The following is a 54,746-nucleotide window of genomic DNA, read 5'->3' on the forward strand; positions in this document are numbered from 1 at the left end:
TGCTGCCCTCAGAAAACGCCCGACCATGAAATTCCCCCGAAACGACCCTGAACCAAACGGCTTTCCCGGAACATATGGGCACGCGGTGCGGTCACTCAAGCGGCACAAGGGACGTGCTGCACTGCGGCGTAACTTTCCGGGCCTCTCGCGGTATTTGCGGTTTTCATTTCGCTGCCGCTGCGTATAGTCGCGGCCATGATGACCCTTGGCCATATCCCCGCTGCTGCACGTGCATTCCGCGCGCCGGTTGCGCTTGGCCTGCGTCTAGTCCTAATCCGCCTCTGAGCGCGCATCTCGGCGCGACCGCTCAGAGGAGGACCGTTTCGCGCCGGCGAACCCTTTCCAGGACGACGACTCAAGAGATCCGAAAAATGACAGACCAAGCCAAAGACCGCGTGTACATCTTCGACACGACCCTCCGTGACGGCGAGCAGTCGCCCGGCGCGACCATGACCCACGACGAGAAGCTCGAGATCGCCGAGCTGCTCGACGAGATGGGGGTCGACATCATCGAAGCGGGCTTCCCGATCGCCTCCGAGGGCGACTTCCGCGCCGTCTCGGAGATCGCCGAGCGCTCGAAGCACGCGGTGATCTGCGGCCTTGCCCGCGCGCAGCTCAACGACATCGACCGCTGCTGGGAGGCGGTGAAACACGCCAACCGCCCGCGCATCCACACCTTCATCGGCACCTCGCCGCTGCACCGCGCCATCCCCAACCTCACCATGGACGAGATGGCCGAGCGCATTCATCAGACGGTGACCCACGCCCGCAACCTCTGCGACAACGTGCAATGGTCGCCCATGGATGCGACCCGGACCGAGCATGACTATCTGTGCCGCGTGGTCGAGATCGCCATCAAGGCGGGCGCCACCACGATCAACATCCCCGACACCGTGGGCTACACCGCGCCGGTGGAATCGGCCGAGCTGATCCGCATGCTCATCGAGAAGGTGCCGGGCGCCGACGAGATCATCTTCGCGACCCACTGCCACAATGACCTCGGCATGGCGACGGCCAACAGCCTCGCCGCCGTCGAGGCCGGCGCGCGGCAGATCGAATGCACCATCAACGGCCTTGGCGAGCGGGCGGGCAACACCGCGCTCGAAGAGGTGGTCATGGCGCTCAAGGTGCGCGGCGACATCATGCCGTTCGAGACCAAGATCGACACCCGCAAGATCATGCACATCTCGCGCCGCGTCGCGACGGTCTCGGGCTTCCCGGTGCAGTTCAACAAGGCGATCGTCGGCAAGAACGCCTTTGCCCACGAGTCGGGCATCCACCAGGACGGCATGCTCAAGAACAAGGAAACCTTCGAGATCATGCGCCCCGAGGACGTGGGTCTCGCGGGCACCTCGCTGCCGCTCGGCAAGCACTCGGGCCGCGCCGCGCTCCGCGCCAAGCTCAAGGACCTCGGCGTCGACGTTGGTGACAACCAGCTCAAGGACATCTTCGTGCGGTTCAAGGACCTTGCCGACCGCAAGAAGGAGGTCTTCGACGAGGACATCCTCGCGCTCGTGACGGCGGCGATGACCGATGGCGCCGATCACCTCGAGATCGTCTCGCTCAAGGTCGTCTGCGGCACCGGCGGCCCGGCCGAGGCGACGCTCGAGATGGAAGTGGGCGGCGAAGAGAAGTCCTGTGTGATGGAAGGCGACGGCCCGGTTGACGCCACCTTCAAGGCAGTGCGGGCGCTCTATCCCAACGAGGCGCGGCTGCAGCTCTACCAGGTGAACGCGGTGACCGAGGGCACCGATGCGCAGGCAACCGTCTCGGTGCGCCTCGAAGAGGACGGCAAGATCGCCACGGGTCAGTCGGCGGATACCGATACGGTCTATGCGTCTGCCAAGGCCTATGTGAACGCGCTCAACCGACTGCACGTGCGCCGCAGCAAGACCGGCACCGACCAGAAGGAAATCAGCTACAAGGAATTTGGCTGAGTCCCCTGCAGCCATCGGCTGACAGGTCCCTGTCGTGACAGATCAAAGCCCGCTCCCTTTGGAGCGGGCTTTTTTCTGGCGGTCCGGCAATGGCGCGCGGGGACTTTCTGCGCAACGACCGGACGCGCTGCGCTCAGGCGAAATGCCCGTCGAAGAGCACCGCATGTAGGGGCTGGCCGTGGTCACCTTGTCCGTCGGGAGCGGCGGGGTGCTCGGGGCCGTGATGCGACGCGGCCTCAGGGGGATGGCCGATGTCGCCCTGCACCTTCCAGATGGCGTCTCCGTCGAAAAGTGCCCCATGCAGCGCGGCGTACTGGTTCTCGAGCAACATCAGCTCTTCCTGCGCCAGAGCCTCCTGCCCGTGCTGCACCGGGCTGCCCGCCGCGTCGTGGCTGGCGAAGTCGAAGCCCGGGGGCTCGTCCTCATCCGCCAACATCTCTTCGAGAAAGGCACGCCCGGCGTCGGAAGGCCCCGCGCCCTCGGCGCCCGTCGTGCCTTGCGGCGCGAAAGGATGCGGCACTGGGTCGCTCCGAGGGATATGTCCGCTGGACTCGAGCCCCATGTCCTCGAGCGGGCCATCGACGGAGAGCTGCATGATCTCGGGCAGGCGCTCCGCCCAGCCAATACGCCAGCTTTCCGCGTAGCCCGCCTCGGTAGGAACCGTCGCGGTCCCTTCGGACGCTTGATGAGACTCGACCCAGTATCCGATGCTGATCACCGCGTTGCGCAGCCCGCGCACGCTTCCATCGGCCTCGCCGCGCAGCAGCGCCAGTTTCGATTTCCGGCCCTGCGCAAGAAGCCCCTGATCATGCGCAAGCGCATGTTCGGCCAGCGCATCCTCGACGCGCGCCTCGTCCAGCGCGTCCGCCCGCGCGACGACCGCCTGATACCCGAAGACCCCGGCCGCAATGCCAGCATCGACGCAGGCCAAATCATGTGCCGCAGGATCGTAATGGGCGCCGTTGCCCGTTCCCCGGGCCTGCCAGGACGACAGGCCGCGTTCCAGTGTCCGCTCCATGGGTCACCCTCATCCGCTTCGTTGCGATGCCGCCACATTCGCGCATACGCGGGGCGGAAAGGGTGCGGAAGCATGGCGGGAAAACGGAGACTCCCGGAGTTTTTAAGAGAATGCGAGCGGGCTCCGCGCGACGGAGGGTCTCAGCCCTCCTGGGCCTGAAGCTCCGCAAGGATCGCTGCCAGACCCACCCGCCAGTCCGGACGCGGCAGGCCGAAGGCGGCCTCGGTCGCGCTGTTGTCGAGGCGCGAATTGGCCGGGCGCTTCGCCGGGGTCGGGAACTCGGAGGTCGGGATATCGACCACCTCGCAGGAGATCCCCGACTGGGCGAAGATCTCGCGGGCGAAGTCGGCCCAGCTCACGTCGGGGGCGCCCGAGAGGTGGTAGGTGCCCGACTTCTCCGGCGCCTCGATGAGCTGGCTCGCGGCGGCGAGGCAAAGCTCGGCGATGTCCGCCGCCGGGGTCGGCCCGCCGATCTGGTCGGCGACGATGGTCAGCCTGTCGCGTTCGGCGCCGAGCTTCAGCATGGTCTTCACGAAGTTCTTGCCGTGGGCCGAAACCACCCAGCTGGTGCGGATGATCGCATGCGGACCGCCCGCGGCGCGCACCGCCTCCTCGCCCGCCAGCTTGGTGCGGCCATAGGCGCCGAGCGGCGCGGTGGGCGCATCCGGCACAAACGGCTGATCGCCGGTGCCGTCGAAAACGTAATCGGTCGAGATGTGGATGAAGGGGATGCCGAGGTCCGCGCAGGCCTGCGCCATGGCGCCCGGCGCCTCGCCGTTGACCCGCGCGGCGGTGATCTCGTCGCTCTCTGCCTGGTCGACGGCGGTATAGGCGGCGGCGTTGATCACCACGTCGGGGGCCTCGGCCCGCACCGCTTCGGCGCAATCGGCCGGGTCGGTAAGGTCGACGTCCTGGCGGGACAGTGAGACGACGGGGGCGCGGCGCTCGATCTCGCGCGCGACTTGCCCCGTCGATCCGAACATCAGAATTCGCATGATCTACCCGTGTCTTGAATATCTAGGAAATGTTGTCCCGGCGGCTCAGAGCATCGCCGGCACGACCTGATCCGGCGGGCGGTGCCCGTCGGCGAAGGTCTTGACGTTGATGATCACCTTCTCGCCCATCTCGATGCGCCCCTCGAGCGTCGCCGAGCCCATGTGCGGCAGCATCGCGACGTTCGGCATGTTCACCAACTCGGGGTTGCCCTTGATCTTGTGCTGGTACACGTCGAGTCCGGCACCGCCCAGCTCGCCCGCCTTGAGCATCCGGGTCAGCGCCGATTCGTCGATCACCTCGCCGCGCGAGGTGTTGATCAGAACCGCCGAGGGCTTCATCAGCCGCAGCCGACGGGCGTTGAGCAGGTGGAAGGTCGAGGGGGTGTGCGGACAGTTGACCGAGACCACATCCATCCGCGCCACCATCTGGTCGAGACTCTCCCAGTAGGTCGCCTCGAGCGCCTCCTCGGTCTCTTCTCGCAGGCGGCGGCGGTTGTGGTAGTGGATCTGCATGCCGAAGGCCGAGGCGCGCCGCGCCACCGCCTGGCCGATCCGCCCCATGCCGAGAATGCCGAGCCGCTTGCCGCCAAGTCGCGTGCCGAGGAAGGCGGTCGGCGCCCAGCCGGCCCAGTTGCCCTCCTGCATCGTGGCGAGCCCCTCCTGCATGCGGCGCATCACCGCCAGCATCAGCCCCATCACCATGTCGGCGGTGTCGTCGGTCATCACCCCCGGCGTGTTCGACACCATGATGCCCCGCGCCCGGGCGGTTTCCACGTCGATGTGATCGACGCCCGCGCCATAATTGGCGATCAGCTTGAGTCGCGGTCCGGCCTGGGCGATCAGCCCGGCGTCGATCTGGTCGGTCAGAGTCGGCACCAGGACGTCGGCCTCGGCCATTGCCTCGGTCAATTCCGCGCGAGTCATCGCGAGGTCGTCGGTGCGCAGTTTGACGTTGAAAAGCTCGCTCAGGCGGGTTTCCACCACCTCCGGCAAACGTCGCGTCACGACAACAGTCAGGCGTTTCTGCGGCATTCCGGTCAGGGCCTCCCTTTCCTTACGCTCTTTGCTTTGGCACACTGTCGCAAGCATGCACGGGGCACAAGAACCCCGGCGTAAAATCTCGAGCAGGACAGACACGATGGTCAGGACTTCTGTGTTGGCGGGGCTGCTTGCCGCCCTGCTCTGCGGCACGGCCGCGCAGGCGGCCGAAGAGCGCGGGCCGGTCACCAACCTGCCGTTGCCGCGCTACGTGTCGCTGAAGACCAACGAGGGCAACGCCCGGCGCGGCCCCTCGCTCACCCACCGCATCGACTGGGTCTATACCCGGCGGGACATGCCGCTCGAGATCATCGCCGAATATGGCCATTGGCGCCGGGTGCGCGACAAGGACGGCATGGGCGGCTGGATCCATTACGCGCTGCTGTCGGGGGTGCGCACGGTGCTTGTCGAGCAGGACATGCTCGAGCTGCACCTGCGCCCCGATCCGGACGCCCCGGTCGAGGCCAAGCTGGCGGTCGGGGTGATCGCCCATCTCGAGCATTGCGAGAAGGACTGGTGCGAACTGTCCGCCGGCGGCTACGACGGTTGGGCACCGAAATCCGCGGTTTGGGGCGTCAAGGCGGACGAGATTCTCGAATAGCCCCGCTCAGGGCTGCCAGCGGTAGAGCACGTCAAAAGGTTCTTCGCCCACGGCCTCGAAACCGCAGGCGCGGTAGAAGCGGTTCGCCGGGCTGCCCTTGAGCGCCATGAGCCGGATCGGCACGCCCGCCGCCCGCGCGTCGTCCTGCAACTCCGTGATGACCCTGCGGCCAAGCCCGAGGCCGCGCGCTTGCGCGGCAAGGTAGAGATGGTCGAGATAGTGCTCTTCCGTCCGCCGGCGCAGGACGAAAAAGCCGGCAAGCTGATCGCCCTGCAGCAGAACCACCGTCTCCGCCGGATCGAAGCTGTCGAGGAACCGCCGCCGCACGCGCAGCGGGTCGTAGCGCCCCAGCGCCTCGAGGCTCGGGCGCATCGCCTCGGCCCGCAGCTCGGCGAGCGGCGGCGCGTCCGAAGGCGTGGCGATACGGCGCGTGATCTGCATGTGGTCCGGTCCTCTTGCGAAAGGTGCCTTTCCATAGCGGCGCGGCGCGGGCACGCAAACGGCAAACTGCCTCTTTCGCGCCCGCTGCCCGAGCTGCGGCGCCGCCCGTCCCGCGCTGACGAGTCGCTGCGCCGTCGCGACGGGCGATCTGTGCCCCGGGCAGGACCGCTCCTGCCGCGCCGCGCCATTGGACAAGCCGACGATTGCGGGATAACACGCGGGCATCTCAAGATCAGGGATCCCCATGTCCGAAACCCCTTCCGACATCGCCCGCAGGGTGCTGGCCACCGAGACCGAGGCGCTGGTCCGGCTCTCCGACGAACTGCCCGCGGAGTTCGACGCCGTGGTCTCTCTGTTGCTGAACATCCGCGGCCGGGTCATCGTCTCCGGCATGGGAAAGTCCGGCCATGTCGCCGCGAAAATCGCCGCCACGCTGGCCTCGACCGGCACCCCGGCGCAATTCGTCCACCCCGGCGAGGCCAGCCATGGCGATCTTGGCATGATCACCTCGGCGGATGCGGTGATCCTGATCTCCAATTCCGGCGAGACCCGTGAGCTGGCTGACATGATCGGCTACTGCGCGCGCTTCTCGATTCCGATGATCGCCATCACCAAGCGCGCAGAGAGCACGCTGGCGACCGCCTCCGATCACATCCTGCTGCTGCCCGACGCCCCCGAGGCCTGCGCCATCGGCATGGCGCCCACCACGTCGACGACGCTGTGCATGGCGCTCGGCGACGCGCTGGCCGTGGCGCTGATGAGCAACCGCGGCTTCGGCCGCGACAGCTATGCACATTTCCACCCCGGCGGCTCGCTCGGCGCGGCACTGCTGCGGGTCTCGGCGGTGATGCACAAGGGCGACGAGCTGCCCGTCGTCAGCCCGACCACCCCGATGAGCGAGGCGCTGGTGGTCATGTCGCAGAAAGGCTTCGGCGTCGCGGCGGTGGTCACCGAGGGCCGCGTCGCGGGCATCATCACCGACGGCGACCTGCGCCGCAACATGGAGGGGCTGCTCGAGCGCCGCGCGGGCGAGGTTGCCACGCCCGGCCCGCTGGTCACCCAACCCGACACCCTGCTTACGGAGGCACTCGGCGTGCTCAACGCGAAGAAACGGACCGTCCTTCTGGTGGTCGACGAGGCCGAGCGCCTCGTCGGGCTGCTGCACATCCACGACGCGCTGCGGGCAGGTGTGGCATGAGCGCGGTCATTTTCATCCCCGCTCGCTACGCCTCGTCGCGCTACCCGGGCAAGCCGCTGGTCGAGCTCGCCGGTGCCACCGGCGAGAAGAAAAGCCTGATTCAGCGCGCCTGGGAGGCCGCCCTGACCGTCGAGGGCGTCTCGGCGGTTTACGTGCTGACCGATGACGACCGCATCGCCGAGGCGGCCCGCGGCTTCGGCGCCGAGGTGCTGATGACCTCCTCCGAGGCCCGCAACGGCACCGAGCGCTGTGCCGAGGGGGTGGCGCAGTTGGACGGCGCGCCGGAGATTGTCATCAACCTGCAGGGCGACGCACCGCTGACCCCGCCGTGGTTCATCGAGGCGCTGATCGCAGCGATGCAGGATCGGTCGGTCGAGATGGCCACCCCGGTGCTGAAGACCGACCCGGAGACCTTGGCCAACTTCGTCACCGACCGCCACGCCGGCCGCGTCGGCGGCACCACCGCGGTGATGCGCCACGACGGCACCGCGCTCTACTTCTCGAAAGAGGTGCTGCCCTACGTCGGCAACCTCGAAACCCCGCCCGAGGTCTGGCACCATGTCGGCGTCTACGGCTACCGCCCCGACGCGCTGCGCCGCTACGCCGCCTGGAACGAGGGCCCGCTGGAGCGCGCCGAGGGGCTCGAGCAACTGCGCTTTCTCGAGAACGGAACGCCGGTCACCTGCGTGCCCGTCGAGGCGCGGGGCCGGGTGTTCTGGGAGCTCAACAACCCCGTCGACGTGGCCCGTATCGAGGCCGTTCTGAAGAAGGAAGGCATCGCATGACCGCCCAGGAACCCGTCCGGAGTCCCGCCATGAAACCCGTCGCCGTCAAATCCGTCACCTTCGCCAATGACGCGCCGCTGGCGCTGATCGCCGGGCCGTGCCAGCTGGAAAGCCTCGAGCATGCGCGCATGCTGGCCGAAAAGATCGCCGCCGCCGCCGAGGCCGCGCGCACCCCGTGGGTGTTCAAGGGCAGCTTCGACAAGGCCAACCGCTCCTCGCTCTCGGGCAAGCGCGGCATCGGCATGGAGGCGGGGCTGTCGATCCTGTCGCAGATCGGCGCCGAGTTCGGCGTGCCGGTGCTCACCGACATCCACACCGCCGAGCAATGCAGCGCGGTGGCGCAGGCCGTGGACATCCTGCAGATCCCCGCGTTTCTGTCGCGCCAGACCGACCTCTTGCTGGCGGCGGGCGAGACCGGTGCGGCGATCAACGTGAAAAAGGGCCAGTTCCTGGCACCTTGGGACATGGCAAACGTGGCGGACAAGATCGCCAGCACCGGCAACGAGCGGCTGCTGCTGTGCGAGCGCGGCGCGAGCTTCGGCTACAACATGCTGGTCTCGGACATGCGCGCGCTGCCGATCATGGCGGAAACCGGCTACCCGGTGGTCTTCGATGCCACCCATTCGGTGCAGCTGCCGGGCGGACAGGGGACGTCGTCGGGAGGCCAGCGGCAATACGTGCCGACGCTGGCCCGCGCCGCCGTGGCCGTGGGCTGCGCGGCGGTCTTCATCGAAACCCACGAGGATCCGGACAACGCCCCCTCGGACGGGCCGAACATGGTGCCCGTGGACCGGCTCGGCGCGCTGCTGACGACGCTGCGCGCGCTCGACGAGGTGGCAAAAGGGGCGTAAGCGCCCCGCCCGCTCTGCTAGCGGAAGAGCTGCAGCACAAGCGGCGCGATGAGCCCGGTCAGCACCGCGTTCATCCCCATGCCAATCCCGGCAAAGGCCCCGGCTGTCGGATGCACCTGCAGCGCCCGCGCGGTGCCGACGCCATGCGCGGCAACCCCGGTGGCAAAGCCCCGCCCGCGCCAGTCGCGCAGCCCCAGCGCGTTCAGCATCGGCGTCACGGCGATCGCCCCGATCATCCCGGTCAACAGCACCAGCACGGCGGTCATCGACGGATCGCCGCCGAGCTTTTCCGAGATGCCGATTGCCACCGGCGCAGTCGCCGACTTTGGTGCCAGCGAAGCCAGCAGCCCGAAGTCGGCCCCCAGCATCCAAGCCAGCCCCAGCGCCGAGACCACGGCGGTCAGCGAGCCTGCCAGCAGCGCCAGCGCCATGGGCAGCGCCGCCTTGCGCACGCGGCGCAGGTTGGCATGCAGCGGCAGCGCCAGCGAGACCGTCGCCGGGCCGAGCATGAAGTGAACGAACTGCGCGCCCTCGAAATAGGTCTCATAGGGCGTGCCCGTCGCCAGCAGCAGCGCCCCCAGTGCGATCACCGACAGCAGCACCGGGTTGAACCAGGGCTTGCCATGCGAAAGACGGAAGATGCGGTCGCCGATCCAATAGGCGACCAGGGTGGCGGTGAGCCAGAGAAGCGGTCCGCTCTCGAGATAGGACCAGATCAGCAGCGGGTCGGTCATGCCTCCTCCTCCTCGTCGAGGTTGCCGGTGCGCCGCGCCACGTGCTCGAAGGTCAGCGCCCCGACGCAGATCGCCAGAAGCGTCGAGCCGATCAGCGACACGCCGATCGCCAGCGCGTGGGCCGAGAGCTCGGACAGGCGCGCCACTGCCCCCACGCCCACCGGCACGAAGAGCAGCGAGAGGTTCTGCAGCAGGAAGCTCGCCACCGGCCGAATGAGCGCAAGGAGCCGCTCCGAGAGCGCCATACCAACGACCAGCGCCACCATGGCAAGCACCGGGCCAGGCAGCGGCAGGCCGAAGATGCGCGAGATCACCTCGCCGCAGAGCTGGAAGAGCAGAAGGACGATGATACCGGAGACGATGGCGGGCATGGGGCGGACCTCTTTGCGGTGGGAGCTTTCCGCAACCTGCGTCTGCCGCGAAGCCAAGTCGAGAGGCCGCGGTCGACGCGCGCCCGAAACCCGCGCCCCTTACATGCTTCGCCCCCGGCACCCCCAGCATCCCGCCTCGGAGAGCGGCGCCCTGCCTTTTTGGTTTCCAGACCCGAAATCCCAAGGACGTCCGCCCAGCGGATGGGGGCAGAGCCCCCTCTTCCAGTTCCAGCGCGCCCATGGGGCGCTGTGGCAGAGATCACAACCCGGGCGGCATAAAACGAAAAAGGCCACCCGCGACGGGTGGCCTTTTCTCTAGTCCGGCCGTCGGAGCGCGCTCCGGAAAGACCGTGGTGCCGCTGAAGGGACTCGAACCCCCGACCCCATCATTACGAATGACGTGCTCTACCAGCTGAGCTACAGCGGCACTGGTGGGCGGCCTCTTAGCACCGGGGCCGCCGCAGGAAAAGGCCTATTTTGCCTTCTTGTGTTCAACCGCGCCGTGCCTGCCTTCCGCCGTGTCTTCAACGGTCTCGGCATCGGGCACGTCCCGCTTCAGCTCCGGAGACGTCTCTGCGCTGTCGAGCGGGTCCGCCGGCGTCTCGGGCGCCGGCGTCAGCACCTCGTGCGCCTCTTCCGCCTCGGTCGCGGCCTCGGCCTCGGCGCTGCGATCCTCGAGCGAGCCGATGATCAACGGCAGCATCTCGGCCCCGGCGGGGGCGACGTCGGACTGCGGCGGGCTGCGCCAGCTCAGCGTGTCGAAGCCCTCGCAGTTGGCGCAGACCGGCACCCATTCGCCGTGGATGTGGTTGCACTTGTCGCAGACCCACTGCGGGCCGCGCGGCGCCAGCAGCGCCTTTGCCAGCCAACCGCGCACCACCGGTTCGGCCGCGCCCTCGCCCTTGGCGATGGCCGCCATGACGGTGAGCACGCGGGCATCCGGCTCGGTCTCGGCGAGGTTGCCCACGGCGCGGCGTGCCTCGGGAAAGTCCTCGGCGGCGAGCGCCAGCTCGGCCTTGAGCAGCTTGGTCTCGCGGTGCTCGGGGTTGATCGAGGTGAGCGTGCCAAAACGCTTCATCCGTGCCGACGGGGTCTCGTCCGGGGCGATCTCGGCGAAGGCGGCGGCCAGGTCCGGATGCGGCTGAACCGACCATGCCTTCTTGAGGATGCGGGTCGCCAGCTTGGGCTTGTCCTGCGCAATATAGGAGCGTGCCGCCATAGCCGCGCCGGGAATGAGGTCGGGCGAGCCCTTCGACGCGGCGATGGCCGCCTCGCGGGCCTCGATCGGCTTGTCCTCGTCCATGATGTCCTTGGCTTCCGACAGCGCCAGGACAGCGTCGCGGCGGCGGTAGACATCGCGCGGCAGGGCGCCGTGCTTGAGCTTGGCCGAGAGCGTCTTGCGCGCGCCCTGCCAGTCATGTTTCGAGGCTTGCAGCTGCAGAAGCAGATCCTGGATTTCCTCGTGCTTGGGCTTGAGCGCAAAGGCGCGCTCGGCCAGCTTCAGCGCCGTGTCCGTGTCGCCCTTGGCCAGCTTCTGCTTCATCATCCCGCGGATGCCGACGAAGCGGGTCTGCTCGTTGGTGATAAGCTTCTTGTAAACTTCCTCGGCCTTGCGGGTGTCGCCGGTCATCTCGGCGGCCTGCGCGGTCAGCAGTTGCGTCAGCTCGGGCTTGTGCAGGTAGCGCTCGGCTTTCTGCGCCTTGGCCATGGCGAGCTTGCCCTCGCCCGAGGCCAGCGCCAGCAGTCCTTCGGACATCGCCTGATACCCCTTGCGCTCGCGGTTGCGGTCGAAATAGCGCGACAGCGCCGTATCGTCGCCGTTGATGAACTTCAGGATGGCGATGAGCAGCGAGACCAGCTTGAAGACCACCCACAGCACGAAGACCAGCACGATGGCGGCGATCACCGACTGCAGCGGCCCGAGGGTGAATTCCATCCCGCCGGCGGTGACCTGCACCCCGCCCGAGCTTTCCATAAGGTAGCCGGCCCCGAGGGTCAGCCCCGCCACAACGGCGACGAAGAGAACGATTTTCAGAAGTGACCAAAGCATGAAAACGATCCCTTACCCTCAGTTCTGGTTCAGTGTCTGTGCGACGGCATCGGCCCCGTCGAGCGCCGCCTTGCGCGCCTCGGCGCGGGCGGTCCAATCGGCCAGTTCGGCCTGCGCCGGTTCCGGCAGAGCCGCAAGCTCGCTCAGCACGGTGCCAAGATCCGCCGATCGCAGCGCCGCCTCGGCGCGCGAGAGGACGGCGTCGGGGTCGTCCCCCTCGCGCGGCTCAACCGAGCGGGCGCCAAGCTGGTTGGCGAAGAAAGTGGTGACCCGGCTGGCGGTATCCTCGGTGGTGGCCTCGGCCCGGCGGGCCGCCGAGAGCGCATCGCGCGCTGCGGGCGGGAAATCAGCCACCAGCGCAGCCTGGGTCGGTGCCCCCTCGTCCGCGGAAGCGGCCAGCCCATCGGGGACGTTCACACCGTTCGTCTGCAGCACCTGCAGCGCCTCGGCGTAGGGCGCGCCATCGCGCAGCGCGGTGTTGATGTCGGACAGCGCGGTGCGCGACTTGGCCAGCATCGCCTGATCCGAGGCGCTCTGCTGCGCCGCCATGGCGTCCTGGGTCATCTGCTCGACCTCGGCGCGCTGCGTCTCGATCGCGGTGCGCACGTCGGCAAGCGCCTTCTCGTAGGCGGCCATGGCCTCGGGCGAGACCGATTCCGACAACCACTGGTTCTGCATGCTCTCGATCCGGGACTGCAACTGCGCCACCTGCTCGGTGAGCGTCGCCGCAGAGCCCTCGGCGGCCTGCATCCGCGCGCCGAGATCGGCGGTGGAACTCTCGAGCCCGGAAAGGTCGATGCCGCCCACCTGCGCCGCGGTCTCGGCAACCGTGCCGCTCAGCGCGTCGATCTTCTCGGATTGCTCTGCCAGAGAGGCCGCGGTCTGCGCCTCGAACGCGTCACCGCCGTCGCCGAAGGGGTAACTCCCGGACTGGTAGCTCGAGGCGGCCCAGCCAAGCGCCGCGGCGAGGATGCCGCCAAGCGCCATCGGCACGAAGCCCCCCTTGCGCTCGACCACGGTCTCGCGGACCACCTCCCGCGGCGGCACAGCGGCGGCCGGCGCGGAGGTGTCGGTCCGTGCCGCGAGGTTATCGTCGCCCTCGGCGATCAGAGTGTCGGCGTCCTTGCCCACGTCGGTGTCGCTGTCGAGCTCGACCGCCTCGCCCACCGAGTGGATCGACTCCATCGAACTGGCAGGCTCCTGCGCCGCCGTATCCTGCGCAACCGTGTCCTCGGCCTCGGCGCTGAGGAGCGAGTCCTCGGTCACGAAGGTGTCGGTGCCCTCGGCGCTTGCGATCGTGTCGGGCGCGTCTCCGGCGAGCGTATCGTCCGCGTCGGCCTCGAGACTCTCGGCCCCGGCGGCGTTTTTCACCTCGTCCCCGAGCGTGTCCTCGCCTTCGGGCGCGGCACTGTCATCCGCCGGCGCGGTGTCGGTGCCTTCGGCCGTCTCATCGAGGGTGGCCTCGGTCTCGGGGGAGGACTGCCCCTCCTCCGGCTTGTCCTTGGCGTCGTCTAGAGGCTTCTTCTTGTCGGCCACGCGGTCCACCCTTTCAATCTGTCGCTTGCGGATCCTCTGCGGATCTCGCGTCACTTTCATAACTTTTCACGGACCCGACGCGCTCCACAAGCAATCGCGCGCATTCTAGGAGCTTTTCCACCGACTTACGCATAAGCCCGGCGTCGGGTCGCAAAACAATCTCTGAGTCGAGAACATAGAGGCCGGAGAGGGCCGCTTCCACCTCCGCGCTCATATATGCGGCGAAAAGCGGCGCGGTAGCGTTAACGTCCCGCGCAGCCGCGGCAAAGAGCGCGGCGCTGCGAGGTGAAAAAAGCGGCACGACCACCGGGAGTTGTCCGCGCAGCGCAGAGACCGCCTCGACGCTGAGCGGCCGAGTCGGCTGGTCGTAAATAACCGCCTCGGCGCAGGGCTGACCGGCCGCGGTGAGTCGCGCGGCAAGATCGCCCCGCGCATGGGTGCCGCGCGGATGCAGCAGCGCGCCGCCGGGCGACTCGCCTAGAACCAGCGCCAGAAGTGCCTCGGCATCGCCCTGTGCGACGCGCGGGGTCATCCCGATCAGCCGCGCCGCGCGGGCCGTCGCCTCGCCCACGGCATAGCACAGCGGCAGCGGCATCCCCCCCAGTTCGGCATAGGCGCGCACGCCGCTTGCAGAGGTGAAAACGAGCCCGGTAACTCCCGCGAGCTCGGGCAGCGGGCCGGTGGTCTCGACCTCGATCAGCGGGCTGAGGATCGGCGTGAACCCCGAAAAGCCGTCGTCGCGAAGCTCGCCGAGAAAGCGCTCGGAGGCCGCGCGCGGGCGGGTGAGCAGCAGGAGGGGCTGGGAATCTGGCATCCTTGCTCCGGGATTGGAGGGCTCGGGATTGTGAGGGCCCTGCTCTGGTGGTAGCTGCAGGACCAAAGGGATGCAACGGATGTGCCGATGCCGGAACTGACGATCCTCGGGCTGGAAAGCAGCTGTGACGACACCGCCGCCGCCGTGTTGCGCGGGCAAGAGATCCTGTCCTCGGTGGTGCTCGGCCAGAATGAGCTGCACGCGGCCTTTGGCGGCGTGGTGCCCGAAATTGCCGCTCGCGCCCATGCCGAGAAGCTCGATCTGGCCATCGAACAGGCGCTGGTGCAGGCCGGGGTGCCGGTGACCGAGCTCGATGCCATCGCGGTGACGGCGGGCCCCGGTCTGATCGGCGGCGTCCTCTCGGGCGTGATGATGGGCAAGGGCATCGCGGCGGCCACCGGCAAGCCGCTGATAGGGGTGAACCACCTTGCCGGCCACGCGCTGACGCCGCGGCTGACCGACGGGCTCGCCTATCCCTATCTGATGCTGCTGGTCTCGGGCGGGCATTGCCAGTTCCTGATCGTGCGCGGCCCGCAGGCCTTCAAGCGGCTCGGCGGCACCATCGACGACGCGCCCGGTGAGGCTTTCGACAAGACCGCCCGCCTGCTCGGACTGGCGCAGCCCGGCGGCCCCTCGGTCGAGGAGGCGGCGGAATCCGGCGACGAGACACGTTTCCGTTTCCCACGTCCACTGCTCGACCGCGAGGGCTGCGATCTGTCCTTCTCGGGGTTGAAGACCGCGCTGCTGCGCCTGCGCGACAAGCTGATCGAGGAGCAGGGCGGGCTTCACCGGCAGGACGTGGCCGACCTCTGCGCCGGTTTTCAGGCGGCGGTGCGCGACGTGCTGGCCGAGAAGACCCGGCGCGCGATGCGGCTCTATCTCGCGGAAACTCCCGCCGAGCCGGCGCTGGCCGTGGCCGGGGGCGTTGCCGCCAACAAGGCCCTGCGCGGCGCACTGGAAGGTCTCTGCGAAGAGCATGGGGTGGCCTTCACCGCCCCGCCGCTGCGGCTCTGTACCGACAATGCGGCGATGATCGCCTATGCCGGCGGCGAGCTTCTGGCGGCCGGGGAAGTGTCTGACATGACCCTTGCCGCGCGTCCACGCTGGCCACTCGACAAGACCGCCGCGCCGCTGCTCGGCTCGGGGAAAAAAGGGGCAAAGGCATGATTGGCGTTCTGGGCGCGGGTGCCTTTGGCACAGCGCTGGCCGTGGCGCTGGCGCAGGACGGCCGGAAGGTGATGCTTTGGGGCCGCGACGCGGACACCATGGGCGCGATGGCGCAAAGCCGCCAGACCGCCCGCCTGCCCGGGGTGACACTGCCTGAAGGGATCGAGGTCACCGCCGATCTCGCCCGCGCCTCGACCGCCGAGACGCTGCTGCTCGCGGTGCCGATGCAGACGCTTTCGTCCGTATTGGGGTCGATTGCCCAGCCGCTCGAGGGGCAGAAGCTGGTCGCCTGCTGCAAGGGCATCGATCTGGCGACCGGCGAGGGGCCGAGCCATGTGATCGCCCATGCCAAGCCCGGCGCCCTGCCCGCCATCCTCACCGGCCCGAGCTTTGCCGCCGACATTGCCCGCGGCCTGCCGACGGCGCTGACGCTGGCCTGCGCGGACGCCGAGGCGGGGATGGTGCTGCAGCACGTGCTCTCGACCAAGACGCTGAGGCTCTACCGCAGCACGGATGTCACCGGCGCCGAGGTCGGCGGCGCCCTGAAGAACGTCATGGCCATCGCCTGCGGCGCCTGCATCGGCGCCGGCTTCGGCGACAGCGCCCGCGCCGCGCTGATGACCCGTGGCTTCGCCGAGATGACCAGGCTCGCGGTGCATCTGGGAGCAAAATCAGAGACGATCACGGGGCTTTCGGGCCTTGGCGACCTGGCGCTCACCTGCACCTCGGAGTTGTCGCGCAACTACCGCTACGGCCAGGCGCTCGGCCGCGCCGAGGGATTCGACCCCTCGGTCACCGTCGAGGGCGCCGCCACTGCCCGCGCCGTCGCCGCGCTCGCGGCGCGTGACGGACTCCCCATGCCGGTCTCGGGCGTTGTCGCCGCGCTGACCGAGGGCACAGTCACCATCGCCGAGGCTCTGGAAGAGCTTCTGTCTCGACCCCTGAAGGAGGAATGACCATGCTCGTCGCGCTTTTCGCCAAGGACAAACCCGGTGCCCTGCAGATCCGCAAGGATACCCGTGCGGAACATCTCGCCTACATTGATCGCACCGGCGTGGTCGCACAGGCGGGACCGCTGCTGGATGACGCCGGCGAGATGGCCGGCAGTCTGGTCATCCTCGACGTCGCGGACATGGCCGCGGCGCAGGACTGGGCCGACAAGGATCCCTATGCGCTGGCTGGCCTCTTCGAGACCGTCACGCTGACCGCGTGGAAAAAGGTCATCGGGTGAGGCGATGAGATACTGGCTCTTCAAGTCCGAGCCCTCGACCTGGTCCTGGGAGGACCAGGTCGCGAAGGGCGACGCGGGCGAGGAATGGGACGGCGTCCGCAACTACCAGGCCCGCAACTTCATGCGCGAGATGAAACTCGGCGACCGCGGCTTCTTCTACCACTCGCAGAGCGAGAAGGCGGTTGTCGGCATCATCGAGATCTGCGCCGAGGTGCACCCCGACAGCAAGGCCGATGACCCGCGCTGGGAATGCGTGGACATCAAGGCTGTCGAGACGCTGCCGACCCCGGTCACGCTCGAAGAAATCAAGACCGACCCGGCGCTCTCGGAGATGGCGCTGATCAAGCAGTCGCGCCTGTCGGTACAACCGGTGACCGAGGCCGAGTTCTTACACATCTGCGCCAAGGGCGGGCTGAAGTCCTGATCCGGCGCTGAGGCCGCTTGGCAGCGCTTGGGCCGGACGGAAGTCGCGGACGGTCTGAGAACCACAGGCACCGGAAGCAACGCGCGCGGTTTCACCACGCAAACAGGGGTCCGCCAAGAGCCGGACCCCTGTACCACCCCGCGTGCTCCCACGCACGTTTCGGAGAAACTGGACCCGACCGTTCTGGCCGAGCTTAGAATGTCGCATGCCCGTGCCCCGGGCGCAAAGCGGTAGTGTTTAGAATTCTATCGACCCGCCCTCAGGCGTAGGCGCCTTCCTTGCCGAAATGCTTCACCAGCAGGTAGTAGACCACCGCCCGGTACTTGTTGCGCTCGGAGCGCCCGTAGGTATCGACCACGGCATTGATCGCCTCCATCAGTTCCGGCCCGTCCTCGAGCCCCAGCTTCTTGACCAGAAAGTTGTCCTTCACAGTCTCCAGCTCGTGCGCTTCGCTGGCGGCAACGGTCGAGGCATCGGTATCGTAGATCGACGGACCGCAGCCGATGGTGACCTGGGTAAGCAGATCCATGTCTGGCTCCGTGCCGCACTTCTCACGCAGGTCCGCGGCGTATTTCTCGATAAGATCGTCTCGCTTGCCCATCTCACTCTCCTCCTGAACTGGGTCTTCCTGCGCGCCGGGCGCAGCTTTTCCTGACCAGAGTATAGTCCCCCTTGATTGTTGATAAAGAGAGGAAAATCGTTCTCTGTTTCTGCACAGCGCGTACTCGCGGCATGGCGTTAAACTTTTTTTAGTGACAAAGCCGTGATGCCGCCCGCAGCATGGGCGGGGGAGTGCAAGGACTGGCAGACCCGGATAACGGGCATCGCCCTGTGCTCTCAAACGCAGAAACCCGGGGAATTCCAATGGCAACAGAGACGTTTGTCGTCGCCTACGAGAATAAGGAAGGTGATGACGGCCTGCTCGATTATGCAATCGCGCGGGCCAAGAAGGACGATGCGGCCTTGCTGCTTGTCCATATCCTTGAATGGTCGCCCTACAAGTTCCTGACGCCTCAGGAAATCGAGGAGCGCCACGCCCGCCGCAAGCAGGAAATGGCGCGGGCCAGGGAAGTGATGCTCGATCCGGCGCTCGCCAAGGTGCACGCCGCCGGGCTCGAGGGCGACTGCCGCATCCGCTACGGATCGGTGGTCGAACTGGTGGCCGAAATCGCGTCTGAGGCGGGCGCGAGCATGATCTTCGTCGGCAGGTCCGGCACGCAGTCCATGGCCGCACGTATCTTTGGATCGGTGCCCCTTGGCCTTGCGCAGGTCGCCCCCGTGCCAACCGTCATCGTGCCCTGAGCCGCTGGAGACCCGTCATGAAACCCATTCAAATCGCCCTTCGCGTCGGCCTTCCGGCCCTCGGCGCGACGCTCGCCGCCCTTCCCGTCCAAGCGCAGGAGGCGGCGCAGACCCTCGACGATCGGATCAACGAGGTTGTCGGCCGCTTTACCACCCCCTTCGTCAACTTCATCTTCGCCCCCTTCCCAGGCACATCCTTCCCGTGGATCGTGCTTTGGCTGGTGGTCGCGGCGACGATCTTCACGCTCTATTTCGCCTTCGTGCAGTTCCGCGCCTTCCCGCATTCGATCGCGCTGGTGTCAGGCAAGTATTCCGATCCCGATGACGCCGGCGAGGTCAGCCACTTCCAGGCCCTCGCCACGGCGCTTTCGGGCACGGTCGGTCTTGGCAATATCGCCGGTGTGGCCGTGGCCGTGTCGATCGGCGGACCCGGCGCGACCTTCTGGATGATCCTCGCGGGTCTCATGGGGATGGCGTCCAAGTTCACCGAATGCACGCTCGGCGTGAAATACCGCAATGAATACGCCGACGGCACCGTCTCGGGTGGACCGATGTACTACCTCAGCAAGGGCATGGCGGAGCGCGGATTTGCCGGCTTCGGCAAGGTGCTGGCGATCTGCTTCTCGATCGTCTGCGTGCTCGGCTCGCTGGGGGGCGGCAACATGTTCCAGGCCAACCAGGCGCATGCGCAGCTCGCCAATATCATCGGCGACTACCCGGGCTGGATCACCGGTGTGATCTTCGCGGCCATCGTCTTTGCGGTGATCATCGGCGGCCTGAAAAGCATCGCGCAGGTCACCGAGAAGATCGTTCCCTTCATGGGCGTGCTCTACGTCGGCACGGCGCTGATCATCATCTTGATGAACTATGACCGGATCGGCTGGGCACTTGGCCAGATTTTCGACGGCGCCTTCACCGGGCTCGGCGTCGCGGGCGGGCTCGTCGGCGCGCTGATCCAGGGCTTCAAGCGGGCGGCCTTCTCGAACGAGGCGGGCGTCGGCTCCGCGGCCATCGCCCACTCGGCGGTGCGCACCAAGGAGCCGATCACCGAGGGGTTCGTGTCGCTGCTCGAGCCCTTCATCGACACGGTGGTGATCTGCACCATGACCGCGCTGGTCATCGTGATCACCGGCGTGCTGCAAGTGGACGCGGAGACCGGCCAGTACATCTGGAACGCCGAGCTGGGCCGTGTCGAGACCCTGGGCGACGTCTCGGGCGTGGCGCTGACCTCAGCGGCCTTCGGATCCGCCATCTCGTGGTTCCCCTACGTGCTGGCGCTGGCGGTGATCCTCTTCGCCTTCTCGACGATGATCTCCTGGAGCTACTACGGGCTCAAGGCCTGGACCTACATGTTCGGCGAAGGCAAGTTCCAAGAGGTGAGCTTCAAGGTCCTGTTCTGCATCTTCGTCATCATCGGCGCGGCGATGAACCTCGGCCCGGTGATCGACTTCTCGGATGCGGCGATCTTCGCGATGGCGCTCTTCAACATCGTGGGCCTCTACTTCCTGATGCCGATCGTGAAGGCCGAGATGAACAGCTACATGAGCCGGCTGAAGTCGGGCGAGATCAAGCGCTACGCCTGAGCCCCGACACGACACGGCACGACGGAACACGAAGGGGGCGCCGAAAGGCGCCCCCTTTTTACTTGGAACAGAGCCTTACTTCGCAGCCAGCAGTTCCGGCACCTCGAGCAGGATGAACTCGTTGTGCGCCGCCTCGCCCGGCACGCGCCCGCCCGAGAAAGGCAGGTTGTTGTCGTTGGCGACCAGGATGTGGGTCTCGTCCACCGCGATCACGTCCTCGATGGTGAAGAAGGGGAAGCTGAAGTGATCGCCGCCCGCGCCCATGCCCTCGAGCGCCTTGGCATCGGGGTCGGCGATGTTCAGCAGGTCGATCTGGCCAATGCGGCGGATGAAGCCCTCTTCGTCGGTGTCGCTCATGTCGACCAGCACGATGTTCTTCACCTTGGCGGGGTTCGGGTAGCACTCGGCGGTCTCGGTCGCACCCTCGGCGCAGGCCTGCGTCATGTCGCCCTCGCCGTTGTCGCGCTCGATGACCAGCGCGCGGGTCTCGTCGATGAAGTTGAAATCACCGATCGCCGTGGCACCCTCGGCAAGCTGGAACTTCACGCTCTCACCAGTCCATTCCCCTGCTTTAGGGTCGAAAGCGATGACCCGCAGGAAGAGCCCCTCGGTTTCGCCACCCTCGATCAGGATCGGCTTTTCCAGCATCGCCCAAAGCAGGTCCGTGCCCGGCTGCAGCGCCATGCCCTCGTAGCCGCCCGAGCGCTGCACCTGGTAGTCGGTGCCCGCAGTCGCGGGGACAAAAACGCTGTAAGTGTCTGGGCCATGAAGCTCCTTGCCGTCGAGCTTGGTGGCAAAGACATCTTTCACGACGCCGTCGAGCCCGGCGCGGATGATGTAGGGGCCGAACTCGTCGCCGATCCAAACCTCACCGTCCAGCACCTGGATCGACTCCGTGTCGAAGTCGGCGCCGGTCAGATAGCGGCTCTCGGTGCCTTCATAGGCAATGCGGAAGGGCACCTTGTGGTCCGGGTCCGACAGGAAGATCGTCTCGCGGCGCTCGACCGTGCCGGTCTCGAAATCCGGCGCCATGCGGTGGAAGAACAGCATGGCGTCGGGCGAGTTGCGCTTCGAGCCGAAGCCGTTGTCGGTCAGCGTGTAGAAGCTGCCGTCCTCGGCGCGGGTCATGGCAAAACCCGACATGCCCTGCACCGGCTGGCCGATGAAGGGCAGCGAAATGCCGGTGCCGTGGTTGCCGTAGGTCTTGCCGGTGTTGCCCTCGACGCTCATCGCTTGGCCGTTGCGCGCGGCGCCGGTGAACTTGCCGGAGAGCCAGGCATCACGCGGCGCATCCGCCGGCGGCTCGACCAGCGACAGGGCGGGCAGGTAGGCGTGACCGGCGAGCTTGGCCGGAAAGATCTCCTGGGCCGTGGCGGGCGCGGCGGCCGCGCTGGCGAGGGCGAGAAGGGAAAGCGAAAGGCGCATCGGGAACTCCTCGTGGATGCATTGATGCGCCGCTGCTACGGACATTGCGTAACGCTCACGTGGCCGTGATGTGACGCTCCGGTGAAACCCGGCGCCCTGTCATCTTTGCCCAGGTATTCCCGCCGGAGGCATCGGCACGCCCTCAAATGCGAAACGCCCCACCGAACGGCGGGGCGTCTGCAAAACAGCCTGAAACAGGCTCTAACTCAGTAGCGGTAGTGCTCGGGCTTGAACGGCCCTTCCGGCGTCACGCCGATATAGGCCGCCTGCTCGGTCGAGAGCGTGGTCAGCTTGGCACCGACCCGATCGAGGTGCAGCCGCGCCACTTTCTCGTCGAGGTGCTTGGGCAGGATATAGACCTTGTTCTCGTACTGGTCGCCGTTCTTGTAGAGCTCGATCTGCGCCAGCACCTGGTTGGTGAAGGAGGCCGACATCACGAAGCTCGGATGACCGGTGGCATTGCCGAGGTTCAGCAGGCGGCCTTCCGACAGCAGGATGATCTTGTTGCCCGAGGGCATCTCGATCATGTCCACCTGGTCCTTGATGTTGGTCCACTTGTGGTTCTTCAGCGAGGCCACCTGGATCTCGTTGTCGAAGTGACCGATGTTGCCGACGATGGCCATGTTCTTCATCTCGCGCATGTGCTCGATGCGGATCACGTCCTTGTTGCCGGTGGTGGTGATGAAGATGTCGGCGTCGGCCACGACGTCCTCCAGAAGCACCACCTCGAAGCCGTCCATCGCCGCCTGCAGGGCGCAGATCGGGTCAGCCTCGGTCACTTTCACCCGCGCACCGGCACCGGCCAGCGAGGCGGCCGAGCCCTTGCCCACGTCGCCGTAGCCGCAGACCACGGCGACCTTGCCCGCCATCATCACGTCGGTGGCGCGGCGGATGCCGTCCACGAGGCTCTCGCGGCAGCCGTACTTGTTGTCGAACTTCGACTTGGTGACGCTGTCATTGACGTTGATCGCCGGGAAGGGCAGCTGGCCCTTCTTCTGCAGATCATACAGGCGATGCACGCCGGTGGTGGTCTCTTCCGAGACGCCCATGATCGCCTCGCGGGTCTTGGCGAACCAGCCCGGGCTCTGCTCCATGCGCTTCTTGATCTGCGCGTGGATCACCGCTTCCTCTTCCGAGGTCGCCACGCCCAGATCCTCGCCCGCCTCGGCGCGCGCGCCGAGCAGGATGTAGAGCGTCGCGTCGCCGCCGTCGTCGAGGATCATGTTCGCGCCCTCGGGGAACTGGAACGAGCGATCGAGGTAATCCCAGTGCTCTTCCAGCGTCTGCCCCTTCACGGCAAAGACCGGCGTGCCGCCCGCGGCGATCGCGGCGGCGGCGTGGTCCTGGGTCGAGAAGATGTTGCAAGAGGCCCAGCGCACGTCGGCGCCCAGCGCCTTCAGCGTCTCGATTAGCACCGCGGTCTGGATCGTCATGTGCAGCGAGCCGACGATCCGCGCGCCCTTCAGCGGCTGCGCCTCGCCGAACTCGGCGCGGCAGGCCATCAGGCCCGGCATCTCGGTTTCGGCGATGTCGAGTTCCTTGCGGCCAAAGTCGGCCAGCGAGATGTCCTTGACGATATAGTCTTCAGCCATGGTCCGGCGCTCCAATTCGAATATCGGGATTGCTGGGCTGGGTAGCATCCCTTGCTATGCCCCGCAACGTGGATCACAGTCTGGCCTAAACGGAAGCATAATCCGCCAAAGGCAGCCGCGGCATGGACCACACCCCTCCCAGCAACGCTTACGGGCGCTACTGCGTGCCCGCAGGGCTCGAGACGCGCCCCGCGGTGAAGGCCGTCCGGGCCGGCGGAATTTATGAACCTCAGACCATGGCCTTCATGCGCGCCCATGCGGGCGGCAGAGACATCGATCACGCCGGCACCTTCTTCGGCGACGTCCTGCCCGGCGTCGCAGCGGCGATGCTCGACTTCGTCATTCCGCGCGACCGGCAGGTGACGATCGTGCAACTCGACGTCGAGGGTCACGAGAAGCGCGCGCTCAAGAGCGCCTATCACCTCATCCACCGCTGCAGGCGGATCCTGATCCTCGAGAACCGCGGCAACAAGACCTGGATCCAGCGCAGGTTCCGCGGCCTCGGCCACTGGGTCCGCGGCAAGCTGCACGGCAATTTTGTCTACGCCACGGAAGACCTGGACCTCTGAAGATGCCTCCCAAACCCAAGCAACCCCGCGCCTGGCAGCGCATGCTCTCCGGCCGGCGCCTCGACCTGCTCGACCCCACACCGGTGGACATCGAGATCGAGGACATCGCCCACGGACTCGCCTTCGTCGCCCGCTGGAACGGCCAGACCCGGGGCGACTTCCCCTATTCCGTCGCCGAGCATTCGCTGCTGGTCGAGACGCTGTTCTGCCGTCTGTGCCCCAGTGCCAGTCCCGCCGAGAAACTCTTCGCGCTGCTGCATGACGCGCCCGAATACGTCATCGGCGACATGATCTCACCGGTCAAGGCGGCGGTCGGCCCGGGCTACTGCGAGCTCGACAAACGGCTGGCGGCGGCGATCCATATCCGCTTCGGCCTGCCCGCCACGCCCGGCATCCGTCTCAAGAAGCAGATCAAGAAGGCCGACAACGTCTCGGCCTGGATGGAAGCCACCCAGATCGCCGGCTTCTCCGAAACCGAAGCCTCGCGCTTCTTCAAGCGCCCCGACGCTACCCTTGTCGAAGGGCTCGACATCCACCTGCGTCCGCCGGTCGAGGTGCGCCGCGCCTATACCGCGCGCCACGCCGAGCTGCTGGCGCTGCTGTGAGCTGCGCTGGGATCTCCATCCGCCGTGCGGGCACGCTCGATGCGCGGCCGATGGCCGAGCTGCTCAACGAGATCATCGCGCAGGGCGGCACCACGGCGATGACACAGCCCGTCAGCGGAGAGGATCTGCGCCACTGGATGGGCACGCCGCGCGCCGTCTGGCACGTTGCAGAGGACGAGGCGGGCACGTTGCTTGGCTTCCAATGGGTCGAGCCGCACCCGCAACATGGTGACACCGTCGCGCAGATCGCAACTTTTGCGCGGGTCGGCCGCACCGGGCTCGGCATCGGTTCGGCGCTTTTCGAAGCCACCCGCGCCGCCTGCCGCGACGAAGCCTACGCCTGGATCAACGCCGAGATCCGCGCCGACAACGAGGGCGGGCTGATCTACTATCAGAGTCGCGGCTTCGAGGACTACGGCACGATCCGCGACTACCGGCTCGGCGATGGCGGCACCGTAGACAAGGTGCTCAAGCGCTACGACCTCTGAGCCCTGCCGGACAGACGGAAGCCGCGCCCTTGCGAAGCGCGGCCCCTGATTTCTCCTAGGCAGGCATACCGCCGCCGGAGGCTGCGCTTGCCCGGGCGCTGCCCCTCACTTCGGCGAGCGCTTCGCGAGGATGCGCTGCAAAGTCCGGCGGTGCATGTTGAGACGCCGCGCGGTTTCCGACACGTTGCGGTCGCAAAGCTCGTAGACCCGCTGAATGTGCTCCCAACGAACACGGTCGGCGCTCATGGGGTTCTCCGGCGGCGGCGGCAGGTCGTCGCCGCGCGACAGCAGGGCATTGGTGATGTCGGTGGCGTCGGCCGGCTTCGACAGATAGTCGGTGGCGCCGATCTTCACCGCGGCGACGGCGGTGGCGATGGCACCATAGCCGGTCAGCACGACGATGCGGCTGTCGGGGCGCCGCTCGCGGAGCACCTCGACCACGTCGAGCCCGTTGCCATCCTCAAGCCTCAGGTCGACCACGGCATAGGCCGGCGGACGCGCCTTGGCGATGGCAGTGCCGGCCGCGACCGACTCGGCAATCTCGACCTCGAAGCCGCGTTTTTCCATGGCCTTGGCCAGCCGCTTGAGGAAAGGCTCGTCGTCATCGACAAGCAGCAGCGAGCGATCGTCGCCCAGGTCGTCTTGTGTGAGTTCCGCCACGGAGGCCCCCGTCCTATGGACCGGCTTGAAGCGCCGTATGAGAAAATCTCTTATCCCGCCCGCGACATGCGGTCAAATCAAGCCGGCCCCATGCGATTGATGTAGCAGGTGGTACGCTCGGCCAGCTGCACCGGCGACACGTCGCGGCGGAAAAACTCGGCGAAGCCAAGGCCCGGCAGGACGAGGTAGGTAAAGGCCGAATGATCCACCGAGTAGAACTCGGGATCCTCGTCGTTCTTTTTGTAATAGGCGCGGTAGGCTTTCGCGGCCTGCGCGACCTGCGCCTCCGAGCCGGTCAGCCCGATCATCTTGTCGTGAATGTTCGCGGCATACTGCCCCATGACCTCGGGCGTGTCCCGCGCCGGATCGACCGAGATCATCATCGGCGTCGCCGAATAGCCGGCCTCGGCCAGCAGGTCGACCGCATCGGCGTTGCGGATATTGTCGAGCGGGCAGATGTCCGGGCAGAAGGTGTAGCCGAAATAAAGCAGCGTCGGCTCGGTGATCACATCGGCGTCGGTCACCGTCTCTCCCGAGGGGAGCACCAGCTCGAAGGGTCCGCCGATCGCCCCGGCCCCGCCAGCCACCACGCCTTCGCGGCAGTCGGCAAAGGGATCGTCCCCCCGGCCCCATTGGGTTGCCATCCAGATCCCGGCGGAAAGGGCGACGAGGCCGCCGGCGGCGACAATGGCGACAAGCGTGGCGGGTTTCATGGCGGGTTCCTTCCCGGGGATCGATCAGGCCGGCGCCGGGGCGAGGCGCATTGCAAATCCCCAACCCAAGCATGACACTCCCAGACCTAACGATTGCCCCCCGGGGCGCAAGCCAAGAAACCATGCGAAAGAAGACACCGGCATGAGCCCGACGGACCTGGTCCTGCCCTGGCAGGAAGAACGCAGCACCTTCATCCGGCTGCGCACGATGATCCTGCTGCGCTGGGTGGCCATCGTCGGCCAGATCGCCGCGCTTGTGGTGGCCCAATCGGTCTACGATCTGCAGCTGCCGCTCGGCCTGTGCTATCTCGCCGTCGGCATTTCGGTGATCGGCAACCTCGTCGCCAGCCTGATCTTCCCCGAGACCAAGCGCCTGTCGGAAGCCGAGAACTTCCTCATGGTGATGTTCGACCTCTTGCAGCTGTGCTTCCTGCTCTATCTCACCGGCGGGCTGCACAATCCCTTCTCTGTCATGGTGCTGGGGCCGGTGACCGTTTCGGCGGTGATGCTCTCGCTGCGCTCGACCATCGTGCTCAACGTCACTGCCTTCCTGCTGATCTCGGGCATGGTCTTTGCGCATGTGCCGCTGCACACGGTCGACGGGCAGGTGCTGCAGATTCCCGATCTCTTCGTCTTCGGCCAATGGGCGGCCATCGCCATCGCTCTGGTCTTCCTGTCGGTCTACGCCCGCCGGGTCACCACCGAGATGAACGCCATGTCAGATGCGCTCAACGCCACCCAGATGGCGCTGTCGCGGCAGCAGAAACTCAACGACCTGGGCGGCGTGGTGGCCGCGGCGGCGCATGAGCTGGGCACGCCTCTGGCAACCATCAAGCTGACCTCGGCCGAGCTCATCGAAGAGCTTGACGATCGCCCCGAACTGCAAGAGGACGCACGGCTGATCCGGACGCAGGCCGACCGCTGCCGCGACATCCTTCGCTCCATGGGCCGGGCGGGGAAGGACGATCTGCACCTGCGCACTGCCCCGCTCACCGAGGTGATCCGCGAGGCAGCCGAGCCGCACGAGAACCGCGGCAAGCACGTCAGCCTCGAGACGATCGGCGACACCGATCTGCCCATGCCGCAGATCCTGCGTCACCCAGAGGTGATCCACGGGCTGCGCAATCTCGTGCAGAATGCCGTCGATTTCGCCCGCAGCCGGGTCTGGATCGAGACCGGCTGGGATGCGCAAAGCGTCACCGTGCGGATCATCGACGACGGGCCGGGCTTCCCGCCGCATCTCATAGGCCGGATCGGCGATCCGATGATCCGCCGCCGCAAGACCGAGGCCGAACGCCGCGCCCGGCCCGAATACGAGGGCATGGGGCTGGGCCTTTTCATCGCCAAGACCTTGTTGGAGCGCTCCGGCGCCGAGTTGAGCTTCGCCAATGGCTCGGATCCGACCGCACCCGAGCCTCCGGGCACACGCCGGGGCGCGGTGGTCGAACTGGTCTGGCCGCGCGTGGCCATCGTCGCGCCCGAGACCGCGCCGGGCACCCCGCTCGGCGAGAATCCCGCCTTCGGCGCCTGACCTCACCCCTCTGCGCACCGCTCTTGATCGCTCGCTCAAAATTAACCGGCTATTAACCAGTAAGACCGTAATCTGGCCAAACGTCCAACGGAACGGAGGCCGGATTGGAGCTCACAATCGCGCTCGCCATCGGAGTCGGCGCTGGTATCGCGGCGTTTTTGGGAACCTACGGCTTGCGCTCGTCCCACGCATCGCCCGCCTCGGGGCGCGCGGACGAAAGCCCGAGTTGCCGCGACGACGAAACCGAAATTCTGATGATCGGCCAAAGGGTCGCCGACATTACCCGGGCAGCGCGAAACTTTCTCGAAACCGAGCCCGGCGACACGCCGGACTGGCCGTCGCTGCGGCCGCGGCTCGAGGTCTATTTCGGCCCGCTGCCCGAAACCCTGCCCGCCGAGCCAGCAAGCTTTTCCGCCGTCGGGGCATCCGGCGCCCGGCTGCTGGTCCGTCCAGAGGGCCCCGCGCTTCGGCTCTTGATCGAGGCCGAGCCCATGGCCGCGGGTGCGCGGCTCAAGCTGCAGTCCGAGTTGAACGAGCTGCCCCGCCTGCGCCGCGCCCTGGCCCTGGTGCCCTGCCCGATCTGGCAGACCGACGAGACGCAAAACGTGGTCTGGAGCAATGCCGCCTACGAAGACGCCTGCGCGCAGGTCGACGCTTCGCCCACTGGCCCCGCACCCTTCGATTTGGTCGCCCCCGACGGCAGCGACACGCGCCGCAGCCGGACCGCTCTTGGCGCGCGCGGCGAGGACAGCCGCTACTGGTACGAGGTGCAGTCCCATCGCAACCGCGACGGCTGGATGCATTTCGCCACGAATATCGACGCCATCATCCGGGCCGAGATAAACCAGCGCAGTTTCCTGCAGACCTTGACCCGTATCTTCGCGCATCTGCCCATCGGCCTCGCGGTCTTCGACCGCGATCACCGCCTGGTGCTGTTCAATCCCGCGCTGATCGACCTCACCGGCTTGCAAGCCGAATTCCTCAGCGCCCGCCCAAACGTCATGAGCGTCTTCGACTCGCTACGCGAAGGGCGCATGATGCCCGAGCCGAAAAACTACAAGGGTTGGCGCGAACACCTGACGGGGCTCATCGCCGCGGCCTCCTCCGATCTCTACATCGAGACATGGGAGCTGCCCGCGGGCCTGACCTACAGGATCACGGGGCGGCCGCATCCAGATGCCGGGATCGCCTTTCTGTTCGAGGACATCAGCTCCGAAATCACCCTCACCCGGCGCTTTCGGCAAGAGCTGGACCAGGCCCATTCGGTGCTCGACAGCCTCGAGGAGGCCGTGGCGGTCTTCTCACCCCAGGGGGTTCTCAGCTCCTGCAACGAAGCTTATCGCGGGCTCTGGGGCAGTGATCCCGACACCTGCGTGGCCGATCTGTCGGTGAGCGAGGCCACCGCCTCCTGGCAGGACGCCTGCGCCCCCAGCCCGATCTGGGGTGACATCCGCGACTTCGTGCTGAGCCTTGGCGACCGCGCCGCCTGGGAGGCGCCGCTGCTCTTGCGGGACGGCCGGCCGCTCATGTGCAAGGTCAGCCCGATGACCGGCGGCGCGACGCTCTTGCGCTTCAGTCACGATCCCCGGATGGCGAACGTCCCCGGCTGACACCCCGATGCCGCTTGCGCGTGCGGGCGGGGATTGTATCTTCCCGCCATGACGACGCGCGCCCTGTCCCTGCCCTCTCCAGACGCCACCGGTGCGCTGGCCGCCACGCTCGCCCCGCGCCTGCGCCCCGGCGACGTGCTGCTGCTGATCGGCGGCATCGGGGCGGGCAAGACCCATTTCGCCCGCTGCCTGATCCAGTCGCTGATGGACGAGCCCGAGGACGTGCCTTCGCCCACCTTCACGCTGGTGCAGGTCTACGACGTGCCCACGGGCGAGCTCTGGCACAGCGACCTCTACCGCCTCTCGGACCCTGACCAGGTGGTTGAGCTGGGGCTGACCGAGGCCTTCGACGAGGCGATCTGCCTGGTGGAATGGCCCGACCGGCTGCAGGACCTGACGCCCGCCGCCGCGCTGAGCCTCAGCTTCGAGGTCACCGGCGACGAGACCCGGCAGGTCACGCTCGACTGGCAGGACGCGCGCTGGGACAGCCGCCTGGAGGGGCTCTGGTGAAAGATTTTCTGCTCAATGCGGGCTGGGGCGATGCCGAGGCGCATCCGCTCGCCGGCGACGCCTCGTCGCGCCGCTATACCCGGCTGACCCGCGGCGCCGAGAGCGCCATCCTCATGGACGACCCCGAGGGCGACGTGGCGCTCTTTGCCCGGCTCGCACGGCACCTGCTGTCGATCGATCTCAGCGCCCCGCGGGTGCTGGCGGAAGCGCCGGGGAAGCTGCTTCTGGAAGACCTCGGCGACGGGCTCGTCGCGCGACTCTGCACCGATGCAGAGACCGAAAAGCGGCTCTATCTCGTGGCGACCGACGCGCTCATCGCCCTGCACCGCCACGCCCCGCCCGAGGACCTGCCGCTGGCCGACGCGGCGCACCTGTCGCGGATCACCGGCCTCGTCTTCGACGCCTATTGTCCCGGCAGCGGCGCACGCCACGACCCCGAGGCGCGAGACAGGGTCATCGCGGCGCTGCACGATCTGATCGCCGAGCACGCCCCCGAGACCGACGTGATGATCCTGCGCGACTATCACGCCGAGAACATCCTCTGGCTGCCCGAACGCGGAGGCGCCGCGCGCGCCGGTCTGCTCGACTTCCAGGATGCCCTCAAAGGCCCGCGCGCCTATGACTTGATCTCGTTGATCCGGGACGCCCGGCGGGATGTCTCCAAGGCGACTGCCGAGGGCTGCATCAGGCACTATCTCGCGGAAACCGGCGCCGAGGAGGCCCGTTTCCGCAGCGCGCTCGCCGTGCTCGGCGTGCAGCGCAGCCTGCGCATTCTCGGCATCTTCGCCTCGCTCGCCAAGACCCGCGACAAGCCGCAGTACATCGACCTGATTCCGCGCGTCTGGAACAACCTGCAGACCGACCTCGCCCATCCGGCTTTGACCGAGTTGCGCGCCCTGCTCGAGCCGGCCCTGCCCGCGCCCACGCCGCAGACCCTTGAAAGGCTGAAATCCTGATGCCCCACGCCGTGATGCTCTTTGCCGCGGGTTTCGGCACGCGCATGGGCGCGCTTACCGCCGACCGCCCCAAGCCGCTGATCGAAGTCGCCGGAAAGCCGCTGCTCGACCATGCGCTGGAACTGACGGCGGGCCTGCCCACGCGCGTCGTGAATGCCCATTACCGCGCCGAGCAGGTCGCCGCGCATCTCGACCGCAGCGGGGTCGTGGTCTCGGTCGAGCAGCCGCAGATCCTCGACACCGGCGGCGGGCTGCGCCACGCGCTGCCGCTCTTGGGGCCCGAGCCGGTCTACACGCTCAACACCGATGCCGTCTGGGCCGGGCCGAACCCGCTGCACCTGCTCGCCGAGGCCTGGGACCCCGCCCGCATGGACGCGCTGCTGCTCTGCGTGCCGCTGACCAATGCCGTGGGCCGCAAGGGCGCCGGAGACTTCACCCTCGAAGGCGATGGTCAACTGCGCTGGAAGGGTGATCAGGTCTACACCGGCGCACAGATCCTCAAGACCGAGCTTCTGGCCGAGATCCCCGACGACGCCTTCTCGCTGCGGCTGCTGTGGCAGCGGATGGGCGATCAGGGCCGCCTCTATGGGACCAGCTACCCCGGCCACTGGGCCGATGTCGGCCACCCCGAGGGGATCCTCCTCGCCGAAGAGATGCTGGCGCGCCATGTTTGAGCCCTCCGGCACGCCCCGCATCTTTGGCCTCGCCCCCGGCGTCGACTTCCCCGCCGCGCTGGTCGCGGGGCTGCGCGCGCGCATGGCGGGCCGCCCGCCCGAGGAAATGGCCAGGGTCGAGCTGATCCTCAACACCAGCCGCATGGCGCGGCGGGTGAAGGCGATCTTCGATACCGGCCCCGCAATCCTGCTGCCGCGCATCCGGCTGCTCACCGACATGGCCGACCCCGCCGCGCTGCGCGACCTGCCCGCGCCGGTGCCGCCGCTGCGCCGCAGGCTCGAACTCACCGGATTGGTGTCGAAACTGCTCTACGCCCAGCCCGACCTTGCCCCCCGCGCGGCGCTCTTCGATCTGGCCGACAGCCTCGCCACGCTGATGGACGAGATGCAGGACGAAGGCGTGTCGCCAGACCAGATCGCCGCGCTCGACGTCAGCGACGAGTCGGGCCACTGGCAGCGCGCGCTCAGCTTCCTCGGCATCGTGCAGCGCTACTTCGAGCAGGGCGAGGAAGCGCCGGACCGCACCGCCTTCCAGCGCCATGCGCTGGACGAGAAGCTGAAGAGCTGGGAGGCCGCACCGCCGACCCATCCGATCATCGTCGCCGGCTCCACCGGCTCGCGCGGCGGCGCCTACAAGCTGATGTGCGCGGTCTCGCGCCTGCCGCAGGGCGCGGTGGTGCTGCCCGGCTTCGACTTCGACACGCCCGGCCCGGTCTGGGGCGGCCTGAGCGACGCGCTCTCGGCCGAGGACCATCCGCAGTTTCGCTTCGCCAAGCTGCTGCTCGACCTCGCGCTCGACCCGATGCGCGTGCCGCATTGGCACGAACAGACACCGCCCAGCGCGGCGCGCAACCGGCTGGTCTCGCTCGCGTTGCGCCCGGCGCCGGTTACCGACCAGTGGCGCTCCGAAGGCGTGCATCTGCCCGATCTGACCGAAGCGACGGAAAAGCTGACGCTGGTCGAGGCCAACTCCAAGCGCGAAGAGGCGATGGCCATCGCCCTGCGCCTGCGGCAGGCGGCGCAGGACGGCACCACCGCGGCGCTGATCACCCCCGACCGGATGCTGACCCGGCAGGTGACCGCGGCGCTGGACCGCTGGGACATCGTGCCCGACGACAGCGCCGGCATCCCGCTGCAGCTGACCCCGCCGGGGCGGTTTCTGCGGCAGGTGGCGGCGCTATTCCAGCGCGATCTGACCGCCGAGAGCCTGCTGTCGCTGCTCAAGCACCCGCTGACCCACAGCGGCTCGGAGCGGAACAACCACCTGCGCGCCACCCGCGAACTGGAACTGCACATCCGCAAGAAGAGCTGGCCCTTCCCGCAAGCCGAGCTGATCGAGGCGTGGGGCGAGGCCGCCGGTTTCCCCGACTGGGCGACCTGGGTCGCCGAGACGTTCTGCCAGCCACCGCTATACGGCACGCGCGCGTTGAGCGACTGGCTGATGATTCACGTGGAACGGGCTGAGGCCATCGCCGCCGGTCCCGAGATGGGCGAGTCGGAGCTCTGGAAGGAAGGCGCGGGGCGCAAGGCAAGGCAGGTGGTGACCGAGCTCGAGGGCGAGGCCAGCCACGGCACCGACCTCGACGCGCGCGATTACGCCGACCTTTTCGGCGCGATCCTTGCCAAGGGTGAGGTGCGCGATCGCGACGCGCCGCACCCGCATATCCTGATCTGGGGCACACTCGAGGCCCGCGTCATGGGCGCCGAGCTGCTGATCCTCGGCGGGCTGAACGAGGGCAGCTGGCCGGAGATCCCCGGTGCAGATCCGTGGCTGAACCGCAGGATGCGCCACAAGGCGGGACTGCGCCTGCCCGAGCGCAATATCGGCCTTGCCGCGCATGACTTCCAGCAGGCGGTCGCCGCCGAAGAGGTCTGGCTCACCCGCGCGCTGAAGTCCGACGACGCCGAGACGGTTCCCGCGCGCTGGGTGAACCGACTGATGAACCTGATGAACGGCCTGCCCGCGAAGCAGGGGCCCGAGGCGCTGAAGGCGATGCAGGCGCGCGGCCGTCACTGGCTGGCGCTGGCGCGGCAGGTTGAGGCCCCGATCAAGGCGCCCTCTGCCGCCCGTCCTTCGCCGGTGCCGCCCGTCGCGGCGCGGCCGAGGCAGCTCTCGGTCACCGAGATCAAGACGCTGATCCGCGACCCCTATGCCATCTACGCCAAGCGCGTGCTGCGGCTGCGCCCGCTCAACCCGCTGCAACGCGCCCCGGATGCGCTGCTGCGCGGCATCCTCATCCACCGTGTGTTCGAGAAATTTGTGCGCGAAACCGTCTCTGATCCGGGGCTTTTGACCCCCGAGGCCCTGCGCGCCAAGGCGGCCGAGGTGATCGGCGATCCCGAGGTGCTGCCCTTCCCGGTGACCCGCCACGTCTGGCAATCGCGCATCGCCCGCATCGCCGACTGGTTCACCCGGACCGAGTCTGAACGGCAAAGTCTGGCCCGCCCCGTGCATTTCGAAACCAGCGGCTCCAGCGACATTGCCGCGCTCGGCTTTACCCTCAAGGGCACCGCCGACCGGATCGACATCGACGAGAAGGGCAATGCGCACCTCTACGACTACAAGACCGGCGCTGCCCCCACTGCCAAGCAGCAAAAGAATTTCGACAAGCAGCTGCTGCTCGAGGCGGCGATGGTCGAACGCGGCGCCTTTCCGAACCTGCACCCGCGCCATGCCGCGCGCGCCGTCTTCGTCTCGGTCTCGACAAACCCTGCCGAGGTCGAGGCCCCGCTCGACGAGGTGCCGCCTGCCAAGGTCTGGAGCCAGTTCGAGACCCTGATGACCCGCTGGTTCGAGCCGGAGCGCGGCTATACCGCCCGCGCCGCCATGCTCAGCGAGACCGATTTTTCCGACTACGATCATCTCTCGCGCTTCGGCGAATGGGACGTGATCGACGCCGCCGAACGGGAGACGCTGGAATGAGCCGCAACGAGGCCAGCGAAAAGCAGGTCGAAGCCGCCCGCCCGGATACCTCCACATGGCTTGCCGCCAACGCCGGTTCGGGCAAGACCCGCGTGCTGACCGACCGGGTGGCGCGGCTGCTGCTCGACGAGGTGCTGCCCGAGCATATCCTGTGCCTGACCTACACCAAGGCCGCCGCCACCGAGATGCAGAACAGGCTGTTCAAGCGACTCGGCGCCTGGTCGATGCTCGACGACGACCAGCTCATCGCCGAACTGCGCCAGCTCGGCCTTGATGGCGCGCTGCCGCCCGCGCGGCTGCGGCAGGCGCGCACGCTCTTTGCCCGCGCCATCGAGACCCCCGGCGGCCTGCGCATCCAGACCATCCACTCGTTCTGTGCGAGCCTGTTGCGGCGCTTTCCGCTCGAAGCCGGGGTGTCGCCACAGTTCACCGAGATGGAGGACCGCTCCGCCGAAATGCTGCGCGCCGAGGTGCTCGAACGCATGGCCGAGGGGCGCGACGCCTGGCTGGTCGAGGCCATGGCCCCCTTCCTCGGCGAACAGCCCGAGGCGCTTTTGGCCGAACTTTGCGGGCGCAAGGCGGCCTTCCTGCCACCGCGCAGCCCCGAGGACATCCGCGCGCTCTATGGGTTGCCCGGCGACATGGACGAGGACGCGGTTCTGGCCGAGGTCTTCCTCGGCAGCGAGAGCGATCTCATAGCCCGGGTGATCCCGGTGCTGCAGGCTGGCAAGAGCACCGATCAGGGCGCCGCGAAGAAGCTCGCGCGCTTCACCGGGCCGGACATGGCCGGGATGCTCGCGCTCGAGGACGCGCTGCTCACCCAGAAGGGCACGATCAGCAGCCGCGTGCCGACCAAGGACAGCAAGCAGGCGCTCGGCCCCGATGCGCCCCGCCTCGAGCAACTGGCGCAGCGGGTGGAATCGGCCCGCGAGAGCCGCCTCGCCGTCGAGGCGGTGAAGCGCGAGATCACCCTGCACCGCTTCGCGCAGGTCTTCCTGCCCGCCTACGAGGCCGAGAAGATGCGCCGCGGCTGGCTCGATTTCGACGATCTGGTGGTGCGCGCCCGCGACCTTCTGGCCGACGACCGTGTCGCCGACTGGGTGCTCTACCGGCTCGATGGCGGCATCGATCATATCCTTGTCGACGAGGCGCAGGACACCAGCCCGGTGCAATGGCAGGTGATCGAGCGGCTGGCGCGCGAGTTCACCTCGGGCGAAGGCGCCCGCGGCGATGTGCGGCGGACGATCTTCGTCGTCGGCGACAAGAAGCAGTCGATCTATTCCTTCCAGGGCGCCGACCCGCGCGAGTTCGACCGCATGTGCGACGACTTCGCCGACCGCCTGCAGGCCACCGACGCGCCGCTCAGCCGCATGATGCTGGAATATTCCTTCCGCTCCGCCGGGCCGGTGCTGCAGCTGGTGGATGCCACCTTCGAGGGCCGCGAGGAATCGGGCTTTTCCCCGGAACAGAGACACAAGGCGTTCAAATCCGAGATGCCCGGGAGGGTCGATCTCTGGCCGCACATCGAGCCTGCCAAGGAAGAAGAGGAAGACGCCGAGTGGTACGAGCCCGTCGACCGCATCGGCGCGCAGCACCATACCGTGCGGCTGGCCAACCGCATCGCCGGCTTCATTGCCGAGACCATCGGGAAACCGCTGCCCGTCGAGATCGGCTTTAGCGGCCAGTACAAGGCCCGCCCCGCCCATGCCGGCGACTTCCTGATCCTCGTGCGGCGGCGCGGCACGCTCTTCACCGAGATCATCCGTGCCATCAAGGCCCGCGGCCTGCCCATCGCCGGGGCGGACCGGCTGAAGGTCATGTCGGAGCTGGCGGTGAAGGACATCGGCGCGCTGCTGGCCTTCCTTGCGACGCCCGAGGATGACCTGTCACTCGCCACCGCGCTGCGCTCGCCGCTCTTCGGGCTGACGGAAAAGGCGCTCTTCGATCTGGCACATCCCCGCAAGCCCGGCAGCTATCTCTGGGTTGCCCTGCGCGAGCGGCGCGAGGAGTTTCCCGCCGTGCTGCAGGTGATGGACGACCTGCTGAACCGAACCGACTTCCTGCGCCCCTACGACCTGATCGAGCGCATTCTGACCCGTCACCGCGGCCGCCAGAAGCTGCTCGGGCGCTTGGGCGAAGAGGCCGAGGACGGCATCAACGCGCTGCTACAGCAGGCGCTTGCCTACGAGCAGAGCACCGTGCCCTCGCTCACCGGCTTTCTCGAGTGGATGCAGTCCGACGATCTGGAAATCAAGCGCGCCCCAGACAGCGCCGGGGCCCGCATCCGGGTGATGACGGTGCATGGCTCCAAGGGTCTGGAAGCGCCGATCGTCATCCTGCCCGACTGTGCCCAGCCCACCAAGACCATCCGCGAACGCCTGCTGCCCGCGGGCGACGGCGAGACCGCTGGCATGGTCTGGCAGTCGAGCGCCGCAGCGCAGCCACAGGTTCAGTCCGAGGCACTGGAGCGCGCCAAGGCCGCCGCCGAGCGCGAGCGCGACCGGCTGCTCTACGTCGCCCTCACCCGCGCCGAGAAATGGCTGGTGGTCGCCGCCGCGGGCAATCTCGGCAAGGACGGCAGCGCCTGGTTCGACCAGGTGCAGAAAGGCATGGAACGCGCCGGGGCCGAGACGGTCGGCTACGATTTCGGAAGGTGGGGCTCGGGCGAGGGCCTGCGGCTTGGTCAGGCCGACTGGTCTCACCTGCCCTTTGAGCAGGTCAGCGTGCAGACGCCGGTGCTGCCCGAACTGGAGCCGCACCTGCTGACCCCCGCGCCCCTGCCTGCCCCGCTGCCCGAGAGCCGCTCGCCCTCGGATCTCGGCGGCGCCAAGGCGCTTTCGGGGATCGACGGGCTCGACGAGGACGAAGCCAAACTGCGCGGCACGGTGCTGCACCTGCTGCTGGAGCATCTCGCGCCGCTCCCCGCCGCCGCGCGCGCCAAGGCGGTCCCGCATGTGCTGACCCTCGCCGAGGATCTGCCCGCGGAAACAGAGACCATCGTCATCGAGGCGCTTTCGGTGCTCGGCGCCCCGGCTCTGGCGCCGGTCTTTGCCGGGAACGCCCTCGCCGAAGTGCCGATTTCCGCCGAGATAGAGCCTGTCGGGCGCATCCACGGGGTCATCGACCGGCTGCTGGTCACGCCCGACAAGATCATTGCACTCGACTTCAAATCCAACCGAACCGTGCCCCGCTCCGCCGCCGAGGTGCCCGAGGGTCTGCTGCGCCAGATGGGGGCCTATGCCGCCGCCCTGACGCAGGTTTTCCCGGGGCGCATCATCGAAACCGGCCTCGTCTGGACCGCCACGCAGGAACTGATGGTCCTGCCACACGATCTGGTGTCTGCGGCTCTTTCGAGAACTAGCCCAACTTGACGACTCCCCGGGCGGTGCCTACCTTCGCCAACCGAACACCGGGTGCGCCGCTGCCGCGCGCCCTGCTGCCAAACCCCAGCCAAGGAGACCTCCCATGGCCACCGTCCCCGTCACCGACGCGACCTTCGACGAAGAAGTGAAGAACTCCGATATCCCCGTTGTGGTGGATTTCTGGGCCGAATGGTGCGGCCCCTGCAAGCAGATCGGCCCGGCGCTCGAGGAGCTGGCCGCCGAATATGAAGGCAAGATCAAGATTGCCAAGGTCGACGTCGACCAGAACCCGAACACCGCCGCCATGATGGGCGTGCGCGGCATCCCTGCGCTGTTCATCTTCAAGGACGGCCAGGTGATCTCGAACCGCGCCGGCGCCGCCCCCAAGGCGTCGCTGGCGAGCTGGATCAACGAGTCGATCTGAGCCTTCCGGCCCAACGATTTCGCGAAATGCGCCCTCCTCGCGGGGGGCGCATTTTTTGGTGTCCCGCGCCACGCTCAGAGCCCGGGAAACACCCGCCCCGCCAGAGCCTGCACCCCTGCCCACCGCCGCGCCTGTGCGGGGCCCCTGTCCTCGGCCCCGGCAGGCAGCCCCCACCATTCCGCCAGCACCCGGTTGCGCAGCAAAAGCTCGACCGACGGATCCTGCGCCCCCACCAGGCCGTATCCCTCGAAGAAGGCGCCTTGCACCTCGGGCGGCAGCACCTCTCGGTCTGGGATGGCGTCTTTCGGCGCATGAAGGATGGCGTAATCCGCCAGCAGCCGGGCGATGTCATGCCCGACCGGCACCACCCGCCCACCGGCGAAATCGAGCCCCCAGCAGCCCGCCTCGTCCAGCACCAGATTGCGCAGGTGCAGATCGCCATGGGTCTGCGCGGTGATCGTCTCGCGCCCTTCGTAGAGAACCTGATCCGCGCGGAGCGCCTCGGCGCACCTCAGAAAGCGCTGCGGCTCCGCCACGATCCGCGCCCCCGAGGACACCTCCTCCATCACCGACCGCAGGAAACCCACGGTGTGCTTTGGCTGGAACACCCGCGTCTCGCCCGGAAGCGCCCGGTGAAACCCGCCCAGCCAGCCCCCGGCCCGCCGGAGCAGCGCCGCCTGCGCGCTCAGCGGTGCCCCCTCCAGCAGCCCCGACAGCGGCCGCGCGTCGAGATACCCCATCACGCAGGTCCGCCGCTCCACGTCGAAGGTCAGCAGCTCGGGCACGCCCTGCGCGTAAACCTCCTGCACCGCCAGATGCGCCGCCATGGCCGCCGCGAACTTCTCCGGGTCCGCCGGTCGCGCCTCGTGCTTCAGCACCAGCCGCGCGCCGCCGGGTCCCTGTAGCCGCAGCAGGATCCGCGCCACCCGCGCATCCTCGCGCCGGGCCAGCGGCGCGGCGCGCCAGGACGCAGGGTCAAGCCCGATCTCGCGCGCAAGAACCGGCCAATGCGCCAGTGCCGCCTGCGCCAAATCCCCCGCGATCATTCCCATTTCCCGCCCCCTGCGCTATCTGCCCCGGCAAGGGCGGCGCCTTGCGAGGGGACATCTCAGCCCCCATATGGCGCCCAGCAAGAAAGGAAAGACAATGTCCGATCAGGAATTTCCGGGCTGGCACGGCACCACGATCATCGGCGTCCGCAAGGGCGGCCGGGTGGTCGTCGCGGGTGACGGGCAGGTGAGCCTCGGCCAGACCGTCATCAAGGGCACCGCGCGCAAGGTGCGCCGGCTGGCGCCCGGCGGTCACGAGGTGGTCTGCGGCTTCGCCGGCTCCACCGCCGATGCCTTCACCTTGCTCGAGCGGCTGGAGGGCAAGCTCGAGAAATCCCCCGGCCAGCTGCAGCGCGCCTGCGTCGATCTCGCCAAGGACTGGCGCACCGACAAGTACCTGCAGAAGCTCGAGGCGATGCTGATCGTCACCGACGGCAAGGATCTCTACGTCATCACCGGCGCCGGCGACGTGCTCGAACCCGAGCATGACATCGCCGCCATCGGCTCGGGCGGCAACTTCGCGCTCGCCGCCGCGCGCGGGCTCTACGAGTACGAGGAAGACGCCGAGAAGATCGCCCGCCGGGCCATGGCGATTGCCTCCGACATCTGCGTCTACACCAACGGCAAGCTGACCGTTGAGACCATTTCGGCTTGAAACAGAGCCTGAAAGGACGACCATGACTGACCTGACACCCCGGGAAATCGTCTCGGAACTCGACCGTTTCATCATCGGCCAGAACGACGCCAAGCGCGCCGTCGCCGTGGCGCTGCGCAACCGCTGGCGCCGCAAGCAGCTGAGCGCCGACCTGCGCGACGAGGTCTACCCCAAGAACATCCTGATGATCGGCCCGACCGGCGTCGGCAAGACCGAGATCTCGCGCCGCCTCGCAAAGCTCGCCCGCGCGCCCTTCATCAAGGTCGAGGCCACCAAGTTCACCGAGGTCGGTTACGTCGGTCGCGACGTCGAGCAGATCATCCGTGACCTAGTCGACGCCTCGATCGTGCAAACCCGCGAGTGGATGCGCGAAGACGTGAAAGCCGCCGCCCACAAGAACGCCGAGGAACGCGTGGTTTCCGCCATCGCAGGCGAGGACGCGCGCGAGGGCACCCGCGAGATGTTCCGCAAGAAGCTCAAGGACGGCGAGCTCGACGACACGGTGATCGAGCTCGACGTGGCCGACACCGCATCGCCCTTCCCGACGATGGAAATTCCCGGCCAGCCCGGCCAGAACATGGGGATGATGAACCTCGGGGACATTTTCGGAAAAGCCTTCGGCGGGCGCACCACGCGCAAGAAGATGACCGTCGCGGAAAGCTACGAGGTGCTGATCTCCGAGGAGGCCGACAAGCTGCTCGACGACGAGCAGGTCAAGCTGGCCGCCATCGAGGCGGTGGAGCAGAACGGCATCGTCTTCCTCGACGAGATCGACAAGGTCGCGGCGCGGCAGGAAGCCCGCGGCGGGGACGTGTCGCGCGAAGGCGTGCAGCGCGACCTGCTGCCCTTGATCGAGGGGACCACCGTCAGCACCAAGCATGGCGCGGTGAAGACCGACCACATCCTCTTCATCGCCTCGGGCGCCTTCCACATCGCCAAGCCGTCGGACCTGCTGCCCGAGCTTCAGGGCCGGCTGCCGATTCGGGTGAACCTGCGGGCGCTGACCGAAGAGGATTTCGTCCGCATCCTGACCGAGACCGACAACGCCCTGACCCGCCAGTACACGGCGCTGATGGCCACCGAAGAGGTCACCGTGACCTTCACCGAGGGCGGCATCCACGCGCTCGCCAAGATCGCCGCCGAGGTCAACGAGAGCGTCGAGAATATCGGCGCGCGGCGGCTCTACACGGTGATGGAGCGGGTGTTCGAGGAGCTGAGCTTCACCGCTCCCGACCAGCCGGGCACCGAGATCACCGTCGACGAGGCCTTCGTAGAGAAGCACCTCGGCGAGCTGACCCGCTCCACGGACCTCAGCCGCTACGTGCTCTGACACGCCGGATGCGGGGGGCCAGCCCCCCGCACCTCTTCTCTTTCCAAATACGCCCACCTGAGGCGTCCCGCCTCTACCGCCCAGCGTCGCCGCCGGATATGTTCGCGCCAACATTCCAGGAGGACGCCCCCGATGAAACGCTCCCACGTCAATGAGATCCTGCGCGCCAGCGACGCCTTCATTCGCAGCCACGGCTACAGCCTGCCGCCCTTTGCCTATCTCACCCCCGAGGGTCTGAAGAAAGCCGAGCACGGCGAGATCAAGCGCCGCCGCATGGGCTGGGACATCACTGATTACGGCGGCGGCAAGTTCGACGAGTTGGGGCTCTTCCTCTTTACCACCCGCAACGGGCTCAATGCCGATCTCGGCCAGCGCAGCGCCATGCTCTACGCCGAGAAGATCATGATCTCGCGCAAGAACCAGCTCAGCCCGATGCACCGGCACGATCTGAAGGTAGAGGACATTATCAACCGCGGTGGCGGCACGCTGGTTCTGGAACTCTTCACCGCCACGCCCGAGGGCGAGATAGACCGCGACGCCGAGGTCACCGTGCTCTGCGATGGGATGGAACGGACGATGCCCGCGGGCGGGCACCTCAAGCTGGATCCGGGCGAATCGGTGACGCTCTTCCCGTCAACGTGGCACGCCTTCTGGGGCGAGGGCAGTGACGTGCTGATCGGCGAGGTCTCGACGGTCAACGACGACCTGACTGACAATATTTTCGCCGAGCCGCTGGGTCGTTTCTCGCAGATCGAGGAAGACGAGGCGCCGCTGCACCTGCTGGTGTCGGATTACGACGACAAGCTCTGACCAGGGGCCAAGACAGCCTCAGGCCATCCACCACCGCTCGGCCATGCGCGAATCGTCCATCGCGCGCATGGCCCCGACGCGCTTCGGCGTCGCGATCCGCGCCGAATGTGCCTGTAGATGGTTGGCGTACATCGGCAAGATCAGCCCGCCCTCGTCGCGGCTGATCCGCTGCATCTCGGCATAGAGTTCGGCACGGCGGGTGCTGTCGAATTCGGCCCGTGCCTCGCGCAGCAAAGTGCCGAAGCGCCCCAAGCCGCCGCGCGTGGCGTTCCAGGGCGCGGCTTCGGTCAGCACCGTGGAAAACGCCCAATCCTCTGTCGCCCGGCCCGACCAGCCACCGGCGCGGAAACCGGCGCTATCGCGCGGCCAGTGCGTTTCCGGCGGAAGCCGGCGCAGCTCAAGCGCGATCCCGGCCTGCGCGGCGCTCTCGCGGTAGAGCTCGGCAGCGCGACCGGCGCCGTCGAAAGCGGCCTCGGAGACCAGCATCGGCAGGGCGATCCTCTCGTGGCCGGCCTGCGCGAGATGCCAGCGGGCGCGGTCCGGATCGAAGCCCTGCGGCTCGAGCGCGGCGAAATAGGGGTTGGCGGGCCCGATCGGGCTGTCCTGCCCGATGCTGCCATGGCCGTGCAGGATCTGGGCCACCATCGCCTCGCGGTCGACCACGGCCTTCAGCGCCTGCCGCAGGTGCGGGTCGGCGAATGGGGCAAGGTCGGTGCGCAGCGCGAAACCGTAATGCTGGTTGCCGGCGAGGCTCTGCACGGTGAAGCTCGGCTCGGCCTGAAGCGCAGCAGCCTCGGCGGCGGGCAGTCGGTCGATGGCATCGACGCGCCCGGACCGCATCGCCTCGAGCCGGTCGCGGGGGTCGTTCATAGCGAGGAAATCCACCCCGTCGAACCAGCCCGCGCGGCCGTCCTTGTAATGCTCGGCGACCCGGTGGCCGATAAAGCGGCGGCCGGGCTCGAATCGCTCGACCCGGTAGAGGCCTGTGCCAATTCCGCGCGCCATGGCCTCGGCGATCTGCCCGGCGGGGTAGATCAGCAGGTGGTAGTCGGCGAGAAGGTAGGGGAAGTCGGCGTTGCCGGTGGCGAGGGTGAACTGCACCTGATGCGGCGCGGTGGCGCGCATGTCCTCAATCTCGGCGACGATGGGCCGGGCCGGAGAGGCAGTGTCGCGGTGCAGCGCCAGCGAGGCGAGCACGTCCTCGGCGCCAAACGCCTTGCCATTGTGGAAGCGCACGCCGGGGCGCAGGTCGAAGGTCCAGACGCGGGCATCGGGCGAGGCGCTCCAGCCGGTGGCCAGCTCGCCGCGCAAGGCGCCCCCCGCCGCCACCTCGGTGAGCGTGTCGAAGACCGCGCCCTGCGCCGCGGCGCTCATGAAGAGCCCGGCGTGGGTCCGCGCGTCCCAGCTGTCGGTGCCGCGCGCGCCGCCCAGCGCGGCGCGGAAGTAGCCGCCGCGCGTCGCCCCTGCCACAGCCGCGGCACCGGCCAGTCCCGACGCGCCGAGAACGGCGGCGGCGAGGGCCGATTGCAGCACGCGACGGCGGCGAAGGGCGGTCATGGAACGGGGCACTCCCCTCTGGTGATGTCTCTTGCGGTGCTCACTTTGCACTTCGGCCCGCGCGGGTGCAACAGCGGCTCGCTCAAACCTGCGCCATCTGGCGGCGCGGTCAGTAGCCGTGACGGTTCGGCAGGCTTTCGAGCAGGGCGATCTGGTCCATCACCCGCACCAGCTCGGCGCTGATGCCGGGCTCGGATAGGGCATGGCCGGCGTTGCGCACCATGCGCAGCTCGCCCTCGGGCCAGGCGCGCGACAGCTCCCAGGCGCGGCGCGGCGGGCAGATCATGTCGTAGCGGCCCTGTACGATGACCCCGGGAATCCCGCGCAGCTTATCGGCGTTCCTGAGAATCCAGCCGTCCTCCTCGAGAAAGCCGGCATTGACGAAATAATGGTTCTCGAGCCGGGCAAAGGCGCGGGCGTATTCGGCCGGCGCCTCGCCGCCGTGGCCATTGGAATAGACCGAGGCCAGCGCGTTCTCCCAGCTTGACCAGGCCCGGGCGAAGCGGATTTCTTCGCGCAGGTCGCCAGAGAACAGCCGCCGGTGGTAGGCAGCGACAAGATCACCGCGCTCGTCTTCGGGAATCAGGCTTTCGAAGCGCGCCCAAGTCTCCGGCCAGAACTGCCCGGCGCCGCCTCCGTAGAACCAGTCAAGCTCGGCCTGGGTCATCATGAAGACGCCGCGCAGCACCAGCTGGCGCACCCGCTCGGGGTGGCTGATGCCATAGACCAGCGAGAGCGTCGCGCCCCAGCTGCCCCCGAAGACGATGAATTTCTCGATCTCCAGCGTCTCGCGGATCTTCTCGATGTCGGAAACGAGGTGCCAGGTGGTGTTGTTCTCGACGCTCGCGTGGGGCGTCGAGCGCCCGCAGCCGCGCTGGTCGAAGAGCACCACGCGGTAGACATCCGGGTCGAAATAGCGCCGCATCGCCGGGCTGCAGCCGCCGCCGGGGCCGCCGTGCAGCACGATGACCGGGATACCGGAAGGGTTGCCGCATTGCTCTACATAGAGCTTGTGCCCAGCGCCCACCTCGAGCATGCGCTGGTCGAACGGGTCGATCGCGGGATAGAGATGTTGCACTGCGCTCTTTTGGCCCGGGTATTTGTCCATGGAACCTCTATATTGGCTGATGAACCCAAAAGAAAACGGGATACCGAAAATATGACCCTGACCGTCGATCCGTCCGAAGTCGCCAAGTTCGAAGCCATGGCGGCAGAATGGTGGGACCCGAACGGAAAGTTCAAGCCTCTGCACATGATGAACCCCGTGCGTCTCGAGTATATCACGACGCAGATTGCCGGGGAGTTCGACCGTGACCTTGCGACGCCGCGTCCCTTCGAGGGGCTGCGCATCCTCGACATCGGCTGCGGCGGCGGGCTGCTCTGCGAGCCGATGGCGCGGCTCGGGGCCGAGATCGTCGGCGTCGATGCCGCCGAGCGCAATATCCCCGTGGCGCGGACCCATGCCGAGCAGTCGGGGCTGGAGATCGACTACCGCTTTTCCACCGCCGAGGCGCTGGCAGAGGCCGGCGAACAGTTCGACGTGGTGCTGAACATGGAGGTGGTCGAGCACGTGGCCGATCCGCAGGCCTATCTGAACGCGTGCCACGCCTTGCTGAAGCCCGGCGGGCTGCACCTGTGCTCGACGATCAACCGCAATGCCAAGAGCTTTGCCATGGCCATCGTCGGCGCGGAATGGGTGATGCGCTGGCTGCCAAAGGGCACCCACGACTGGGCCAAGTTCATCACCCCCGACGAACTTTACGGGCTGATGCGCAACGCAGGCCTAGAGCCGGTGGACCGCAAGGGCTACGTGTTCAACCCGGTGAGCTGGCGCTGGTCGATCTCGGACCGCGATTTGTCGGTTAACTACGTGACGGCGGCGCTGAAGCCGCAGGGCTGAGCCCGGTCGTCAGTCCGCCTCGAGTTTCAGCCGCAGCTCGCGCAGCACCGGAAGCGCCGCGCGCACCTTGTCGACGCCAAGGTCCTTGACCATCTCCGAGATCACCGGCGCCATGGCGGCGAGCGCCGCCTCGCGGGCGCGCTTTCCAGCGGGGCTGATCGCCACCATCTTGCGCCGCGCGTCGTCCCAGTCGGGGCGGATGTGCACGTACCCGGCGATCTCGAGCTTGTTGAGCGTGTTGGTCATCGCGCCGCGGGTGACGTGGAAGCTGCGCGCCAGCTGCGCGGGGCTGCGCTCGGTCTGCACCCGGGCGAGGTGGTTGAGCACCGAGAAATGCGAGATCTCCATGCGGTCGGGCAGCACCCGGGTCAGGCGGTTGCGCAGCAGCTGGTCAGCGGTCAGCAGCTCGCTGAACAGCGAGATCGCCAGCGCATCGGCGGGGGAGCTCATGCCGGTCCCTCGAACTGGCGGTCGTGGGTCAGCGCCGGGATCTGTGCCCGCGCCTTGTCGGATTGCGCCAGGTCGATCTCGGCATAGATGATGCCCGGCTCGGTGCCGCCGTCGGCGATGACCTCGCCCCAGGGCGAGACCACCAGCGAATGGCCGTGGGTGCGGCGCGGCTTGCCCTCGGAGATTTTGTGCGACCCGCATTGCGCCGGGGCGAGCACCCATGAGCCGGTCTCGATGGCGCGGGCGCGCAGCAGCGGCTCCCAATGGGCGGGGCCGGTGGCGGGCGAGAAGGCGGCGGGCACGGTGAGGATCTGCGCCCCGGCATGGGCCAGCGCGCGGTGCAGGTAGGCAAAGCGCACGTCGTAGCAGATGGTCATGCCGAGGGTGCCGAGAGGTGTTGCCACCGCCACGGCGCGGTCACCCGGGGCAAAGCCGTCGGATTCGCGGTAGGTTTCGGTCTCGGTCACCTGCACGTCGAACATGTGGATCTTGTCGTAGCGCGCGGCGATCTCGCCCTCGGGGGTGATCAGGAAGCTGCGGTTGGCAAAGCGCTCCTCCGGCGGCTCGGATTTCACGCCGAGCGAGCCGATCAGCAGCCAGACGCCAAGCGCCTCCGCCTCGGCGCGCAGCCCCGCAAGGGTCTGATCCTCCGCCTCGGGACGCAGCACCGCCTTCTGGTGGCTGCGGCTCGACGAGACGCAATTGGTCACCTCGGGCGTGAGGATGAAGCCCGCACCCCGCCCGGCCGCCTCGCGCATCATGGCGCGGACGGTCTCGAGGTTCTCCGCCGGATCGTCCGACGAGCTGATCTGCAGCAGCGCGGTTTTCATGTCCTTGCCCCGTCAGCCCGCGAGCAGCGGGTCGAGCTTGCCGTCGCGCTCCATCGCGTAAAGCTCGTCGCAGCCGCCAACATGCACATCTCCCACGAAGATCTGCGGCACGGTGCGGCCACCGTTGGCGCGCTGGGTCATCTCGGCGCGACGCTCGGGCGCGGCAGCGACATTGATCTCGGTGAACTCGGCGCCCTTCTGGGTGAGCAGCCGCTTGGCAGCGACGCAGAAGCCGCAGGTGGGCGTGGTGTAGATCTCGATCGGTTTCATGCAGGTTTCCCTTTCCGGCGGACTGGCAGCCCATCTTTCAGGGATTTAGGTATCCTTTGCAACGCGCGCCAGTACCGAGACCATAACCTGTGCCGCGCCAGCCTGCTTGCAGGCCAGCGACGCTGCGGAAAGCGTCGCCCCGGAGGTCATCACGTCATCCACCAGCAGCACGCTGCGCCCCGCGAGGTCCCCCCGCCCTGTAACGCTGATTGCGCCGTCGAGCGTTGCAAAGCGTTCCTCGGCGCCCTTTCCGTCGAGCGAGGGGGTGGCGCGGTTGCGGCGCAACGCGTCGGGGCAGTGGCGCAGCCCCAGCTCGCGCGCCAGCACCGCACCCAGCAGCGCCGACTGGTTGTAACGGCGACGCAGGTGGCGGCGCAGGTGCAGCGGCACCGGCACCACCAGCGTGCCGGCATCGAGCCCCTGCAGCCCGCGCGCCATCCAGCGTGCCGCGGGCCCCGCGATGTCGGTGCGGTCGGCGTGTTTCAGCATCAGCACCAGCTTGCGCCCGTTGCCCTTGTAAAGCAGCGCCGCCCGTCCCTGCACCCAGGGGCGCTCCTGCGCCCGACAGGCGTCGCAATGCTCGGCGACATCCGACTGGCCGGGCAAGGGCACCCCGCAAAGGTCGCAGCAGAGCCCGCCCAGAAAGGGAGTGTCGCGCCAGCAGGGGCCGCAAAGTCCGTGATCGCTCTCGACCAGCCCGCCGCAGGTCAGGCAACGCGGCGGGTAGACAAGACGCAGCCCCCCGCGCAACAAGGTTTGCAACCGCTCCTGCCGCATCTTATCTAGCCTCCATGTCCAGCCAGAGTTCCGACCCGCGTCCCGGCCAGCCAGCCCCCCAGAGCCCGCAGCTCATCGACCGCACCGCCCTTTCCCGGAACCGGGCCCGGGCGCGCCGCGCAGAGGATCTGCACAGGGCGCTTTTCCTGCACGAGGCCGCGCGGGACGAGGCGCAGGATCGTCTGATGATGGTTAACAGGGAGTTCAAATCCGCAGCCATTGTCACCCCCTTCCCCGAGATCTGGGACGGCGCCCTGCCCGGCGCCAAGATCCTGCCCGACGACGAGGTGCTGGACCTCGAGGTCGGCGCGCAGGATCTGGTGATCCACGCGCTTGCCCTGCACTGGGCGAACGACCCGGTCGGCCAGCTGATCCAGTGCCGACGCGCGCTGAAGGCCGACGGGCTTTGCCTGACGATCGCCTTCGGCGGCGAGACCCTCTCGCAGCTGCGCGCCGCCCTGGGACAGGCCGAGATCGACGTCACCGGCGGGCTGTCGCCCCGGGTGCTGCCGATGGGCGAGATCCGCGACCTCGGCGCGCTGCTGCAGCGCGCCGGGCTGGCGCTCCCCGTCGCGGATTCGCTGCCGCTCGACGTGAGCTACGAGAACGCGCTGCACCTGATGCGTGACCTGCGCGCCATGGGCGAGGCCAACGCGCTCTCGGCCCGGCTGCGCCGCCCCACCCGCCGTGCCGTACTGCTGCGAGCTGCGGAGATCTACGCCCAGAGCTACGCGCGCCCGGACGGCCGCCTCTCGGCGACCTTCGAGCTTGTTACCCTGACCGGCTGGGCGCCCGACGAGAGCCAGCAGAAGCCCCTGCGCCCGGGATCTGCGGCGCATCGTCTCGCCGACGCCCTGGGCGCCAAGGAAACCCGCCTCGAGGATTGAATCATTCTAAATTCGCGTTAGTTAGCGCGTGACTTTGAGGGAACAGAACGCATGAACGACATGACCCCCGACCCGATCCGTCCCGCTCAGGCCCCCGCCGACCACCCGGCGCTCCCACGCGAGAAAGTCGGTGTCCTGCTCGCCAACCTCGGCACGCCCGACCACTACAGCTATTGGCCGATGCGCCGCTACCTGTCCGAGTTCCTCTCGGACCAGCGCGTGATCGACTACCCGAAGTGGAAATGGCAGCCGCTGCTGCAGCTGATCATCCTGTCAAAGCGGCCGTTCTCGTCCGGCGCGAATTACAAGTCGATCTGGAACGAGGAGCTGAACGAAAGCCCCCTGATGACCATCACCAAGGCGCAGACCGCCGCCATCGCCGAGTCGATGAAGGCGCGCTACGGCGACCGGGTCATGGTCGATTTCTGCATGCGCTACGGCAACCCCTCGACCAAATCCAAAGTCAAGGCGATGACCGAGGCAGGCTGCCGCAAGATCCTGTTCTTCCCGCTCTACCCGCAGTACGCGGGGGCGACCTCGGCCACCGCCAACGACGCCTTCTTCAAGGCGCTGATGGAGGAGACCTGGCAGCCCACCGCCCGCGTGGTCGACCCCTATTTCGAGAGCCCGGCCTATATCGAGGCACTGGCGCAGTCGGTCGAGCGCGCCTATGCCGCCAAGGCAGAGAAGCCCGAAATTCTGGTGGTGTCCTACCACGGCATGCCGAAGCGCTACCTGATGCAGGGCGACCCCTATCACTGTCAGTGCCAGAAATCGACGCGGCTGCTGCGCGAACGCCTCGGCTGGGACAAGACCCAGATCCGCACCACCTTCCAGTCGGTCTTTGGTCCCGAGGAATGGCTCAAGCCCTATACCGTCGAAGAGGTTGCGCGGCTGGCGAAGGATGAGGGCAAGAAACGCATCGCGGTGATCGCCCCGGCCTTCTCGGCCGATTGCATCGAGACGCTCGAAGAGATCAACGAGGAGATCAAGGAGAGCTTCGAGCACGCCGGCGGCGAAGACTTCACCTACATCCCCTGTCTCAACGACGACCCGGCGCATATCGCGGCGCTGAGCGGCGTTATCGAAGACAACCTCAGGGGCTGGCTCGACTGACCCCTGCCCCCGAAGGCAGGGGCGAAAAAGGAACATGGCCCAAAAGGAAAAGGCGGTGCCGGGGCACCGCCTTTTTGCATGTCTGGCAAGAGCGTCCGGTCAGTCGGTCGCAGAGGCCGCGGCCACCACGGCGATCAGCAGCAGCGGGATCAGGATGCCGCCGTAGGAGGACGACGCCTCGGTGCCGTCGGCAACGACGATCGGCTCCGAAACCGGCTTGCCGCTGTCATAGGACCCGGCCATGACCGAAGTCGCAGATGCGGCGAGCACGGCGGCGAGTGCAAATTTCTTCATTGCTGTTCTCCAGATCAACGCCTGCCGCGGCATGGTGAATTCCAAAGCGGGATTCCTCCACGGCAAGCCCAAGACTTACCTCGTGTATCTGGTCTAAGCAGCAAACCCCTGCGATTGCAAACTCTGGCTGACGCGGCGTCCGCCGCGCCGCCCGCCCGCCGTCAAATCAGCAACACCTGCGTTCCGACCTGTGCCATGTCATAGAGCGCCTCGATGTGCTCGTTATAGAGCCCGATGCAGCCGTTCGACGAGCGGCGCCCGATCTTGCGCGTGTCGTGGGTGCCATGGATGCGGTAGTACTGCCAGCTCAGGTGCAGCGCACGGGTGCCGAGCGGGTTGTCCGGGCCCGGCGGCACGTAGTCCGGCCACTCCGGGTTGCGCTGCTTCATCGACGGCGTCGGACGCCAGTCGGGCTGCGGATCCTTCAGCACCACCTGCGTGCGGCCCTTGCGGGTCAGATCGTCGGTCAGCGGCACCGACGACGGATAAAGGTGGTAGGTACCATTCTGTTCCCAGAAGTGCAGGGCCCGCGAGGAGATATCCACCAGCACCGCGCCCTTGTTCAGGTTGCTGAAATAGGGCTGCCAGTCGAGCGTGCGGAAGCTCGAGATATTGTGCCGGATGACCTTCGAGATGTCATTTTCCATCTCGACCGTTCCCGCGCCGTTGTAGCTCTGCGCAAGGGCCGGGGTCGCCGCGGCGCCGGCCAGCGCGGCCGATCCGGCAAGGAAGGCACGACGGGAATAGGGGGATTTTGCCATGGCGGAGATGTCCTTTGGAGCCACGAAAAACGAAAAGCCAGTACGAGGCGTCTGGGGTTTTACGCCCGACAACCGTTAAGAGTTCCCTAATCATATGGCGAGAGCGCCGCAGTCGCAAATCAAACGCAGGTGTACACGAACGATCACATGCATGTGGGTTTGATCAGCCCGGCTGCGCGAGCTATGTGTGTGCCGCAATAGTGAACCAGCGGTACGCGAAGGTCAGCCAACATGAACAGACGCACGTTTCTCCTGCTCTCCTCCGGGCTTCTCGCGGCGGCATGTGCCCCCTCGGTGACCCCGCCGCAGATTGGGCCGGACGGCAAGCCCCTGCCACGCGTCTACCGGATCAACGAGGGCGACAGCGGCCGGATCGAATATTCGATGCTCGATTCCGTGAACGCGCTGCGTCAGGCGCGCGGCGTGCCGGGCGTGACTCTCGACAGCAAGCTCAACGCTGCCGCCGCGACCCATTCGCGCGACATGTCGGTGCAGAACCGCCCTTGGCACTTCGGCTCGGACGGCTCCTCGCCGATCGACCGGGTGCAGCGCGTCGGCTACACCGGCCGCCTGCTCGGCGAGAACATCTCGGAGACCTATGAATCCGAGCTCGAGACCCTCGCCGCCTGGATGGAAGACGCGCCGACCCGCGACGTGATCCTCGACCCGAGTGCCCGCCAGATGGGCTTTTCCTGGTTCCAGGAACCGGGCGGCAAGATCTGGTGGACCCTGGTCATGGGCGCGCCCGACCTCGCCCCGACGCCGGGCACGCAGATGGCCGGTTTCTGAACCTCGCCGCATCGGCAAAGATGAAAAGACCGCCCCCCGGGGCGGTCTTTTCATGTCCGGCAACGCGCATCGGCTCTCAAGAGGGTCGCCGCAATCAAAAGGCCGCCCCAAGGGGCGGCCCGCTTTCAGGCTCTACACCTGCCCGCTGCACGCAGGGTCAGGGCATGATAAGGATCGGCGTCGGCCTGTCGGCACGGATCATCGCGTAGATATCCTCGATCTCGCGGTCGGTCACGGCGATGCAGCCCCAGGTCCAATCCCAGACACCGTTCTGATAGGCTGGCGGGCGGCCGTGGATGAAGATGTCTCCGCCCGGGCTCTTTCCAAGAAAGCGCGCCTCGGCACGGTCGGCGGCGTTGGGGTAGTCGATCCCGAGGCTCAGGTGGAACCGCGAGTTCGGGTTGCGCCGGTCGATCATGTAGAGCCCTTCGGGCGTCTTGCCGTCGCCTTCGACCTTCTTGTCGCCGGTCGGGTCGAAACCAAGACCGATGTCATAGACCTTCATGATCGAATCATGGTGCAGCAGGTACATCTTGCGAGCCTGCTTATGCACCACGACATGGGTGACGGACGGCCCGCTATAGGACCTGAATTTCATGCTCGCCGGGTCCCGCCCACCGCCGCAGGCGGCAAGCAGCAAAACCGCTGCGAGCACGAACACGTGCCTGCCAATAAACATCTTGCCTGTCTCACTCGTTCTTATTTTGCCTCAGTTATACAGTACACTGCGGCATCGCGATAGAAGGAGTTGGCAGGAAGTTGTCGGAATATCGGCACTATTGCCTTTTGAATCCTGCAACGAGCTCGATATGGGTCGACCAGCGGAACTGGTCCACGACGCGTAGCCCGTCGAGTTGGTAGCCCGCGCGCAACAGCGCCGCGGCCTCGCGCGCAAAGGTCACCGGATTGCAGGAAACGAAGGCAATGCGGGGAATCTTCGCTTCGCAGAGCTGCGCCACCTGCGCCTCGGCCCCGGCGCGCGGCGGGTCGATCACCGCGGCGTCGAAACGCGCCAGTTCGGCGGGCAGAAGCGGGTTGCGGAAGAGATCGCGTGCCTCGGTGGTCACGTGGCGCAGACCCTGTGCATGGCGCCAGCCATGGTCGAGCGCCTGGGTCATCGCCCGGTCGCCCTCGACCGCGTGCACGCGCGCCCTCTCGGCGATCGGCAGCGCGAAGGTGCCGCAGCCGGCGAAAAGGTCGACCACATGGCTCGCCCCGTCGATGTGCTCCAGCACATCGGCCAGCAGAGCCGCCTCGCCCTGCGGCGTTGCCTGCAGGAAGGCCCCCGGCGGCGGCGAGACCTCGGCCCGGCCCATCTTCTGCATCGGCGGGCGGCGGGTCAGCACCACGTCCTCGCCCCAGGCGATGCGCGCGCACTCATGCTGCCGCGCCAGATCGGAGAGCTGCTGCTGCATCTGCGCGTCGGCCTCCTTCCCGCCTTTGGCGACCACATCGAGCCCGCCATGGCTGGTGGTGACCATCACCGACAGCTCGGCCTTGCGGCTCGCGCCGAGCACCGCCAATGCCTCGACCAGCGGCAGCGCGGCGGCCAATTTCGGGTCTATGACGCGGCAGTCGGGCACTTCGACGATGACGTCAGAGCGCTTGCGGTGAAAGCCGACCTGCGCCCCCTTCTTGGTGCGCTTGGCCGAAAAGCCGGCGCGGCGCCGGGTCTGCTCGGGCGAGGTGGCAATCTCGCGGAACGCGGCCTCGATGCCATGCGCGGCCAGTGCATGGCGCACTACGTCCTGCTTCCAGGTAGCGACAAAATCGGGCCGGGCGTGCTGCAACTGGCAGCCACCACAGCTCTTGGCGTGGCGACAGGGCGGGCTGACCCGCATCTCGGACGGCGTGAGGATGCGCGGCGCGTCCATGACGCCGCCGGAGATCTCTCCCTCGACAAGTTCGCCGGGCAGAGTGCCGGGCACGAAGATGGGACCGGCGGCGATGCCGTCCCCCTGGTGCCCGAGCCGTTCGATCGTGACCTGTTCCATGCGCCGCCTCATGCCCCCAACGGGGCTGCCGCGCAAGCCTGTTAAAGCGGGCGAGGCACCCTTGCAGAGCCTATTCCGCCGCCTCCTGCGGGTCGATCACCCCGCCGCTCTGGCGGTTCCAGTAGCGCGCATAGAGCCCGTTCTGCGCCAGCAGCGCCTCGTGGCTGCCCTGCTCGACGATGCGGCCCTGATCAAGCACCACGATCCGGTCCATGCTGGCGATGGTCGAGAGCCGGTGCGCGATGGCCAGCACGGTCTTGCCTTCCATCACCCGCTCGAGCGCGCGCTGGATCAGCGCCTCGACCTCGGAGTCGAGCGCCGAGGTGGCCTCGTCCATCACCAGAATCGGAGCGTCCTTGAGGATGGCGCGTGCCAGCGCGATGCGCTGCCGCTGTCCGCCCGAGAGCTTCACGCCCCGCTCGCCGAGGTGCGCGTCGTACCCTGTGCGCCCCATGTGGTCGCGCAGATGCAGGATGAAGTCATGCGCCTCGGCCTTTTCGGCGGCGGCGATCACCTCTTCCATCGTGGCATCCGGGCGGCCGTAGCGGATGTTGTCCAGCGCCGAGCGGTTGAACATGGCCGTCTCCTGCGTGACCATGCCGATCTGCCGCCGCAGGCTCTCCTGCGTGACATCCGCGATGTTCTGCCCGTCGATGTGGATGCCGCCCTTTTCCGTGTCGTAGAGACGCAGCAGTAGCGCGACGAGGGTCGATTTGCCCGCGCCCGAGGCGCCGACGATGCCCACCTTCTGGCCCGGCGCAATGTCGAGCGCGATATGCTCGACCCCGCCTTCCTTGCGGCCGTAGGCGAAGCCGGCATCGCGGAACTCGATGCGCCCCTGTGGCACCGCCAGCGCCGGGGCACCGGGCGCGTCGAGAAGCGTGTGGTCCGGAGTGATGGTGCGGATGCCGTCCTCGATCTCGCCGATATTGGCGTAAATCCCCATCAGCGTGAAACTGACCCAGCCGGTCATCTGACTGAGCCGGATGGCGACCGCCCCGGTGGCGGCGATGTCGCCGGCGGTGACGTAGCCCTGCGACCAGAAAGCCAGCGCGCCGCCGATCAGCAGCACCGGCAGCGTGCCCGCCAGCGCCATCAGCCAGAACCGGAAGGCCGAGGCGACATGCCCGAAGGCGATGAAGCGCTCGCGGTAGGTCGA

General features: G+C 67.5%; 56 protein-coding genes and 1 tRNA gene (2 of these 57 cut by a window edge). 29 read left to right on the forward strand and 28 right to left on the reverse strand.

All coding sequences use genetic code 11. From position 1 onward, the window contains the following. Positions 1–27, reverse strand: partial view of a calcium-binding protein gene (locus tag CEW88_RS00190; protein WP_108964152.1) — the 5' end (the start) only. The gene continues 2,943 nt to the left of window position 1, outside the view; only the first 27 of its 2,970 coding nucleotides appear in the window; its start codon is at positions 25–27; its stop codon lies off the left edge, out of view. 344 nt (positions 28–371) lie between these two features. Between CEW88_RS00190 and CEW88_RS00195 the strand changes: the two genes are divergently transcribed. Beyond that, positions 372–1,937, forward strand: coding sequence for a 2-isopropylmalate synthase (locus CEW88_RS00195; protein ID WP_108964153.1), 1,566 nt, complete (start codon positions 372–374; stop codon positions 1,935–1,937). 133 nt (positions 1,938–2,070) lie between these two features. Here the strand turns inward: CEW88_RS00195 and CEW88_RS00200 are convergent, their stop codons facing one another. From CEW88_RS00200 to CEW88_RS00210, 3 genes are all read right to left on the reverse strand, one after another. Next, positions 2,071–2,955: a hypothetical protein gene (locus tag CEW88_RS00200; RefSeq protein WP_108964154.1), complete on the reverse strand. Its 885-nt coding sequence runs from the start codon at positions 2,953–2,955 to the stop codon at positions 2,071–2,073. 140 nt (positions 2,956–3,095) lie between these two features. Next, the gene (gene rfbD, locus CEW88_RS00205; protein WP_108964155.1) at positions 3,096–3,950 is read right to left on the reverse strand and encodes a dTDP-4-dehydrorhamnose reductase; all 855 of its coding nucleotides are present in this window, start codon (positions 3,948–3,950) and stop codon (positions 3,096–3,098) included. A 45-nt stretch (positions 3,951–3,995) separates the two neighbouring features. After that, positions 3,996–4,982, reverse strand: a complete 987-nt coding sequence (locus CEW88_RS00210) for a 2-hydroxyacid dehydrogenase (protein WP_108964156.1) — start codon at positions 4,980–4,982, stop codon at positions 3,996–3,998. A gap of 106 nt (positions 4,983–5,088) precedes the next feature. Between CEW88_RS00210 and CEW88_RS00215 the strand changes: the two genes are divergently transcribed. Beyond that, complete coding sequence (locus CEW88_RS00215; protein WP_108964157.1) at positions 5,089–5,589, forward strand: SH3 domain-containing protein; 501 nt, start codon at positions 5,089–5,091, stop codon at positions 5,587–5,589. A gap of 6 nt (positions 5,590–5,595) precedes the next feature. Here CEW88_RS00215 and CEW88_RS00220 read toward each other — a convergent pair whose 3' ends face one another. After that, a complete protein-coding gene (locus CEW88_RS00220) occupies positions 5,596–6,030 on the reverse strand; it encodes a GNAT family N-acetyltransferase (protein ID WP_217626433.1) in 435 nt (144 codons plus the stop codon). A 244-nt stretch (positions 6,031–6,274) separates the two neighbouring features. On the opposite strand from CEW88_RS00220, the gene CEW88_RS00225 reads away from it, so the two are divergent. From CEW88_RS00225 to kdsA, 3 genes are read left to right on the forward strand one after another with little or no spacing between them, the layout of a single operon-like run. Then, positions 6,275–7,228, forward strand: a complete 954-nt coding sequence (locus CEW88_RS00225) for a KpsF/GutQ family sugar-phosphate isomerase (protein WP_108964158.1) — start codon at positions 6,275–6,277, stop codon at positions 7,226–7,228. Beyond that, positions 7,225–8,013 (forward strand): 3-deoxy-manno-octulosonate cytidylyltransferase, encoded by a 789-nt coding sequence (locus tag CEW88_RS00230; protein WP_108964159.1) that lies wholly within the window; start codon positions 7,225–7,227, stop codon positions 8,011–8,013. Before CEW88_RS00225 ends, CEW88_RS00230 begins: the two co-directional genes overlap by 4 nt. A gap of 29 nt (positions 8,014–8,042) precedes the next feature. Next, entirely contained in the window at positions 8,043–8,864 is an 822-nt protein-coding gene (gene kdsA, locus CEW88_RS00235) for a 3-deoxy-8-phosphooctulonate synthase (protein WP_108967436.1), read from the forward strand. A gap of 17 nt (positions 8,865–8,881) precedes the next feature. On the opposite strand, the gene CEW88_RS00240 is transcribed toward kdsA, so the two are convergent. The 6 genes from CEW88_RS00240 to CEW88_RS00265 form a co-directional block, all read right to left on the reverse strand. Next, entirely contained in the window at positions 8,882–9,598 is a 717-nt protein-coding gene (locus CEW88_RS00240) for an LrgB family protein (RefSeq protein ID WP_108964160.1), read from the reverse strand. Continuing rightward, a complete protein-coding gene (locus CEW88_RS00245) occupies positions 9,595–9,969 on the reverse strand; it encodes a CidA/LrgA family protein (RefSeq protein WP_254694412.1) in 375 nt (124 codons plus the stop codon). The genes CEW88_RS00240 and CEW88_RS00245 overlap by 4 nt, the downstream gene beginning before the upstream one ends. A gap of 351 nt (positions 9,970–10,320) precedes the next feature. Then, a tRNA-Thr gene (locus CEW88_RS00250) sits at positions 10,321–10,396 on the reverse strand. A gap of 45 nt (positions 10,397–10,441) precedes the next feature. Then, the gene (locus tag CEW88_RS00255; protein ID WP_108964161.1) at positions 10,442–12,019 is read right to left on the reverse strand and encodes a heme biosynthesis protein HemY; all 1,578 of its coding nucleotides are present in this window, start codon (positions 12,017–12,019) and stop codon (positions 10,442–10,444) included. An 18-nt stretch (positions 12,020–12,037) separates the two neighbouring features. Then, positions 12,038–13,555, reverse strand: a complete 1,518-nt coding sequence (locus CEW88_RS00260) for a COG4223 family protein (RefSeq protein WP_108967440.1) — start codon at positions 13,553–13,555, stop codon at positions 12,038–12,040. A gap of 13 nt (positions 13,556–13,568) precedes the next feature. Then, positions 13,569–14,369 (reverse strand): uroporphyrinogen-III synthase, encoded by an 801-nt coding sequence (locus CEW88_RS00265; RefSeq protein WP_108964162.1) that lies wholly within the window; start codon positions 14,367–14,369, stop codon positions 13,569–13,571. 87 nt (positions 14,370–14,456) lie between these two features. On the opposite strand from CEW88_RS00265, the gene tsaD reads away from it, so the two are divergent. From tsaD to CEW88_RS00285, 4 genes are read left to right on the forward strand one after another with little or no spacing between them, the layout of a single operon-like run. Next, the gene (gene tsaD / locus CEW88_RS00270; protein ID WP_108964163.1) at positions 14,457–15,536 is read left to right on the forward strand and encodes a tRNA (adenosine(37)-N6)-threonylcarbamoyltransferase complex transferase subunit TsaD; all 1,080 of its coding nucleotides are present in this window, start codon (positions 14,457–14,459) and stop codon (positions 15,534–15,536) included. Then, entirely contained in the window at positions 15,533–16,492 is a 960-nt protein-coding gene (locus CEW88_RS00275; RefSeq protein ID WP_108964164.1) for an NAD(P)H-dependent glycerol-3-phosphate dehydrogenase, read from the forward strand. Before tsaD ends, CEW88_RS00275 begins: the two co-directional genes overlap by 4 nt. A gap of 2 nt (positions 16,493–16,494) precedes the next feature. Beyond that, positions 16,495–16,767, forward strand: coding sequence for a YciI family protein (locus tag CEW88_RS00280; RefSeq protein ID WP_108964165.1), 273 nt, complete (start codon positions 16,495–16,497; stop codon positions 16,765–16,767). 4 nt (positions 16,768–16,771) lie between these two features. Beyond that, a complete protein-coding gene (locus CEW88_RS00285) occupies positions 16,772–17,191 on the forward strand; it encodes an EVE domain-containing protein (RefSeq protein WP_108964166.1) in 420 nt (139 codons plus the stop codon). A gap of 259 nt (positions 17,192–17,450) precedes the next feature. On the opposite strand, the gene CEW88_RS00290 is transcribed toward CEW88_RS00285, so the two are convergent. Beyond that, a complete protein-coding gene (locus CEW88_RS00290) occupies positions 17,451–17,792 on the reverse strand; it encodes a DUF2853 family protein (RefSeq protein ID WP_108964167.1) in 342 nt (113 codons plus the stop codon). A gap of 263 nt (positions 17,793–18,055) precedes the next feature. Here CEW88_RS00290 and CEW88_RS00295 point away from each other — a divergent pair, with 263 nt between their 5' ends. Together CEW88_RS00295 and CEW88_RS00300 are read left to right on the forward strand one after the other, a co-directional pair. Then, positions 18,056–18,493 carry a universal stress protein gene (locus CEW88_RS00295; protein ID WP_108964168.1) on the forward strand — a complete coding sequence of 146 codons (438 nt, stop codon included), beginning with the start codon at positions 18,056–18,058 and terminating at the stop codon, positions 18,491–18,493. Positions 18,494–18,510: 17 nt separating this feature from the next. Then, positions 18,511–20,076 (forward strand): alanine/glycine:cation symporter family protein, encoded by a 1,566-nt coding sequence (locus tag CEW88_RS00300; protein WP_108964169.1) that lies wholly within the window; start codon positions 18,511–18,513, stop codon positions 20,074–20,076. 75 nt (positions 20,077–20,151) lie between these two features. Here the strand turns inward: CEW88_RS00300 and CEW88_RS00305 are convergent, their stop codons facing one another. Then, positions 20,152–21,501 carry an esterase-like activity of phytase family protein gene (locus CEW88_RS00305; protein ID WP_108964170.1) on the reverse strand — a complete coding sequence of 450 codons (1,350 nt, stop codon included), beginning with the start codon at positions 21,499–21,501 and terminating at the stop codon, positions 20,152–20,154. 206 nt (positions 21,502–21,707) lie between these two features. Then, complete coding sequence (ahcY, locus tag CEW88_RS00310) at positions 21,708–23,093, reverse strand: adenosylhomocysteinase (RefSeq protein WP_108964171.1); 1,386 nt, start codon at positions 23,091–23,093, stop codon at positions 21,708–21,710. A gap of 122 nt (positions 23,094–23,215) precedes the next feature. Here ahcY and CEW88_RS00315 point away from each other — a divergent pair, with 122 nt between their 5' ends. From CEW88_RS00315 to CEW88_RS00325, 3 genes are read left to right on the forward strand one after another with little or no spacing between them, the layout of a single operon-like run. Further along, entirely contained in the window at positions 23,216–23,662 is a 447-nt protein-coding gene (locus tag CEW88_RS00315; RefSeq protein ID WP_108964172.1) for a hypothetical protein, read from the forward strand. A 2-nt stretch (positions 23,663–23,664) separates the two neighbouring features. Continuing rightward, positions 23,665–24,267, forward strand: a complete 603-nt coding sequence (locus CEW88_RS00320; RefSeq protein WP_108964173.1) for an HD domain-containing protein — start codon at positions 23,665–23,667, stop codon at positions 24,265–24,267. A gap of 50 nt (positions 24,268–24,317) precedes the next feature. Next, the gene (locus CEW88_RS00325) at positions 24,318–24,755 is read left to right on the forward strand and encodes a GNAT family N-acetyltransferase (RefSeq protein ID WP_108964174.1); all 438 of its coding nucleotides are present in this window, start codon (positions 24,318–24,320) and stop codon (positions 24,753–24,755) included. A gap of 105 nt (positions 24,756–24,860) precedes the next feature. Here the strand turns inward: CEW88_RS00325 and CEW88_RS00330 are convergent, their stop codons facing one another. Both CEW88_RS00330 and CEW88_RS00335 read right to left on the reverse strand, forming a co-directional pair. Beyond that, on the reverse strand, positions 24,861–25,415 hold the full coding sequence (locus CEW88_RS00330) for an ActR/PrrA/RegA family redox response regulator transcription factor (RefSeq protein ID WP_108964175.1): 555 nt from the start codon (positions 25,413–25,415) through the stop codon (positions 24,861–24,863). A 77-nt stretch (positions 25,416–25,492) separates the two neighbouring features. After that, a complete protein-coding gene (locus CEW88_RS00335; protein WP_108964176.1) occupies positions 25,493–26,128 on the reverse strand; it encodes an SCO family protein in 636 nt (211 codons plus the stop codon). Between the two features lie 142 nt (positions 26,129–26,270). Between CEW88_RS00335 and regB the strand changes: the two genes are divergently transcribed. From regB to trxA, 8 genes are all read left to right on the forward strand, one after another. Continuing rightward, a complete protein-coding gene (gene regB / locus CEW88_RS00340) occupies positions 26,271–27,659 on the forward strand; it encodes a sensor histidine kinase RegB (protein ID WP_108964177.1) in 1,389 nt (462 codons plus the stop codon). 104 nt (positions 27,660–27,763) lie between these two features. Continuing rightward, positions 27,764–29,269 (forward strand): PAS-domain containing protein, encoded by a 1,506-nt coding sequence (locus CEW88_RS00345; RefSeq protein WP_108964178.1) that lies wholly within the window; start codon positions 27,764–27,766, stop codon positions 29,267–29,269. A gap of 48 nt (positions 29,270–29,317) precedes the next feature. Then, positions 29,318–29,779 (forward strand): tRNA (adenosine(37)-N6)-threonylcarbamoyltransferase complex ATPase subunit type 1 TsaE, encoded by a 462-nt coding sequence (gene tsaE, locus CEW88_RS00350; protein WP_108964179.1) that lies wholly within the window; start codon positions 29,318–29,320, stop codon positions 29,777–29,779. Continuing rightward, entirely contained in the window at positions 29,776–30,735 is a 960-nt protein-coding gene (locus tag CEW88_RS00355; protein WP_438839467.1) for an aminoglycoside phosphotransferase family protein, read from the forward strand. Before tsaE ends, CEW88_RS00355 begins: the two co-directional genes overlap by 4 nt. Further along, positions 30,735–31,409, forward strand: a complete 675-nt coding sequence (locus CEW88_RS00360; RefSeq protein ID WP_108964180.1) for a nucleotidyltransferase family protein — start codon at positions 30,735–30,737, stop codon at positions 31,407–31,409. Before CEW88_RS00355 ends, CEW88_RS00360 begins: the two co-directional genes overlap by 1 nt. Next, the gene (gene addB / locus CEW88_RS00365) at positions 31,402–34,332 is read left to right on the forward strand and encodes a double-strand break repair protein AddB (protein ID WP_108964181.1); all 2,931 of its coding nucleotides are present in this window, start codon (positions 31,402–31,404) and stop codon (positions 34,330–34,332) included. The genes CEW88_RS00360 and addB overlap by 8 nt, the downstream gene beginning before the upstream one ends. Continuing rightward, on the forward strand, positions 34,329–37,703 hold the full coding sequence (gene addA, locus CEW88_RS00370) for a double-strand break repair helicase AddA (RefSeq protein ID WP_108964182.1): 3,375 nt from the start codon (positions 34,329–34,331) through the stop codon (positions 37,701–37,703). Before addB ends, addA begins: the two co-directional genes overlap by 4 nt. Positions 37,704–37,797: 94 nt before the next feature. Then, positions 37,798–38,118, forward strand: coding sequence for a thioredoxin (gene trxA, locus CEW88_RS00375; RefSeq protein ID WP_095881202.1), 321 nt, complete (start codon positions 37,798–37,800; stop codon positions 38,116–38,118). 74 nt (positions 38,119–38,192) lie between these two features. On the opposite strand, the gene CEW88_RS00380 is transcribed toward trxA, so the two are convergent. Then, positions 38,193–39,164, reverse strand: a complete 972-nt coding sequence (locus tag CEW88_RS00380) for a phosphotransferase (RefSeq protein ID WP_254694413.1) — start codon at positions 39,162–39,164, stop codon at positions 38,193–38,195. Between the two features lie 100 nt (positions 39,165–39,264). Here CEW88_RS00380 and hslV point away from each other — a divergent pair, with 100 nt between their 5' ends. The 3 genes from hslV to CEW88_RS00395 all read left to right on the forward strand — a co-directional run bounded on the left by hslV (position 39,265) and on the right by CEW88_RS00395 (position 41,962). Continuing rightward, a complete protein-coding gene (gene hslV / locus CEW88_RS00385; protein ID WP_108964184.1) occupies positions 39,265–39,822 on the forward strand; it encodes an ATP-dependent protease subunit HslV in 558 nt (185 codons plus the stop codon). A 22-nt stretch (positions 39,823–39,844) separates the two neighbouring features. Beyond that, positions 39,845–41,152, forward strand: coding sequence for an ATP-dependent protease ATPase subunit HslU (gene hslU, locus CEW88_RS00390; protein WP_108964185.1), 1,308 nt, complete (start codon positions 39,845–39,847; stop codon positions 41,150–41,152). Positions 41,153–41,284: 132 nt separating this feature from the next. Further along, positions 41,285–41,962, forward strand: coding sequence for a D-lyxose/D-mannose family sugar isomerase (locus CEW88_RS00395; RefSeq protein ID WP_108964186.1), 678 nt, complete (start codon positions 41,285–41,287; stop codon positions 41,960–41,962). Between the two features lie 18 nt (positions 41,963–41,980). On the opposite strand, the gene CEW88_RS00400 is transcribed toward CEW88_RS00395, so the two are convergent. Together CEW88_RS00400 and pip are read right to left on the reverse strand one after the other, a co-directional pair. Further along, positions 41,981–43,519 carry an ABC transporter substrate-binding protein gene (locus CEW88_RS00400; protein ID WP_108964187.1) on the reverse strand — a complete coding sequence of 513 codons (1,539 nt, stop codon included), beginning with the start codon at positions 43,517–43,519 and terminating at the stop codon, positions 41,981–41,983. Positions 43,520–43,628: 109 nt separating this feature from the next. Further along, positions 43,629–44,627 (reverse strand): prolyl aminopeptidase, encoded by a 999-nt coding sequence (gene pip, locus CEW88_RS00405; protein ID WP_108964188.1) that lies wholly within the window; start codon positions 44,625–44,627, stop codon positions 43,629–43,631. A gap of 51 nt (positions 44,628–44,678) precedes the next feature. Here pip and ubiG point away from each other — a divergent pair, with 51 nt between their 5' ends. Beyond that, positions 44,679–45,419: a bifunctional 2-polyprenyl-6-hydroxyphenol methylase/3-demethylubiquinol 3-O-methyltransferase UbiG gene (ubiG, locus tag CEW88_RS00410; protein ID WP_108964189.1), complete on the forward strand. Its 741-nt coding sequence runs from the start codon at positions 44,679–44,681 to the stop codon at positions 45,417–45,419. 9 nt (positions 45,420–45,428) lie between these two features. On the opposite strand, the gene CEW88_RS00415 is transcribed toward ubiG, so the two are convergent. From CEW88_RS00415 to CEW88_RS00430, 4 genes are read right to left on the reverse strand one after another with little or no spacing between them, the layout of a single operon-like run. After that, a complete protein-coding gene (locus CEW88_RS00415; RefSeq protein ID WP_108964190.1) occupies positions 45,429–45,869 on the reverse strand; it encodes a MarR family winged helix-turn-helix transcriptional regulator in 441 nt (146 codons plus the stop codon). Next, entirely contained in the window at positions 45,866–46,699 is an 834-nt protein-coding gene (locus CEW88_RS00420; protein WP_108964191.1) for a carbon-nitrogen hydrolase family protein, read from the reverse strand. The genes CEW88_RS00415 and CEW88_RS00420 overlap by 4 nt, the downstream gene beginning before the upstream one ends. Positions 46,700–46,711: 12 nt before the next feature. Further along, positions 46,712–46,969, reverse strand: coding sequence for a glutaredoxin 3 (gene grxC, locus CEW88_RS00425; protein ID WP_108964192.1), 258 nt, complete (start codon positions 46,967–46,969; stop codon positions 46,712–46,714). Positions 46,970–47,014: 45 nt separating this feature from the next. Beyond that, positions 47,015–47,746, reverse strand: coding sequence for a ComF family protein (locus CEW88_RS00430; protein WP_108964193.1), 732 nt, complete (start codon positions 47,744–47,746; stop codon positions 47,015–47,017). 14 nt (positions 47,747–47,760) lie between these two features. Between CEW88_RS00430 and CEW88_RS00435 the strand changes: the two genes are divergently transcribed. Beyond that, complete coding sequence (locus CEW88_RS00435; RefSeq protein WP_108964194.1) at positions 47,761–48,633, forward strand: SAM-dependent methyltransferase; 873 nt, start codon at positions 47,761–47,763, stop codon at positions 48,631–48,633. Between the two features lie 51 nt (positions 48,634–48,684). Further along, positions 48,685–49,749: a ferrochelatase gene (gene hemH / locus CEW88_RS00440; RefSeq protein ID WP_108964195.1), complete on the forward strand. Its 1,065-nt coding sequence runs from the start codon at positions 48,685–48,687 to the stop codon at positions 49,747–49,749. A 99-nt stretch (positions 49,750–49,848) separates the two neighbouring features. Here the strand turns inward: hemH and CEW88_RS00445 are convergent, their stop codons facing one another. Together CEW88_RS00445 and CEW88_RS00450 are read right to left on the reverse strand one after the other, a co-directional pair. Further along, positions 49,849–50,043, reverse strand: a complete 195-nt coding sequence (locus CEW88_RS00445) for a ferrochelatase (RefSeq protein WP_108967443.1) — start codon at positions 50,041–50,043, stop codon at positions 49,849–49,851. A 161-nt stretch (positions 50,044–50,204) separates the two neighbouring features. Then, entirely contained in the window at positions 50,205–50,804 is a 600-nt protein-coding gene (locus tag CEW88_RS00450; protein WP_108964196.1) for a L,D-transpeptidase, read from the reverse strand. Positions 50,805–51,035: 231 nt separating this feature from the next. Here CEW88_RS00450 and CEW88_RS00455 point away from each other — a divergent pair, with 231 nt between their 5' ends. Further along, a complete protein-coding gene (locus CEW88_RS00455; RefSeq protein WP_108964197.1) occupies positions 51,036–51,593 on the forward strand; it encodes a CAP domain-containing protein in 558 nt (185 codons plus the stop codon). 157 nt (positions 51,594–51,750) lie between these two features. On the opposite strand, the gene CEW88_RS00460 is transcribed toward CEW88_RS00455, so the two are convergent. The 3 genes from CEW88_RS00460 to CEW88_RS00470 all read right to left on the reverse strand — a co-directional run. Continuing rightward, positions 51,751–52,272, reverse strand: a complete 522-nt coding sequence (locus tag CEW88_RS00460; protein ID WP_108964198.1) for a L,D-transpeptidase family protein — start codon at positions 52,270–52,272, stop codon at positions 51,751–51,753. A gap of 97 nt (positions 52,273–52,369) precedes the next feature. Continuing rightward, complete coding sequence (locus CEW88_RS00465) at positions 52,370–53,587, reverse strand: class I SAM-dependent RNA methyltransferase (RefSeq protein WP_108964199.1); 1,218 nt, start codon at positions 53,585–53,587, stop codon at positions 52,370–52,372. A gap of 70 nt (positions 53,588–53,657) precedes the next feature. After that, a protein-coding gene (locus CEW88_RS00470; RefSeq protein ID WP_108964200.1) for an ABC transporter ATP-binding protein crosses the window boundary here: on the reverse strand, positions 53,658–54,746 show its 3' portion. It continues 744 nt past the right edge of the window; the window shows 1,089 of its 1,833 coding nt (coding positions 745–1,833); the start codon falls outside the window, past its right edge; its stop codon occupies positions 53,658–53,660.

This window comes from Alloyangia pacifica, assembly GCF_003111685.1.
GTDB lineage: Bacteria > Pseudomonadota > Alphaproteobacteria > Rhodobacterales > Rhodobacteraceae > Salipiger > Salipiger pacificus_A.

Coding starts and splice junctions, on each gene's coding strand:
- CEW88_RS00195 (WP_108964153.1), top strand. CDS start 372: ATGACAGACCAAGCCAAAGACCGCGTGTACATCTTCGACACGACCCTC.
- CEW88_RS00200 (WP_108964154.1), bottom strand. CDS start 2,955: ATGGAGCGGACACTGGAACGCGGCCTGTCGTCCTGGCAGGCCCGGGGA.
- rfbD (WP_108964155.1), bottom strand. CDS start 3,950: ATGCGAATTCTGATGTTCGGATCGACGGGGCAAGTCGCGCGCGAGATC.
- CEW88_RS00210 (WP_108964156.1), bottom strand. CDS start 4,982: ATGCCGCAGAAACGCCTGACTGTTGTCGTGACGCGACGTTTGCCGGAG.
- CEW88_RS00215 (WP_108964157.1), top strand. CDS start 5,089: ATGGTCAGGACTTCTGTGTTGGCGGGGCTGCTTGCCGCCCTGCTCTGC.
- CEW88_RS00220 (WP_217626433.1), bottom strand. CDS start 6,030: ATGCAGATCACGCGCCGTATCGCCACGCCTTCGGACGCGCCGCCGCTC.
- CEW88_RS00225 (WP_108964158.1), top strand. CDS start 6,275: ATGTCCGAAACCCCTTCCGACATCGCCCGCAGGGTGCTGGCCACCGAG.
- CEW88_RS00230 (WP_108964159.1), top strand. CDS start 7,225: ATGAGCGCGGTCATTTTCATCCCCGCTCGCTACGCCTCGTCGCGCTAC.
- kdsA (WP_108967436.1), top strand. CDS start 8,043: ATGAAACCCGTCGCCGTCAAATCCGTCACCTTCGCCAATGACGCGCCG.
- CEW88_RS00240 (WP_108964160.1), bottom strand. CDS start 9,598: ATGACCGACCCGCTGCTGATCTGGTCCTATCTCGAGAGCGGACCGCTT.
- CEW88_RS00245 (WP_254694412.1), bottom strand. CDS start 9,969: ATGCCCGCCATCGTCTCCGGTATCATCGTCCTTCTGCTCTTCCAGCTC.
- CEW88_RS00255 (WP_108964161.1), bottom strand. CDS start 12,019: ATGCTTTGGTCACTTCTGAAAATCGTTCTCTTCGTCGCCGTTGTGGCG.
- CEW88_RS00265 (WP_108964162.1), bottom strand. CDS start 14,369: ATGCCAGATTCCCAGCCCCTCCTGCTGCTCACCCGCCCGCGCGCGGCC.
- tsaD (WP_108964163.1), top strand. CDS start 14,457: ATGCCGGAACTGACGATCCTCGGGCTGGAAAGCAGCTGTGACGACACC.
- CEW88_RS00275 (WP_108964164.1), top strand. CDS start 15,533: ATGATTGGCGTTCTGGGCGCGGGTGCCTTTGGCACAGCGCTGGCCGTG.
- CEW88_RS00280 (WP_108964165.1), top strand. CDS start 16,495: ATGCTCGTCGCGCTTTTCGCCAAGGACAAACCCGGTGCCCTGCAGATC.
- CEW88_RS00285 (WP_108964166.1), top strand. CDS start 16,772: ATGAGATACTGGCTCTTCAAGTCCGAGCCCTCGACCTGGTCCTGGGAG.
- CEW88_RS00290 (WP_108964167.1), bottom strand. CDS start 17,792: ATGGGCAAGCGAGACGATCTTATCGAGAAATACGCCGCGGACCTGCGT.
- CEW88_RS00295 (WP_108964168.1), top strand. CDS start 18,056: ATGGCAACAGAGACGTTTGTCGTCGCCTACGAGAATAAGGAAGGTGAT.
- CEW88_RS00300 (WP_108964169.1), top strand. CDS start 18,511: ATGAAACCCATTCAAATCGCCCTTCGCGTCGGCCTTCCGGCCCTCGGC.
- CEW88_RS00305 (WP_108964170.1), bottom strand. CDS start 21,501: ATGCGCCTTTCGCTTTCCCTTCTCGCCCTCGCCAGCGCGGCCGCCGCG.
- ahcY (WP_108964171.1), bottom strand. CDS start 23,093: ATGGCTGAAGACTATATCGTCAAGGACATCTCGCTGGCCGACTTTGGC.
- CEW88_RS00315 (WP_108964172.1), top strand. CDS start 23,216: ATGGACCACACCCCTCCCAGCAACGCTTACGGGCGCTACTGCGTGCCC.
- CEW88_RS00320 (WP_108964173.1), top strand. CDS start 23,665: ATGCCTCCCAAACCCAAGCAACCCCGCGCCTGGCAGCGCATGCTCTCC.
- CEW88_RS00325 (WP_108964174.1), top strand. CDS start 24,318: ATGGCCGAGCTGCTCAACGAGATCATCGCGCAGGGCGGCACCACGGCG.
- CEW88_RS00335 (WP_108964176.1), bottom strand. CDS start 26,128: ATGAAACCCGCCACGCTTGTCGCCATTGTCGCCGCCGGCGGCCTCGTC.
- regB (WP_108964177.1), top strand. CDS start 26,271: ATGAGCCCGACGGACCTGGTCCTGCCCTGGCAGGAAGAACGCAGCACC.
- tsaE (WP_108964179.1), top strand. CDS start 29,318: ATGACGACGCGCGCCCTGTCCCTGCCCTCTCCAGACGCCACCGGTGCG.
- CEW88_RS00360 (WP_108964180.1), top strand. CDS start 30,735: ATGCCCCACGCCGTGATGCTCTTTGCCGCGGGTTTCGGCACGCGCATG.
- addB (WP_108964181.1), top strand. CDS start 31,402: ATGTTTGAGCCCTCCGGCACGCCCCGCATCTTTGGCCTCGCCCCCGGC.
- addA (WP_108964182.1), top strand. CDS start 34,329: ATGAGCCGCAACGAGGCCAGCGAAAAGCAGGTCGAAGCCGCCCGCCCG.
- trxA (WP_095881202.1), top strand. CDS start 37,798: ATGGCCACCGTCCCCGTCACCGACGCGACCTTCGACGAAGAAGTGAAG.
- CEW88_RS00380 (WP_254694413.1), bottom strand. CDS start 39,164: ATGATCGCGGGGGATTTGGCGCAGGCGGCACTGGCGCATTGGCCGGTT.
- hslV (WP_108964184.1), top strand. CDS start 39,265: ATGTCCGATCAGGAATTTCCGGGCTGGCACGGCACCACGATCATCGGC.
- hslU (WP_108964185.1), top strand. CDS start 39,845: ATGACTGACCTGACACCCCGGGAAATCGTCTCGGAACTCGACCGTTTC.
- CEW88_RS00395 (WP_108964186.1), top strand. CDS start 41,285: ATGAAACGCTCCCACGTCAATGAGATCCTGCGCGCCAGCGACGCCTTC.
- CEW88_RS00400 (WP_108964187.1), bottom strand. CDS start 43,519: ATGACCGCCCTTCGCCGCCGTCGCGTGCTGCAATCGGCCCTCGCCGCC.
- pip (WP_108964188.1), bottom strand. CDS start 44,627: ATGGACAAATACCCGGGCCAAAAGAGCGCAGTGCAACATCTCTATCCC.
- ubiG (WP_108964189.1), top strand. CDS start 44,679: ATGACCCTGACCGTCGATCCGTCCGAAGTCGCCAAGTTCGAAGCCATG.
- CEW88_RS00415 (WP_108964190.1), bottom strand. CDS start 45,869: ATGAGCTCCCCCGCCGATGCGCTGGCGATCTCGCTGTTCAGCGAGCTG.
- CEW88_RS00420 (WP_108964191.1), bottom strand. CDS start 46,699: ATGAAAACCGCGCTGCTGCAGATCAGCTCGTCGGACGATCCGGCGGAG.
- grxC (WP_108964192.1), bottom strand. CDS start 46,969: ATGAAACCGATCGAGATCTACACCACGCCCACCTGCGGCTTCTGCGTC.
- CEW88_RS00430 (WP_108964193.1), bottom strand. CDS start 47,746: ATGCGGCAGGAGCGGTTGCAAACCTTGTTGCGCGGGGGGCTGCGTCTT.
- CEW88_RS00435 (WP_108964194.1), top strand. CDS start 47,761: ATGTCCAGCCAGAGTTCCGACCCGCGTCCCGGCCAGCCAGCCCCCCAG.
- hemH (WP_108964195.1), top strand. CDS start 48,685: ATGAACGACATGACCCCCGACCCGATCCGTCCCGCTCAGGCCCCCGCC.
- CEW88_RS00445 (WP_108967443.1), bottom strand. CDS start 50,043: ATGAAGAAATTTGCACTCGCCGCCGTGCTCGCCGCATCTGCGACTTCG.
- CEW88_RS00450 (WP_108964196.1), bottom strand. CDS start 50,804: ATGGCAAAATCCCCCTATTCCCGTCGTGCCTTCCTTGCCGGATCGGCC.
- CEW88_RS00455 (WP_108964197.1), top strand. CDS start 51,036: ATGAACAGACGCACGTTTCTCCTGCTCTCCTCCGGGCTTCTCGCGGCG.
- CEW88_RS00460 (WP_108964198.1), bottom strand. CDS start 52,272: ATGTTTATTGGCAGGCACGTGTTCGTGCTCGCAGCGGTTTTGCTGCTT.
- CEW88_RS00465 (WP_108964199.1), bottom strand. CDS start 53,587: ATGGAACAGGTCACGATCGAACGGCTCGGGCACCAGGGGGACGGCATC.